The sequence below is a fragment of the Moorena sp. SIO3B2 genome, from assembly GCF_010692525.1.
Classification (GTDB): domain Bacteria; phylum Cyanobacteriota; class Cyanobacteriia; order Cyanobacteriales; family Coleofasciculaceae; genus Moorena; species Moorena producens.
This window is the reverse complement of the sequence record NZ_JAAHHE010000040.1, coordinates 1-45,022: the sequence shown is the minus strand read 5'-3', so window position 1 is coordinate 45,022 and position 45,022 is coordinate 1. Positions and strand designations below refer to the sequence as shown.

Genomic DNA, 45,022 nt, shown 5'->3' with positions numbered 1-45,022 from the left:
GCTGTCATGGATAGCATGACAAAATATTTGAATGCAGCAGCAATTCCTTTCACATTTAAAGTTCTATACAATCCATCGGAATACAAACGCCATGACTGCGGAGTACTCTACTTTGAGCGCTGTGATTCTGAAGTTGTCTTTGGGGTGATGCAAACCATATATCTAGCAAACCGCTGCCATTTTCGCCCAGAAGTACCTTTATTCACCAAGTTTTTGGCACCGGGACTGAGTTTTGCCGAAGAACCAACCCAAAAATTTACCTCTCAAGAAAGTTTTGGCATGAACCGCTGCCAAATTGTAGCCAATGGTTTAATGCAGGCTTGGCAAAACGGTAATAACACTCCAGAGGAGCGCCTCAACGCTATCCGCCAACAATTTTCTCAGTTAGGAATTGAATGGGAACGTCCTTACCTCAATGGTGAGTGACATCTTCCGCACCCCCGCCCGACAATTCCCACACTCCCCGTTTGACCATGATGTCAAAAACCTACCCTTGTGAGCTCCCCATCTGCCGATATCCCCATCTCCCCAAAGCGCGCCTCTTCACAATTTCAATACAATTTCAATGTGTGACAGCTTAGTAGGATCCGGAGGGAGACCTTACAGGTATAGTCCCTGGGTAAGTCATAAAAAACTATAGCGCTACACCAACCAAGTCCACCTAGATGGACTTGGTTGGTGTAGCCGAAAGCTTTAGCCTTAGGCCATTAGACTGAGTGATCCTCGCTGCCACCATCCAAGTCATCAGTCTCAAGACGGAAGTGGCAATTGACCTCAGGTATATTTAGCGTCTTTAAGAAAAATTCATCAAAAATTTTTAGCTCTGTCAGGATTTTATGAAAAACTCATGAAAGTTATATTAGTCATTCATCCGGGATTATACAGAACACTTATTGACCAACGTCACTGCTGACAAATGAGTAATGCTAAATGCTTACTTATATGGTAACGATAGAAAATAAAAAATGGGGAATTTGTATCCATTTTTTATTTTTACCACCGGTTAATTTACCCGATGAATTATACCTATTAATCAGTCGAAAAATAAGTGAGAGGTAAACTAGGATTTTCCCTACTAGGTAAGGTAACAAAAGGCATTAGGTATCAATAATTAAAACCATTAACCATTAACCATTAACCTTGCTCTAACCCTCAACCCGAAATTGAAAGAGTAATATAAATTCTACCATTGCCTGAATCAAGGGCGGAGGAGCCGTAGGTATATGTACGGTTAAAACCTAGGGTGTTAATAGGATTGCTAAACTTTCTACACAATTCCTACATAGTTTAAATCTACTCTCTAAAAAGTCACGATTTAATCGACATTATAATTTATATTTCATCATGATGCAGTCAACGTTAAAGACTTCTGGCCAGGCAGGCTTCATAAATGAAGCTGCTGTAGTGCAGTTACCGATCCGCTTGAGCAGACTCGAAGCAATAGAATTTAAAGAAACTTGTGATCAGCTTCTCCAAAAACCTTATTGTCCTAAGCTGATTATTGCAGACTTAAGTCAGACAGAGTTTATCGATAGTAGCGGCATTGGTGCCTTAGTAAGGAATCACAAAATCACTCAGGAAAACGGGGGATCACTAATACTAAGGGGTATAACTTCTCCAGTTATGGCTGTCTTAGTCATGACTGGGCTAGACAAAAAATTAATTCTAGACGCTTCATATAACCTGACAACAATAGCTGTCAATTGGTCAAAGGCTCAGTTACCAACAACTCACCCATCTACACGCTCTTGGGCTAAGCGATGCTTAGACATAGTGGGGGGAATAGTAGGTTTAGGAATTACGGCCATATTATTTATTCCCATTGCGATCGCGATTAAACTCGACAGTCCTGGCCCCATCTTGTTTAGTCAAATTCGCTGTGGTTGGATGGGTAAGGAATTTCGGATCTGGAAATTCCGCTCAATGTATACTGATGCGGAAACCCAGAAAGATAGCGTTCAAAATCAAGCTAAGGATGGCAAGATATTCAAAAACGAAAATGACCCTAGAATCACCAGGGTCGGTCGGTTTTTGCGGAAAACTAGTTTGGATGAACTACCTCAGTTCTGGAATGTCATTAAAGGTGAAATGAGTTTGGTAGGTACTAGACCACCGGTACCTAAGGAAGTGGAAATCTATGAGGTTCCAGAGTGGCAACGGTTGAATGTTAAACCGGGAATGACTGGAGAGTGGCAGGTGCATGGGCGATCGCAAGTTCGGGATTTTGCAGATATAATTAAACTGGATTTACGCTACCAACGAAACTGGAGCTTAATGTATGACCTTAAGCTCATTATAAAAACAATTTTTATCTTGTTGTCGAAAAATAATGGAGCCGTTTAGGCTCAAAAATATCTCGGCAAAATTCCGGATACAAATTAAATCTAATGGTAAATAGATTAGAGTATTCTCTAGGAATAGGTTTTCCAATAAACAAGCATGAAAGTTGCCCTAGTTCATGATTATCTAACGCAAAAAGGTGGAGCAGAACGGGTATTTGAACTGCTTTGTAAGCGCTTCCCTAGTGCTGATGTGTTCACATCCTTGTATGATTCCCAGAACACCATTGACCTAGGTGAGCGCCTAGTGCATACCACCGGACTTCAGAACATTCCAGGGTCAACGAAATACTTCAGACTCTTGGCTCCGTTTTACTATCCAGCTTTTCGAGCCTTGGATTTAGAAAATTACGATTTGATTATCAGTAGTTGTTCAAGCTTCGCAAAGGCGGTCAAGAAAAAATTAGGAGCCAAGCATGTTTGCTTTTGCCACAATGTCACCCGTTTTTTGTGGGATACGCAAACTTACCTCAAGGAGTATGGAGAATATAGAGCGTTTTCTCCTGTCATTGATAAAGTCTTCCAGTTGATCAGAAAAGTAGACCTGGACTATGCCCAGGAGCCGGACATTTACATTGCTAACTCGACCACTGTCGCTCGGCGTATCCAGAATATCTATGGTAAGCCAGCCATGACGGTCAACTATCCAATTAATAGCCATAAATTTGTGTTTTCCGACCAAAAGGAAGACTTTTACCTAGTATCATCTCGTTTACTGGGTTACAAGCGTATCGATCTGATTATCGAGGCGTTTAATTGGCTAGGCTGGCCCTTATTAATATCTGGTGATGGTCCAGAGCGAGAGCGTCTAGAATCTAAAGCTTTGGACAATATTCGATTCTTGGGATACGTCAGCGATAAACAGCGTTGTCATTTGATGGCAAAAGCTCGTGGGGTGATCGTGGCGGCTTTAGAAGATTACGGTTTAGTGCCAATCGAAGCCAACGCCAGTGGGACTCCAGTAATTGCCTACGGTGCAGGTGGTGTTTTGGATACTCAGATACCAGGGACGACAGGGGTGTTTTTTAAACGGCAAACACCGGAAGCACTCCAAGCTGCACTACTTGAGGCTAGGGAAATTCCCTGGAATTATGCCAAAATCCGAGACCATGCCCTGAGTCATTTCACTGAAGACGTTTTCTTTAATACAGTTGGGCAAATTATTGATAAAACGGTCAGGGGACAGCCTGTTAATTTCAGCCATTCGTTACGCCATTCAACCAAGGTTCCCACTTTAGCTAGGTGACAGGATAGTGGCTGGGCTGATTTTAGATTTTAGATTTTGGATTTTGGATTTTTTCGTTGATTTCTTGGGATTTATACGGGTCTATACTCCAAAATCATCAGATCCAATCTGGTGGACTAATCAATATAGTCCTGCTCGGGTGACTGGTGATGGGTAATAGATAATATCAGGTCCGGTTGACTACTTCTTCTTATACCCTTTCTCTAAAAGGGATGCAACCTATGATTGTCGGTTCATTGGTAATGGGTAATGGGTAATGGGTAATCATACTCCAATTCCTAATTCCCTATTCCCAAAAGGTAGGGAAAATTTGTTGCAGGTATCCATGATAATTTTGCTTACCAGAGATTGAACATATTTCAAGGGCAAATTTTCAATGGTTAATGGTTAATTTAAAATTAACTTTCCAAAAAAAATCAAAAATCCTATCGAATATGAACAAAGTGATTAACCGGATTTTATCTAAACCAATTACTAATCATCCCGGGAATATTTTAGACTTGATTCACTGGAATTGATGTCAATTTAAAATCCAATCCAAACTTGTCAATCATTAATCTAAAATCCCATGAAGGAACTTGATTTAAACGCAGCAGGTGAAACAGATGCAGGGTATGGCCAACTGTTGGCAGTTTTGTGGCGCAGACGCTTGTGGATTATAAGTGTACTGTTGACAAGCTTGCCGATTGCCTTCTATATCACTCTCAAGAAAGAGCCGAATTATATCAGCTCTCTACAGCTGTTGGTGGAGCCTAATTATATAGATAAAACACGAGGAATAGAGAGTCAGTTTACTGAGTCCACTGTTGATATCGACTATGCTACTCAGTTACAGCTGATGCGTAGTTCTGAATTGATTCAACGAGCAGTGGATTTGCTTCGTGATGACTACCCAGATATCACAGTCGGTGATATTAGAGGCTCCTTAAGATTAGCTCAAGTACTGCAGGGTAAAACCGAAACTAAGGTATTTCAAGCGGTCTACACCAGCAATGACCGGATTAAAACTCAAAAAGTACTGCAAGCTATTCAAAAGGTTTATCAAGATTACAACCTAGAGCAGCAGGAAATGCGGTTGAATAAAGGTCTTGCTTTTATCAATCAGCAGTTGCCAACAGCTCGTAATAATCTTGAGCAAGCTGAGCAACGGCTAGAGCAGTTTCGCAAGAGCAAAAACCTGATTGATCCCTCACAACAAGCTCTAGCTGTCAGTCAAACTCTGAATGGGATTGAACAGGAGCGCCGAGCCATCCGCGCTCAGTACATGGAAACTCAAACTCGCTACCAGGCTGTTCAGCAAAAACTGGCTCGTTCACCGCAAAATGCCTTGACCTCGTCCCGCTTGAGTCAATCTGGGCGCTATCAAAATTTGCTCAATGAAATCCAAAGAATAGAACTGGCTTTGGTGGAGCAAAGTCGGATTTATACTGAAGCTCATCCTAGAATTCAAAAATTAATTGAACAGCGTCAGAGTGTGTTTGCGCTCTTGCAGGAAGAGACTAGACGGGTTTTAGGGCAAGTTCCGACTAAACTGGTTACCACTGGCAATAACCTCCTGACAGAAGGACAGCTCGGTGGTGTGGATCTCAATCTGGTCAACGAACTAATCACCTCGCAAATTAATCTAGTCAGTCTACAGACTCGTGATCAAGCCCTGGCCAAAACAGAGCAGGAAATCCGTATCCAACTCAGGGAATTCCCAGCCCTGATTGCTCAGTACAATCGTCTACAACCCCAAGTAGCAATTCAACAAAATACTCTGCAGCAGCTACTACAAGCACGGCAGGAGTTAAGCATCGAATTGGCTCGGGGGGGATTTAACTGGCAAGTTGTAGAAGCACCTTTACCGGGCTCGAAGACCGGTCCTAATATGACCCAAGACCTATTATTGGGTGCAGTGGTTGGGTTATTTCTCGGTGGTGTGGCTGCCTTTGTGCGGGAAGCCATGGATGATGGAATTCATACCTCTGATGATTTGAAAAATCAAGTGGCTCTACCCTTGCTAGGTATGATTCCACAGTTGCCGGAAGGTAAAATCAGTAAACCTGTTCTGAATCTAGGTTTGAGCCAGTCCGAGAGAACACTTCCGATGATGGAACTGTTGGGATGGCGACCATTTCAGGAAGCACTGGACATGATTTATGTGAATATCCAGTTGCTCAATTCTGGTTCTGAGCTGAAATCCCTGATGGTTACGTCAGCGCTGTCTGGTGAGGGGAAGTCAACTCTGGCGTTGGGTTTAGCCTTGAGTGCTGCTCGTTTACATCGACGAGTACTGCTAATTGATGTAGATATGCGCCGTCCGAGGTTGCACCAACAACTTGGCCTCTCCCATCAGGAAGGACTTTCTACTTTATTGGAAGATGATACTGCTACACCCAGCCCAGTTAGTATCTCACCTTTGGGGTCAACCATTGATGTTTTGACTGCTGGACCAACCCCAATTGACCCAGTTAAGCTGCTGGGTTCTAAACGGATGAAGAACTTAATGGCAGAGTTTCAGCAGACCTATGATCTGGTGTTGCTGGATACTCCCCCAGTGTTAGGTATGGTGGATGCACTCCAAGCAGCATCTTTGTGCCAAGGTGTGGTGATGGTGGGACGCCTAGAGCGAGTTACTCAATCTCAACTCAGCCAGGCTACTGCTATACTCAGGAATTTAAACCTGATGGGAATCATTGCTAACGGGGTGAAGAGTTCTAATCAGAACTACGCTTACTATGGTTCGCGAAACAACCATGCTGCTATTGAACCACAGCAGCCTGTATCTGATCTTCAAGAGTCTCCACAACTAGAGCGTCAGTTCAGCAATCATGTCAAGTCTCGTTGATTTTTTTGTTAATTGAAAATTGAAACTTGTTAATTGTTAAGTAAGCATTCAGCCATCAGCCGTCAGCCGTCAGCCGTCAGCCGTCAGCCGTGAGCTAAAAGCTCACGCTACGCGAACAGCTGACGTAACTCAGCATTATTCCAATGCTTACCTGTTTGATTCAAAAGCACCTCAAGTAGCACCATCTGTAGCGCATTAGCTGATACGCGACACGCTTATAGCACCATCTGTAGCGCATAAACTGATAGCTAATAGCTGATAGCTGATCGCTTACGTTTAAAGTTTCAATTAACGAAAACCTGAGAATGATACGTATTAAACCTGACAGGATCTAAAGTTTAAGTTTTGATTTTCGTGAAATGGAGTAACTATTTATGACGACTTCCAGAATCATACTAACAACCTCCAAAATCTCAATCCTAGATATCGATGATGAGGCAGAGTCAGCAGTTAGTTCTTTGCCTCCCTGCAAGCTCAAGTGGCGACAGAAACAGTTGTGGGTACTCCCTCTCCAAAAAAATGAACAGCATTATCTACCTCCGTTGCAAAGTCAGTCTTGGTTAAGTAATTGCTTGCAACGCTCGTCGGTAGGGCTGGTTTGTATCGACCCCAATGTGGGTGAAACAGGGTTAAGAGTTTGGACCAATGCCTGTGAGCAAGCGAAGAAGAAAGCTGTTCTAAGAGTACCGTTCAACTCAGAATTGTCTAGTAGGGAAAAACTATTCCGATCTCGACTGAGGCGGGTGATGGATTCGAGTTTAGCTGCTCTATTGCTACTGATTCTGAGTCCAGTGCTCCTGGGATTGATGTTGCTGATAGCGATTGTTTCACCAGGACCAGTCTTTTCTCGGCAATTGCGGGCTGGAGAAAGGGGTAAGTTGTTCCAAGTGATTAAATTTCGCACTGAAGCTATACACAAAGGCCAAGTCACGTCTAAGATGACACATTTTGGAAAGTGGCTGCGTCAATATTGTCTGGATGGACTACCGCAGTTAGTGAATGTACTAAGGGGTGAGATGAGTTTAGTCGGACCACGTCCTTGGAAACTGGATGAGGTGATTCGGATGACCCAGGAGGAGCGGCGACAGCTGAGGTTGTTGCCAGGAATGATCAAGCTTCACCAGGAAGATATGCGATCGCATGTGTTCGGTTCTCAAAGTACTCCAGTGCTGTAATAGCAATCCCTGTAGGAATTGTGAGAATTTTTGATGCCATATTCCCTACTCCCTACTCCCTACTCCCTACTCCCTACTCCCTACTCCCTACTCCCTTTGGTAAAGTTAATAACTTCCTAACTTCTGAAGTTATTAATTGCAATTTTCAATTTTCAATTTTGATTTGCCTTTGCCTTCATCCCGTACATTAGCAAACTAATTACTCTAATCAGAGTCGTGAGGAATCGTGACAGACATTAAACGAGCATTAATCACTGGCATTACCGGTCAAGATGGGTCTTATCTAGCAGAACTGCTGCTGGAAAAAGGGTACGAAGTCCATGGCATTATCCGACGCACGTCTACCTTCAACACAGATCGCATCGACCACATCTACCAAGACCCCCACAATCCACAGACACGGTTATTTCTCCATTACGGAGACCTGACTGATGGCTTGACACTACAACGCATTCTAGAAAACGTGCAGCCGATAGAGGTGTACAACCTCGGAGCTCAGTCCCATGTGCGGGTCAGCTTTGATTCACCAGAATACACAGTGGATGCCACAGGTATGGGAACCTTACGTTTGTTGGAAGCGGTACGGCACTATCAACAGCGGATTGGCTCTGAGGTACGCTTTTACCAGGCTGGCTCTTCTGAAATGTTTGGGCTAGTGCAGGCTGTTCCTCAGTCTGAAACTACACCGTTTTATCCCCGTAGTCCTTATGCCTGTGCAAAAGTCTACGCCCACTGGCAAACTATCAACTATCGCGAATCCTATGGGCTATTCGCCTGTAATGGTATTTTGTTTAACCACGAAAGTCCCCGGCGCGGCGAAACCTTTGTCACTCGCAAAATTACCCGTGCTTTGGCGCGCATTGTAGCTGGTCAGCAGAAGAAGCTTTACCTGGGCAATCTCGATGCCAGACGGGACTGGGGTTATGCCAAAGATTATGTCCGCGCTATGTGGCTAATGCTACAACAAGACGAGCCCGATGACTATGTTGTTGCTACCGGTCAAACTCACTCAATTCGGGAGTTTCTCGATATTGCCTTTGGCTTAGTGAATTTGGATTGGGAGCAGTACGTTGAAATCGATCCACGCTACTTTCGACCTGCTGAAGTAGACCTGTTGTTGGGTGATGGGACCAAGGCTAATACCATACTAGGTTGGCAACCTTCAGTGAGCTTTAAACAACTGGTTGAAATCATGGTTAATGCTGACCTTCAGGCACTAGGTATGATGCCTGTAACCTCTTGTAGTCAATCCGCTGATACTGCCTTTATTCGTCAGGTTGTTACCGCTGGTAATCCCTAGTAATGATATGCTCTAATCCCGTTTTTAGTAATGGATGAGAGAGATAGATAGTCGCGCTTTGGGTAATGGGTAATGGGTAACGGGTAATTGGGAATTGGGAATTGAGGAAAAGACTATTGCTGCTGTGAAACACCACGAGGAGAGCGCAATTACCCATTATCTATTACCTATTAACAGACTCATAAGCATTTAGCTATCAGCTATCAGCTATCAGCTATCAGCTATCAGCTATCAGCTATCAGCTATCAGCTATCAGCTATTAGCTTTGAGCCTGTGGCCAGCCTACTGTTCGCGCAGCACCTCAAGTAGCGCAATCGGTTCTTTTGAATAAAATAAACTGACCACTGACCGCTGACCGCTGAATGCTTACACAGACTCGTATAAGACGTTGTTGATGGATTAGCGTTGAATAAAATAAGCGATTATCCTACGGATACGCTACGCGAACGCACTGTCTTAGAACCAGGACTTACGCACCAAGACCCTTAAAACCTGGTTTCTCGCTATAAATCAAAGCTCCAGAGAATTATGTGATTGCTTCCGGAGTGAATCACTCCGTTCGTGAATTAGTAGATTGTGCGTTTAGTCACGTCGGTCTTGATTATCAAGATTTTGTGGAAGTTGATCAGAGGTTTTATCGTCCGACAGAAGCAGTGCCCCTTTGTGGGGATAGCTGGAAAATTCGGGATGAGCTGAATTGGAAGAGTAAAAAAAAATTTCCTGATATTGTCGCGGAAATGGTGGAGAGTGATCTTAGTTTTTTTAGCTAAATATTGTTTAAAATCAGCATTAAATAACAATCATAATAGGTCTAAATAAAGCCAGTGAGTATTCTATATAAGATTGCTGAATTCAAGCTTATTGATTCTGTCATTAGGTTTACTAAATCCACGAAATTGTGGCAAGACAAACACTTCATATTAAGAGAGTTTAAATACCTCAAACAAGCTGCTTTTTTTGCTATTGCTTTAACGATAATTGCCTCACTATTTGAAGGGTTTGGATTAGGGTTTATCCTCAACTTTTTACAAAATATAACCGACCCTAATGCTACCCCAATCCAGACAGGTATTAACTGGTTCGATATCTGGTTTCTTGGAGTAAATAGACCGGTTAATGAGAGAATTTACCGGATATCTGCTATAATTATGCTCACAACCTGGTTGCGTTCAGCCTTTATGTTTGGTGGGCGCAGGTACAGCAAAATTACTCAGATGAATTTGTTAGATAGGCTGCGCAAGAAGCTATTTGAACAACTTCAACGGCTGAGTTTAAGTTACTTTTCTCATAGCCGTTCTGGAGAGCTAGTTTACAGTCTAACTACCGAATTAGAAAAAATTAATCAAGCTTTTGATGTGACAGCTTTTCTGTTTACTAGAGTTTCTCTTTTAGTTGTATATGTGACATCAATGTTCTTGCTTTCTTGGCAACTTTCCATTGCATCATTAATGCTCTTTAGCCTGATGAGTGTTGGTCTTTCTAACTTGGTTAAAAGGGTGCGAGAGACAAGTTTTGATGTTTCAAAGGCAGGCAGTAACTTTACCTCAGTTGCTGTAGAGTTTATCAATGGCATTCGCACAGTTAAGGCATTTGCTAGTCAGGACTTTGAGCGTAGACGATTCTATAACGCTAGCGAAAACGTTGCAAACATCACTATCAAATCTGCCTCATTTGCGTATGCCATAGAACCGATTGGGGAAAGCGTAGCCACCACAATTCTGATCGGCATGATTATTGTAGCATTTACCATCTTCGTTCCTAATGGACAGATGCAGGCAGCTTCATTATTGACCTTCTTGTTTGTTTTGTTTCGTCTGATCCCGATTATACGTCTGATTAATAATGCCAGAGGGCGTCTTGGGGAATTCACCGGACCAATGAATAACATTAAAGAGCTGCTGAGAACGGACAACAAACCATACTTGCAGAATGGTAACGTGCAATTTTCAGGATTGCAGCGAGCCATTGAGTTTGCTTCGGTGGATTTTGGTTACGATCCCTCTAACCTAGTGCTGCACGATATTACCTTAACTATCAACAAGGGAGAAACAACAGCCCTGGTCGGTGCTTCTGGTTCAGGTAAAACAACCCTTGCTGACTTAATTCCCCGATTTTATGACCCAACCGCAGGTAAAATTATCATTGATGGCATTGACATACAAGAGTTTGAAATCAACTCTGTGCGTCGTAAACTAGCTATTGTTAGTCAGGATACATTTATTTTCAACACCTCTGTTCGCAATAACATTGCTTATGGTTCAGAACAGGCAGATGAGCTGGCAATTCGAGAAGCTGCAAAACTTGCCAATGCATTAGACTTCATCCTAGATTTGCCTGACGGTTTTGACACGCAACTGGGTGATCGCGGAGTTCGATTATCTGGAGGTCAACGTCAACGGCTGGCAATTGCTCGTGCTTTACTGCGAGCACCAGAGATTCTGATCTTAGATGAGGCAACTAGTGCCTTAGATTCTGTGTCTGAGCGCCTGATTCAAGAATCCTTAGAAAAACTTGCTGTAGGACGGACAGTAATTACCATTGCCCATCGCTTATCGACCATTTCCAAAGCTGATAAGGTAGTCGTACTTGAACAGGGGCGAATTGTGGAGCAAGGAAAGTATCAAGAGTTACTCGAAAAGCGCGGTAAACTTTGGAAATATCACAAGATGCAGCATGAAGTTGGTCAAACAAATTAAGACTATAGCATTTCCAAATAGATCATGAAACCAAATGTTGATTTATTATAACACCAAAAAATATTCGCATCCTCTTGATGCAGTCCCTCATGGACGAGACCACCAAGACCGCGCTGCATCGTTCTTTCCTACTGTTCCCTGTTCCCTGTTCCCTGTTCCCTTTTTCTATCAATCATAGGTTTACATCTCAAATCAAAATACTATAGTTGATTGCTTGTCAATATTCTCGGAGGATTAACATGTTCATAATTGTTAGAAAAACAGGTCAATTAGGCAATAGAATGATGCTATTTGCCAACTTTATGGCTTTTGCAATGGAATACAACCTCAAAGTCATAAATCCTGCCTTTGATGAATATGCAGTTTTTTTTGAGGGAACCCATAACGATTTTTTTTGTCGATACCCTGCCCAACAATCAGTTCTTAAAGGCAATAGTCTTAAACTGAAAAGAAATTTTCATAGAGTTGTTTACCATTCAACCCGATTATTGGTTAAAGATTATACAGATTTTAAGTTATCCAATATCAAGATATTAAGAGATGCTGGAGTACACAGGGGAATTATTTTTGATGACAACTTTGCTAAGTTTTTCAAGAAAAATGAATTGGCATTTATTCATGGTTTTTGGTTTAGAAATCCTGTTTTATTTTTGAAGTATGCAGAAACAATAAGGAAGTTTTTTACGCCAATAAAGCAACACAATGAAAGTATCAATAAACTCGTAACTAACCTAAAAAAAACCTGTGATATTCTGGTTGGGGTTCACATTAGGCAGGGAGATTATAAAAAATTGCTAGGAGCAAAATATCTCTACAGCACTGATGATTATGTGAACTTAATGAAAAAAACAGAACGTCTTTTTCCAGGAAAAAAAGTCAAATTTTTACTATGTTCAAATGTGCCCCAGGACAGAGATAAATTCTCAAAATTAGATTTCGCTTTTGCCAACAACCACATTGTAGAAGATATGTACTCACTTGCTCAGTGTGACTATATCATAGGTCCCCCAAGTAGCTATAACATGTGGGCTGGTTTTTATGGACGGGTACCTTTGTACTGGATTGAAGATCCCAATGCTGACATATCCTTAGACAGTTTTCAAATTTATGATGTGCCACTAGATGTCGCTCCTCCAGTTTCATTTGCACAGTAATTAATTCCTTATTACAACCAGAGGCAAGATAACAAGGATATGTCAAACCATCAAGAAGCGCAAGAGCCGCTAGTCAGTGTTATCATCCCAACCTATAACCGCTTGATATACCTCAAGCAAGCAGTTGAAAGCGTACTCCAGCAGACCTACAAAAATCTTGAAATTATTGTTTCTGACGATTGTAGCCCTGAGAATCCGCAAGCTATGATTGAGTCCTTTCAAGATGCTCGGATCAGATTCCGTCGGAACTCAAAGAATCTAGGAAATGGTCCCAATGTTGCTGGCGCATTTAAACAAGCTCAGGGAAAATATGTAGCGAGTCTAAATGATGATGACCTGTGGAATCCAGACTTTTTAGAAAAGCTAGTTCCTCCCCTAGAAGCGAATCCAGATGTAGTTGTGGCTTTTTGTGACCACTATATTATAGACGCAGATGGTGTAATTAATTATGCAACTACTGAAGAACATACCCGGCTTTGGAAGCGTGACCAACTTAAAGCAGAGGTATACCAGCCTTTCTGTACTATCGGACTAGTAGACCAAGCAGTGTCTCCTGCATCCTCTGCTGTGATTCGTAGGGACAAGGTTAATTGGGATGAACTATTGTCAGTGGGGGTCTATTGGGATTACTACTTAACCTATCTAGCTTGCCGCAGTGGTGATGGCGCGTACTACTATCCAGAAAGACTGACTCGATACCGCGTCCATGAGTTATCTGAAACCCATATTAGTGGGAGTGGAAACGCCAAGGCTCAGATCCGCAAAGGCAAATCCGGTATTTTTTGCTACGAACACTTTTTAGCAGATCCTCAATTACAAAAGCATCGGAGTTATTTTACCCAGAAATTAGCACAAGCGAACACAACTCTGGGTATTGGGCTGATACGGGATGGACGAGTAGCAGAAGCACGCCCCTATCTTTTTCGTGCCTTGAGTCAAAATTTCAGTCTGCGAACTGTAGCAGCTCTCATGCTCACCGTTATACCTCAACAATTAGCAAATCCTTTCGAGATATCTCCCAGACGGGAAATTATCCAACAGACAAAAGTACATTCAAAATTACATTAATAATTTCAGTAATTACGATGAATATTTCAACACCAAAAAACGTAAAAGAAGTTCTTCATAACTCCCTAGGACAGTTAGACAAATTTGAAGAATGTATACTGCTAGACAATCCTGATCATTACAATATTGGTGACCACCTGATTTGGTTAGGCTCTGTACTATTTTTGACAGATACCTTAAAAACGAAAATCAAGTATGCCACTGGTATTAACGGTTTCTCTCATGCCAGCCTAAAAAAAATGGATAAATGCCCCATAATCTTTAATGGAGGAGGCGCATTAGGTGATCTATATGAAGGTTTTCAAAATTTTAGAGAATCGATTATAGAAAACTATCGAGATAGACCAATTATTATTTTTCCTCAGACTATTTATTTTAGGAATCCCGAAAACCTCAAAAAAGCGGCAAAAGTTTTCAACTCCCATCCTAACCTAACCCTATTTACCCGAGATCAAGTCAGCTATGAAATTGCTCTTCAAAATTTCTGGAATTGTCGGGTGATTAAAGCCCCTGATATGGCATTTCAAATGGCTGGTCTATCTACTGACTCCATCCAGCCTGCTCAAGAGGATTCTAGTCTTTATCTTTGCCGAAAGGATCAAGAACTTAAGACTACTAGTAACCTGATTCTTTCTTCTCAGATAAAAAATCTCGTCTTAGAAGACTGGGTTTCAGATAGATGGACCCTAAGAACTACTAAGCAACTCTCTAAAGGTTGGTATTGGCGTATTCCAGGATTGGTCAGAATAATTCGGGAAGTTTATGAGCGAGGATTAGCAACTCCTAAAGAATGGTTATCCCGACAAAACTGGAAGTATTTTCATACTAATACTGCGAAATTTAAAACAACCCATAACTCCCAAATTAATCTAGCATCTTGGGGCCTGATGCACAGCGGCATCTATCAATTCAAAAGGCATCGTTTAATTATAACTAATCGTTTGCATGGTCATATCCTTAGTACTCTTTTAGAGATTCCTCATATCTTTCTTCCTAACTCTTATTACAAGAATGAAGCATTTTACGAAGCATGGACGTCACAAATTCCATTCTGCCGGTTTATAAAAGACCCCTCAGAACTTGAATTTGCTGTAGAAGAAATGTTAGAGTCCTATCCTTTATCAATAGGACTGCAGTAATAGATAGGACTTAAGTAGTAGGGGGCGTTAATAACACGTAAGCATTAAGCTATCAGCTATCAGCTATCAGCTATCAGCTAATGCGCTAGGCGCACGCTACTTGATCTGCTTATGGGCTATTAGGAAGCTACACCGAACAGCTTTAGAATAAAACAAGTAAGCATTCGTTTAATCTGAGTTATGGAAAGCTGACGGCTGACCGCTGGCGGCTGAATGCTTACAATAACACACCCCACAGGTAGAGTTACTGCGTAAGTCCTGATAGAGAAAACGGGAATAGAATGCGCTAATGTTTAAACCTAAGAGTCAATCATGACTAAAATCCTTTACCTAATTGCTTCTCATAGCAATCCAGACCAAGTTGTCAGACTAGTCAATAAAATTAAGACTGGTAACCCTGAGTCCCAGGTCTTAATTCACCATGATCAATCTAAGTCGAGCCTTAGCCCAACGTCTTTTGAGCAGATCAACAATGTTCACATCCTGGAAGACTATGTTCCAGTTGAGTGGGCAGATTTTTCTATGGTGGAAATGGAACTTCGCTGCATCAACTGGTTAATAGATAATTCTGTGACATTTGACTGGTTGATATTCCTCTCTGGTCAAGACTATCCCATTCAGCCAATCAGCCAAATCGAGCAGTTCTTGCAGAACACCGAATATGACGGATTTATGGAATATTTTCCGGTACAAGAACCACCAGAAACAGCTTGGCAGTGGGGCAAAGATTTGGGCATAGAGCGCTATTTTTTTCGCTACTATAAGCTGCCAGCTAGTCTAAAGGCTATAGTGTATAAACTATATCGTGTTGTCAATTGGCAGCCCCTAGTCCGGATCAGGGCTGGTAAGTTTGGTGCCAGAATAGCAATCCGTTGCGTTTCAACACCTTTCACCCCAGAGTTTCAGTGCTACGCGGGTTCTCAGTGGCACACACTTTCCTACCGCTGTATTCAATATATCCATCAATTTGTTCAGCGTAACCCAGCATTTGTAGAACACTATCGAAACACACTCGTACCAGATGAGTCTTTCATCCAGAGCATCCTGCTCAACCAGTCGATGCTAAAACTATTCAATGATAACAAACGTTATATCTCTTGGACTCCTCCCTATCCAGCTATCATGGGTGTCCAAGATTTTGAGTCAATGATTACTTCTGGTAAGCACTTTGCCCGCAAATTCGATGATAAAGTAGATGCCAAAGTTATCGATATGCTGGACAAACATCTTGGGTAAGATGGGGATAATAGGGAATAATATACCTATAGTCCTTCTGATGTCTTTAAGGTTTAAATTAGGATTGCTAGATCAGGTAGTTAAAGACTTCTGCGAAGGATGCACTAGTCAGAGTTTTCGATAATTTTAACAGGATAGCTACTCATGAAACTCTGTATCGTTACCCACAAAGTCATGAAAAATGATGGCCAAGGTCGAGTCAACTATGAAGTCGCCAAAGAAGCCATTCGTCGCGGTCATCACGTCACTTTATTAGCCAGTAATGTCGCCCCAGAACTCCAGCAGAGCAATCAGGTAAACTGGATTTTCATTCCAGTTAAAAGGTGGCCAACAGCACTAATTCGTCATCTAGTTTTTTCCTGGCGGAGTGGCAATTGGTTAAATCAACACCGTAGTGAGCTGGACTTAGTAAAGGTTAACGGCTCCATTACCAGAGCTGGCTCAGATGTGAATGCTGTACATTTTGTCCACAGTTCTTGGTTGCGATCGCCTGCCCATACTTCTCGGCTACGTCGGGATTTGTATGGTCTTTACCAGTGGCTAGTTACAATCTTGAATGCCCATTGGGAAAAAAAATCCTTCCGTCAGGCAAAAGTAGTAGTCGCAGTTTCCGGAAAGGTCAAGAAAGAATTAGTAGACATTGGTGTACCCCCTGAATCCATTCGGGTAATTGTCAATGGTGTTGACTTACAGGAATTTTATCCCGGTGTGGCTGACCGCAAACAATTGGGTCTTCCTGAGGGAGTGCCTTTAGCATTTTTTGCTGGAGACATCCGAACACCTCGGAAGAACTTGGATACAATTCTGCACGCCTTAGTCCAAGTGCCTGAATTACACCTGGCTGTTGCTGGCATCACAGAAGGTAGTCCCTATCCTCAGCTAGCCGCAACCCTAAATGTCAGCGAACGGGTACATTTTCTGGGGTACCGACGTGACCTCCCACAGATCATGCGAGCCGTAGATTTATTTGTCTTTCCATCCCGCTATGAAGCCTGCACACTAGTGCTCCTAGAAGCAATGGCTTCCGGCTTGCCAGTGATTACCGCAAGCACAGCCGGGGGGGCTGAATTGGTTACCCCAGCCTGCGGAGTGGTCTTGTCTGACCCCAACGATACCCAGGCTTTGGCAAAGGAGTTAAGCTTTTTGGTTAGTAATCCTGAAAAAAGGAAACAGATGAGCCAAGCTGCACCAATGATAGCCGCCCAATACAGTTGGGAAAAGATGGCACAAAGCTATGTGGATTTATTTGAAGAACTGATCAGGTAGTCTAAATTTAATGTTGCAGGTTGCAGGTTGCAGGTTGAAGGTTGCAGGTTGCAGGTTGCAGGTTGAAGGTTGCAGGTTGCAGGTTGCAGGTTGAAGGTTGAAGGTTGCAGGTTGCAGGTTGAAGGTTGCAGGTTGCAGGTTGCAGGTCAACAGATAACGATACTCCCGAGGATTTTTAAGGTAGAAAATTCTCAATTCTCAATTCTCAATTCTCAATTCTCAATTCTCAATTCTCAATAGTTATGTCTAACCTACTAATTAAACTTCCCACTGAGCTCGAACCTATTGTTGATGAAATTAGTAACTTTACCGAACTGCCCAGAGACGAGGTAAACCATCGAGTCTGGCAGGAAGCGCTGCAACTAGGCTGGAATGTTTGTCAAGATGCCCAAAACTTTGGAGTTACCCCTCACCAGTATGATGCCAATATGGAGGCTCTTTATAAAAATGGGTATGGCTTCATATTTGAAACAATGGTTTTTTGGGCTAGACCTGGACGAAAGCAATTGATAGAAATAACCCTAGAAAGGATTCAGAAGTATGCCTCACAGAAAGGGAAGACAACTGGTGATTTAAAAATTTTGTTACTGGGTGATGGTACAGGCAATGACTCTCTGTACTTAGGGATGAATGGTTGTCAAGTTGATTACTGCGATTTTCCAGGCAGTAAAATCTATGATTTTGTCACCAAGCGATTTAAACATTATGGCTTGTTAGACATATGGTATCAACTTGATTCCTACCTATGAAGCCTGTTTGGATAATCAGTACGATGTTGTAATTTCTTTCGATGTTCTCGAACACCTTACTGAGCCATGGATCGCCATTGCTAATATACGCTCCATGTTAAAAACAGAAGGCATTGCACTGATCACCGATGCTTATGGTGATGTTACAGGTAGACACCCAACTCATTTAGAGTCAAATCGAAAATTTAAAGGTCAAAGTCCCTTCATGTTTTTGAAAAAGGGCATGGTGCTTACTTGGTATAGTTCAGTCTTTAAACCTATGGAATTTACCAAGGTCGATAAGTGGTCTTTAAGGGATTATTTTATTCTCTGGCAAGATAAAAAGGTGATAGTAGAGTATTTGTCTGGTAAATCAGGACTATTGAAACAATTTGTTAAGAATTTTTTGGTCAAAAAATAACCCTATAGAGCATTTTTGCGAAACTAACCGGATCGCTATTTGTTGCTGTTGAATCAAAAAATAGCACTCTTGACGAAGGAAAATTCAACAGTTCTTACGGTTATTTGATTTTAACATAACTTTCGTATAAAGGAACTACTCCTGATGCAGGATATGAAACCAGTTGCTATTTGCATTCCTACCTATAATCAATCCCAGTACTTATGGGAGTCAGTGGGCAGCGCCTGCCGTCAAACCTATCCCAATGTGGAAGTTTGGGTGTCAGACGACGCTAGCACTGATGAAACCCCTGAGGTTATGGCACAACTATGCCAGCAGTTTCCTCAAGTACGGTACTATCGGCACCCTAAAAACCTAGGTATGGCCGCTAACAACAATTGGGTTTTGAAACAGCCAAACACTGAATTTATTGTTCGTTTGGATTCAGATGATGCCCTGTTACCCAACTATGTAGAAACGTTACTACCCCTGCTAGAGAAGCATCCAGAGGCGGGTTATGCCCATAGTGCTGTGCAGGAAATTGATGAACGCAGTAACAATCGAGATGTGCGACGTATTGCAAGACAGCACGAGTTTCAGAGCGCAGACGACTCACTACGAGCCGCAGTTTTTGGCGTAAAAGTAGCTGCAAATATCGCTATGTTTCGGGCTGAAGCGTTGCCAGCAGTTAGGTTTTATGAAGATAGTCCCGATTTTGTACAGGACTATAACATGTGGGTCAGAATGGCAGATGCGGGTTATGGCAACGTTTATGCCAATGAGATATTAGCGCGTTATCGCGTTTGGACTGATGCTAAAAATCTACGTCCTAAGCGTAAAAATATTGAATTACAAGGATGTATTCGGGTTTTTGAAGACAGTATCTTGCCTGGTTTTAAGCGACGGGGTTGGGATACAAAGGTGATTGAGGAGCAGCGTCGTAAACTGGCCTTAAGACACACAGCATACTGTTATCGTCCACTGTTCAATGAGGTAGAACGCACGGAGCTGATTGCTCTATTGAAAGAGTTAGGAGATTCACCAGCTTTGCGATTTCGCATGTTCTTATCGAGATGGGGCTTTCGTCCTGTCTTTGAATGGACAATTTCTATGGAATTACGGTTGAAAGGTATGGTGAAAGGTTGGTTAAGTACTCTACAGAGTTATTTACGGTCTCAAACAGCAGGATAGTAATCTGTTTAGAATTTAGAATGTAGAATTTAGAATTTAGAATGCCCGAATTCTACATTCTGCATTCTGCATTCTGCATTCTACATTCTGCATTCTACATTCTGCATTCTGACAAACAACCTTCAACCTCCAACCTTCAACCTAACTCAACCGTAGAAGAAATGAGAATAACTGTTATAGTCCCCACCTATCGCCGTCCAAAAGACCTAGAACGGTGTTTAGAGGCCCTGGAGAAGCAAACTCGACCAGTGGATGAGGTCTTGGTGATTGTACGGGATACTGATCCTGAAACTTGGGGGTTTCTTGAAGCATTCAACCCTGAGGTTTTACCCATGCGTCCTGTGAAATTAAGTATTCCCGGGCAAGTGGCCGCTCTCAACGCAGGTCTTGATGCAGCACAGGGAGATATTATTGCCATTACCGATGATGATGCTGCTCCCCGTGGCAATTGGTTAGCTTATATTGAAACTCACTTCCTGTCCGATCACCGGATCGGGGGTGTCGGTGGACGGGATTGGGTACATCTGGGTAACTACCTGGAAAATGGTGCTAGAGAACGAGTGGGTCGAGTGCAATGGTATGGACGGGTGATTGGTAATCATCACCTGGGGGTAGGTTTACCTCGGGAGGTGGATGTCCTTAAGGGCGCTAACATGAGCTATCGACGAACTGCTATATCGGGCTTGCGCTTTGATCAGCGTCTGCGAGGGACGGGAGCTCAAGTCCATAATGATCTGGGGTTTAGTCTAGCCCTAAGAAAAGCCGGTTGGAAGCTGATTTATGACCCAGGGGTAGCAGTAGACCACTATCCAGCACAGCGTTTTGATGAGGATCAGCGAGGCATAGTTTTTAGCGATACTGCCCTAATTAATGCGGCACATAATGAAACTATAGTTTTGTTAGATTACTTCCCTGTTCTACAACGGATTATATTTATAGTTTGGTCAACATTGGTGGGAACGCAAATTAAACCCGGTTTCCTGCAATGTTTGCGGTCTTTCCCCAAGGAAGGACTTTTAGCAGGACAAAAGTGGCTTGCTTCTTTGCGTGGACGTTGGCAGGGTTGGTTGAGCTGGAAAAAGTGCTTAGGCTAGCAAAAGAGACTGTTGAAGGTTGAATAAGGTTGAAGGTTGAATAAGGTTGAAGGTTGTTCGCGTAGCGTGGCCAAAGGCCAAGGTTGAAGGTTGTTCGCGTAGCGTGGCCAAAGGCCAAGATTGAAGGTTGAAGGTTGTTCGCGTAGCGTGGCCAAAGGCCAAGGTTGAAGGTTGTTCGCGTAGCGTGGCCAAAGGCCAAGGTTGAAGGTTGTTCGCGTAGCGTGGCCAAAGGCCAAGATTGAAGGTTGACTGTTGACTAAATGTGGAAAGGGAACAGGAAATAGGGAATAAGAAATAGGGAACATGAAATAGGGAACAGGCAGTCGAAAAATGACTACTAACTAATCTCTAATCAATACTAACTAATCTCTAATCAATACTAACTAATCTCTAATCTATCAGATCTAGCGTTTCTAATAGTTATTAAGTACATTTAATTTTATTACCCCTACTCCCTACTCCCTACTCCCTACTCCCTAAAACCTAGGACTTTTTCCCTCAGCCAATTGAGAACTACTGTGTATCTAATCCCTAACACCTAATGACAAAAGGAATTCCTATCAAACTAGAACCAGCCCCTGCTTGGACAGCTATCCTGTTATTTGTTGTGATTACAATACTGGGGATTATTGCTGGTGCTGGCAGCATTCTGCGTATTCTGTTGCCTGTGGTAGGGTTTGCCGTGGGCCTTTTTCTCTATCGACGGTATCCTGTGCTCTACTTAGGTTTTATGTGGTGGCTATGGTTTCTGATGCCATTGGTTCGTCGTTTAATTGACTATCGCAGTAACTGGGTTAATCCGAGTCCAGTATTGCTAGTAGCGCCTGTGGTGACATGGATTACTGTGGATACCTTTTTAAAATACCTTCCTAGAGCCTATAAACAGGGGGGTTTGCCTTTTATTTTAGGATTCACCAGTATTTTGTATGGCTTTATAATTGGTCTGATTAAAAGCACTCCTATTTTCGCTATTCGAGGACTGATCGACTGGTTTACCCCAATTCTGTTAGGTTTCTACTTATTTATAAATTGGCGAGATTATCCTCGCTATCGCGAAAACATTCAGCGCACATTCCTCTGGGGTGTCTTGGTGATGGGAGTCTATGGCATAGTGCAATATGTGATTGCACCAGAGTGGGATCGATTTTGGCTGATTAACGCCAGAATGTTCTCGATGGGGAATCCCGAACCGTTTGGTATTCGTTTGTGGAGCACGATGAATTCCACTGGACCGTTTGCCGCAACCATGATGGTGGGTCTGCTGTTGTTATTTAATAATCAAAGTCCTTTACGTATTCCTGCTTCCATAGCTGGTTACTTGTCTTTTCTACTCACGTTGTCACGGACGATGTGGGCGAGCTGGTTCTTTGGACTAGCTTCCCTAACCAGTTCACTCAAACCCAAAATCCAGATGCGCATCATTATTTCTATCCTGGTCATGGCAATTTGTATCGTGCCGTTAACCACGATTGAGCCATTCTCGGAGGTAATTGGTAGTCGTTTGGCAACATTTTCTGACCTTGGAAATGATCACAGTGCGGAAGTTAGACAACAGATCTATGAAGAGAGTCTTGGCAAAGCTCTTTCTATGGCTTTAGGTAATGGGATTGGAAATACATTCACTATCGAACAAGGGGAAATCCGAAGCGTTGTGATTGACAGTGGCATTTTAGATATGTTTTTTACCCTAGGCTGGTTTGGAACTCTCCCGTATATGTCTGGATTGCTCCTGCTGGTATATAGTGTTTTCCAATATCCTGAGATTCGCCGTGATTCCTTCATGAGTGCTGCTCGTGCTATTGGTTTGAGTAATTTAATCGGGCTACCGATTGGTAGCGCTATGCTTGGTGTTGGGGGATGTTATATTTGGGGATTTTTGGGTCTAACTATGGCAGCACATAAGTATCACCAGCATCAAAATAAGCTTTCTTCTGAAATGGAAAGTATTGCTGAAGTGAAGACTGCTAAAGATAAGAATTATGAAAATTTTCTGATCAATAGCACTGACTGAAGAATAACAGAAGTAGGAGATGGAAAGGAACAGCCGGATGGTAAGTATTCAGCTATCAGCTATCAGCTATCAGCTATCAGCTATCAGCTATCAGCTATCAGCTATCAGCTATCAGCTATCAGCTATCAGTCAAAGGCCTTGGCCTATGGCCACCCTACGGGAATGGGCACGTTACTTGAGATGCTATCAGCTTTTGAATCAAACAGGTAAGCATTGGTTTAATAGTCACGAAAGTCAAATCCCTTGTGGCCTGTGCCACAAAGCACCTCAAGTAGCGTGAGCTTTTAGCTCACGGCTGACGGCTGACGGCTGACGGCTGACGGCTGAATGCTTACGCCGGATGTTTCAACTACCAATTCCTAACTAACTTATAAACTAACTCATAGGTCAAATATGGCGGTGCTTTGCTTTTTGGGAGAGGTTTGATGCGTATACTCCATATCTTAAACCATATTAAACAAACTGGTAATGGTATTGTCAATGTAGCGATTGACGTTGCCTGTGAGCAAGCCAAAGCGGGTCATGAGGTTGCTATTGCCTCTGCTGGCGGCGGATATGAAACATTGCTAAGCCGTTATGGCGTCACTCACTTTGAACTCGATCAGACCCGAAAACCGTTGCATCTGCTCAAGGCTGCTGGGCGTTATCGAGGGATAATCGCAGAATTTCAGCCAGATATTGTCCATGGACACATGATGACGGGAGTAGTCCTAGCTCGGTTCCTACGGGGTTCAGCAAAGTATAAGCTAGTATCCCATATTCACAATGTTCACCAACGTAGCTCAGTAGTGATGGGATTGGCTGAACGGGTGATTTCCGTGAGTGATGCAGTAGCAATCTCGATGTCTAAGCGGGGTATTCCCATGGGGAAAATGCCTGTGATCAAGAATTGCACTCTAGGCAGTCCCCGATTACCTGCTTTAGATACCTGCACTGCTAAAGCTTTGGAACATCCGGCTATTGTGACAGTAGCTGGCATGAACCGACGTAAAGGAATTACTGAGTTAATTAGCGCTTTTGAGCCGGTTGCTAAGAGTTCTCCTAAGGCACATTTGTATTTAGTCGGAGATGGTCCCGACCGTCAAATGTTTGAAACTCAAGCTGCGGCATCGTCAGTTGCTGATCGTATCCACTTCGAGGGTTTTCAAAAAAATCCTCAAGCTTACATGATGGCAGCGGATGTTTTTGTCCTGGCTTCACACCGTGAGTCTTTCGGTCTGGTTTTGATGGAAGCACGACAGGTGGGTTGCCCGATTGTTGCTACTAGGGTGGATGGTATTCCTGAAGTACTAGATTACGGAAAGGCAGGAGTGCTAGTTCCTCCTAAAAATGCGATCGCACTGGCAGATCAGATCGAGATGCTTCTGGCTAGTCCGTCTGAACAGGATAGATTAAGACGTGCAGCACAGCAAAACATTGAGGAACTAACCGTCACCACTATGGTGGAGAAGATTATTACTGTCTACCATCAGCTTCTAAAACGTTCCTAAGGAAGCTTGACGGCTAGCTACCCCAGGTTGCAGGCTCCAGTCTTTTAAATAGTTTCGAGTTCAGGGAAAAAACTATGTCAATACGTATCCCGGAATGGCAATATGCTGCGATTGTTCCTCTGATCGCTGTTTTGGTAATTATTGTCCATTCTGTGATTAGCAACAATGACACTATAACTGCTGAATCCAACCCAAGCCAACGCTTGACTTACACTACCTCTTGGATCGGTAATACCTATGGTCCCGGAGGTGATCTTCCGGGCAAGGATAAACATGTCCAGCTATCGATGTTAGCGATGGCTGTAAGTCCCGATGGTACGGTTTATGGTAATGCTCCCTGGGATGAAGCTGGTAGAGAAGGGGGGGTTTATAAAAATGGTGATGTTCTTGGTCAACTGGATGCTACCCATGGTTGGGGACGATCCGGGGGAACTGCGATCGCAGTTAATGATAACTATATTTACATGGCGATGACACAAAAGGGTCGCTATGGGGTAGGGTATCCTAATTCTGATGATAAATGGTATTGTGTTCGTCGCTATAACAGAAGTAATTATAAAGGAGCAAAGTTTAAGGGGGGTAATGGCTATGATAAGAGTATGTTGATTATCAATACCAATCAAGGTTTGATTCGGGGAATCGCAGCAGATAATAGTCGCTTATATGTTAGTGATACGCCTAACAATAAAATCAAAGTTTATGATGCCCAGACCATGAAACCGGTTAAAGAATGGTCAGTAAATCAACCGGGTAAGTTAGCCTTAGATAAAACTGGATCCTTGTGGGTTATTCAGAACAAGACCAATAAGATCCTTAAGTTAAATACAGAAACGGGCAAAGTTCAAGGCAAACTTGATTCGGTTAGCATCCCTACAGCTATTGTTGTGGATAATCAAAATCGCCTCTTAGTAGGAGATGGTGGACCTGATAATCAGATTAAAATATTTAAAAATCTAGACAGCAGTGGCAATCCAACTCCTGATGGAACCTTTGGTGTTAAAGGGGGAATTTATGCCGGAAGTCCTCGGGAAATTGGAAAAATCAGACCCTTACATTTTAATTCCATTACCGGGATTGGAGTCGATCAGGATAATAATATTTATGTCGCCAGTGATCCCAGTCGGATTTACGCTTGGCAAGCAGGTGGATTAACCGTGGATAGCTACAAACTGGATGGGACTCTCAATTGGAAATTGCAAGGTCTCTTATTTATTGACATTCCTGATATTGATCCAGCGGCTGAAACTGTTGTTCATACGAAAAATCAACAGTTTAAACTAGATTACAGTAAATCATCAGGTCAAGAATGGACTCATGTCGCCCATACCGTTAATCCCTTTAAGTATCCTAATGATAATCGAATTAAGAAGACTATCAAGCATAATGCTGGTGCGATGATTCGCCGGGTTAAGGGTCGGAAGCTGATGTTTACCAATAGTATGTATACCGAGTCAGCTGGTATCCATGTTTATCGGTTTAATCCGGCAACTGATGGGGAAGTCGCTATTCCCACTGCCTCATTTTGGGGAAGTCAATTGGATTATCGCTATTGGCAAGATAAAAACGGTAATGGACAAGAGGAACAGGCTGAACAAGGTCAATATAATCAAGGACAAAATTATCGGGGTTGGGCATTTTGGCCTGATGATGACGGTAATATCTGGATAGGTACATCAAGAAACGGGATTAAAAAACTATCCCTTAAACGGTTTGATTCTTACGGCAGCCCGATTTACGATATTAACCACCAAAAATCCTTTGAAATGCCAAAGGAATTTAAAATTATTCAACGACTTGAGTATCATCCAAAAACCGATACCATGTATATTGCTGGATATTCTCCGACGTTTAATACCAGGGGTGATTGGGGATTGATTGGTAACAGAGCTGTCAAATATATCAATTGGAGTAAAGCGCCACAAAAAGCCGGTGAAATAGTCATTGCTTACAATCAAAACTCCAAAGGAGTCAGACCAGATTTACCGAAAAGTATGGCTGTTTATGGAGACTATTTATTTGTCGGCTATGTCGATAATAGTTTTGAAAAAGATCCGAATCGATACCCTAAAGTGCGAGTTTATGATTTTCGCACAGGTCAAGAGATTGGCAAAATAAATCCCGGCCCAGAAGTAAAATCAACCACAGGTTGGCTGGATGTCCCGATGGCCTTAAGAGTAGTGCGAATAAAAAATGGAGAATACTTGCTATTTGCCGAAGAGGATTTTTACGCTAAAGCTTTAATGTACCGCATAAAGATAGACCCCTAATATCAAGTCTGCTCGAAAACTACTTCTTCCCTCCCCCCTCTCCCCACACTCTACTCCCTACTCCCTACTCCCTACTCCCTACTCCCTACTCCCTTTGCTTTAACAAACACTATCGAGGCTCTAGTACTGTGAAAACACTTCAAATCGGTATGGGTTGGTTCCCTGAACAAGCAGGAGGACTCAACCGGGTTTATTACGATTGCACTCGTTACTTACCCCAAGCTGGTGTGGAGATGCATGGCTTAGTGGCAGGCTCAACCGCTGTATCTGAAAACTCCGGTGGTCAAGTCCAAGCCTTTGCTAGCCATCAATCTCCTCTCTGGCAACGCTGGAGCAGTATCCGACAGGCAATGCATCGAGTGCTGAAGGAGGAAGACTACCCCCTAGTAGTGTCCCACTTCGCTTTATATACCTTTCCAATCCTCGATCAATTAGACAGTCGCCCAATGGTGATGCACTTCCAAGGGCCTTGGGCCTTAGAAGGGCATGTAGAAGGCAGCAATACCGTTGCGACTCGGTTAAAATGGATGCTAGAGCGGGTGACGTACAAACGGATAGCCCAGTTTATCGTACTTTCTGAGGCTTTCCGCAACACCTTGCACCAAGAGTATCATATCCCACTAGAGCGCATTCACATCATTCCTCCGGGGGTTGATACCGAGCGTTTCGACACCACCATTACACCCCAGGAAGCACGGTCAAAACTAGGCTGGCCTCAAGATCGACCAATTATCTTAGCTGTGCGACGGTTAGCTAAACGCATGGGCTTAGAAAATTTAATTGCAGCAGTGGATCAGGTGCGTAAGCGCTATCCAGACGTGCTGTTACTGATAGCGGGTAAAGGCACACTGATGCCAACCTTGCAAGCACAGATTGAAGCATTAGGACTCACTGAGCATGTCCGCTTGTTAGGTTTTGTGTCGGACCAAGATTTAGCCCTAGCTTACCGTGCTGCAACTTTCTCAGTTGTGCCAACCGTGGCATGGGAAGGCTTTGGTCTGATTGTTATTGAGTCATTGGTGAATGGAACGCCAGTTCTTGGAACACCTGTAGATAGTATTCCAGAGATTTTACAGCCTTTTTCGGAAGACTTATTGTTTGAAGGGACTTCTGTTGATCAACTTGCTCAGGGCATGATCGAGGTATTTTCTGGTCAGCGTCAACTACCTAGCTCTGAGGCTTGTGAAGCTTATGTTCATGAGCACTATACTTGGCCGGTGATTGCTCAACGAATTAAATCTGTTTATCAAGCTGCCATGGATTAATATAGCAATTTTTAATCAGGTGAGGTACTTTCATTATTGGTTTTAGGGAGCAGGGAGCTGCGATAAGCAAGCAAGTAAAAAAAAGGGAATGTACCTCATTAAATTAGAAAACGCTATAGCTGAGATCAGTTATGAGATTAGCTTGTCAGCTTTTGCACGTTTGAAACACTCTTTTTTGGACTACCCACTTTTATGAAGCGCCGTCGAGTCCTTTTTGTCGATCATGCCGCCGTTTTGGGCGGAGCTGAGTTGAGCCTGCTGGATCTGGCCACTGCCTACCGGGACACCAGCGAAGTACTACTGTTTGCCGATGGCCCGTTCCGGGAACGGCTCGAAGCTGCACAGGTGAAGGTCAAGGTCATACCTGCACCCCAAGCCATCTTATCCGTAAGGAGTTCAGGGGGACTCAGCGCCGCTCTCAAGGCATTACCTCCCCTGTGGTGGATGGCTTGTCGAATAGCAGCAGTTGGACGTGAGTTTGAGCTAGTACACGCCAACTCCCAAAAAGCTTTCATTGCTGCTGCGATCGCAACATTGATGGGCGGTCCTCCCGTGGTTTGGCACCTGCGAGATATTGTGACCGCACCACACTTTAGCTCCCTCAATCGTGCCATAGCCGTTTTCCTAGCTAATCGTCTAGCATCTCAAGTATTGGTCAATTCTCGTGCTACTGGTCAAGCCTTTATCGCTGCTGGGGGACGTAAAGACCTAGTAACACTGGTTTACGGCGGTATTGGTTCAGACCCCTTCGATAATCTGGCATCGGATCAATCAGCTCAAATCCGTGACCAGCTCGGCATTGGTGATGCTCCACTTGTTGGTGTATTCAGTCGGCTATCTTACTGGAAAGGTCAGCATATTTTACTAGAAGCCTTACAGGAACTCCCCAATGTACACGCCCTGTTGGTTGGTGAAGCCCTATTTGGTGAAGCAGAATACGCCTCACGGCTCGAAGCCATGGCTGCGGCACCAGAATTTGCTGGTCGTGTTCACATGCTGGGATTTCGCAATGATGTGCCAGCATTGATGTCTGCTTGTAATATTGTAGTCCATACCTCTACTGAACCGGAACCCTTTGGTCGGGTGATTGTGGAGGGTCAGTTGGCAAAACGACCCGTAGTTGCTGCTGCGGCTGGTGGTGCAGTGGAATTGATTCAGGATGGCGAGACTGGTCACTTGGTATCGCCAGGAGATTCAGTAGCACTGGCGAAGGTGATTGGTGAATTGCTCAGTGATCCAAGGGCTGCAGATAGGCTAGCCAAAGATGGTTATATCCATGCTAAGTCTACTTTTTCCCTGGAATCCCTGTTGATGACCTTTGACCAAGCTCTGAACAAGGTATAGCGCTGTGTGTGGGGCCCGGGCGCGGGGAGTGTGGGGAGTGTGGGACCCGGGCGCGGGGAGTGTGGGGCCCGGGCGCGGGGAGATGGGAAAGATTGTTATAGCGTTCCTGATACTGATGAGGTACATTCAATACCCAATTGAAAACGCTATAAGCGCTAGAAATAAGAAGCAAACTTGGCAAAAAAAGCTGGTATTTCGTTCTTTTTTTGGGGAAGACTCAGATCAGAGCAATCCTGATCACGATCTCATCGTCAACAGCCGATTGCTACCAATACCATGATTTCAGCCAAACTGAAATCTAGCTCAAGGTTGAAGAGCAATTGTTTTTTTCAAAGTCATGACGATGACCATCAAACCCCTCAACCGTTTGGTTTCCAAGGTTTCCTTAGGAACTGTCCTGATTGTTCCTTTTGTATTGCAGATCTTCACAGCGGTTGGATTAGTAGGATATCTCTCCTTTAGAAATGGCGAGAAAGCGGTTAATAAACTTGCACTCCAGTTACAGAGCGAAATCACTAACCGCGTCCAAGAGCATCTGAATAATTACTTAGAGTACCCTTATATTATTGTTCAAAGTAATATCAATGCTTGGCAGCTCCAACAATTAAGTTTTAACAATCTTGCTGTCTTGGAACGTCACCTCTGGAAACAAGTCAAACTATTTGAGTCTGTTCGTTCCATTTATATTGCAGGCAATCCGGAAAAGCTAGAATATGCCTTTGCCAGACGGGAACCAGATGGAACCTTCGTTGTTAGGGACTTCGTAGATTTCCCAATTCGCAATACCTATGCTGTAGACGACCAAGGTCAGCGGACTGAGTTGTTGGTCTCAAAAGCCTTCTATCCGCGCCAAAGACCCTGGTATATCAGTGCGGTAGAGGCAGCTAAACCCACATGGGGCGAAATTTACAACTTTTCCGATGGCAAACTCGGAATCAGTTTCTCTGCCCCTGTTCAAGACCAGGCAGGAAATTTTCATGGTGTTATAACTGTTGATCTGATTCTGAGCCTGATTAGTGATTTCCTGCGCGGACTCACCATCAGTCCTTCTGGTCAAGTTTTTCTTTTAGAACCGTCAGGAGAGTTAATTGCTAGTTCAACATCTGAACAACCATTTGTGCTCAGCCATCAAGACAATCAAGCTCAACGACTCAAGGCCACAGACAGTCAAAACCCATTAACCCAAATTACAGCACAGTATTTGCTTGAAAACCTTGGCAATCTTTCCAAAATTGAAGCAGCACAGCAGTTTAACGTTAAGCTTGATGGAGAACGTCAATTTGTCCAAGTTACTCCTCTGAATAACCAGCGCGGTTTGGATTGGCTAGTGGTAGTGGTCATACCAGAATCGGATTTTATGGCGGAAATTAACGCCAATACCAGGCTCTCGATACTGCTGTGTATTTACGCTTTAATTGTAGCAACAATCATCGGCATTTTTACGGCACGGTGGGTAATAAAACCGATTTTACATCTCAATAGGGCTGCTAAAGACATTGCTAAAGGTAAATGGCATAAAACTGTAACTATTAAACGCTCTGATGAAGTGGGGGAATTGAGTGAATCCTTTAACCAAATGGCAGTGCAACTGAAAGAATCCTTTGAAACGTTAGAGCAACGGGTCGAAGCACGCACAGCGGAACTAGCAGAGGCGAAAGACAAAGCAGAAGTTGCTAACCAGGCTAAAAGCGAATTTCTCTCGAATATGAGTCATGAATTGCGCACCCCCCTCAATGGCATTCTTGGCTATGCTCAAATTCTTAAGCGAGAACATAATCTCAGTTCCCGCCAAACCGATGGTTTAGAAATTATCCACCAAAGCGGGATTCATTTGTTGACCCTAATCAACGACATCTTAGACCTATCCAAAATCGAAGCCCGTAAAATGGAACTCTACCCCGATGATATCCATTTTGCTAACTTCCTCGACAGTGTTGTGGGAGTGATAAAAATGCGGGCGTTGGAGAAAGATATTTTGTTCAAATACCAAACTGAATCTAACTTACCTATTGGAATTATAGCTGATGAAAAACGACTTCGACAAGTATTACTAAACTTGTTAGGAAACGCCATTAAATTTACCGAGCAAGGTCAAGTAACCTTGGGGGTGAGGGTTAAGGAGTATCAAGTTAATACTTCTACTATTTGTTTTGATATTATTGACACTGGGGTAGGTATGAATCCCCAGCAGTTACATAAAATATTCCTACCTTTTGAACAAGTGGGTGATACTCAACGCCGCTCTGAGGGCACAGGTTTAGGATTAGCTATCACTAAACAATTAGTAGAATTGATGGGTGGTGAACTCAAGGTCACCAGTGAATTGGGTAAAGGGTCAAAATTCTGGTTTGAAGTTAGTTTTAATCTGGCAGCGATCAGTGGGGAAACTAAAGCTGAAATACCAGATAAAATTATAGGATATCGAGGTAAAAAACGTAGGCTATTGGTGGTAGATGACAAACTCGAAAACCGCTTAGTTCTTGAGAATATGCTTGCACCCTTGGGATTTGAGGTGGTCACTGGTGAAGATGGTGAGCAGGAAGTTGACTTGGCTCAACAAATCCAACCGGATCTGATTTTGAGCGATTTAGTTATGCCGGTTAAAAGTGGGTTTGAAGCCATTAAGGAAATTCGCCAAATCCCAGAGATTAGGGAAGTGCCAATTATTGCTATCTCTGCTAGTGTACTGGATATGGATCAGAAAAAGAGTCAAATTGCTGGTTGTGATGCCTTTTTGTCCAAACCCGTAGATGAACCAAAGTTATTGAGCTTGTTAGGAAAGTATTTACATCTGGAGTGGGTTTACGAACAGAATGATCAGGTTTCAAAGATAAACCCTGAAAACGGTTCAGTGGAGCCAACTGAACTAGTGATTCCGCCACTAGAAGAGATGGAAGTGCTGTATGAGTTGGCGATGTTGGGCAGTATGAAAAAAATTCGGGAGCGAGCTATCTACCTGGAAGAACTGGATCACAAATATATGGCTTTTGCTAACAACCTCAAAGAGTTAGCCCAAGGGTTTCAAGAAGATAAGATTCTTGCCTTAGTGGAACAATATTTGTAATATCTAGCAGGGAACAGGGAAAGAGAACGAGGTGTTGTAAGTGTTTCAAGTGTGTTAAGTGTGTTAAGTGTTGTAAGTTTTTTAAGTGTGGGGAGATGGGGAGTCAGATCAGCAACTGTTGTGCTTGCCACTGGGCTTTGAAGGTGCGGACATAAGCCTGAGCACACAGCTTCTCCAACGGAAATTCCCCTTAAATAGGTACTAACTAGCTTGTCAGTACCTATTTAATAGGTACAGTACCTATTTCTTCCGCCAACGGGCATCTGGCCCTCGCCCAAGGCATTCGAGCCGCCCAGCTTTCCTTTCCTGGCGCAAGATACGACGAATCAGATCAATTCCTACAGTAGGACATTGATCCTGTAAATGCTTGATCGAAAAATCTCCAACTATATTGTTAATGGCATCTAGCACCATCGCTGTTTTAGCGCCTTTGGTTGAGGTTACTAACCCAACCCGTTGCTCAAAATCCCGGTACGCTGATAGCACCAACACTCCCAGAAAATACTCCCACCAAGGTAACAAACTATGCTGTCCCTGATGCCAGCTTTGGGAGGACTGTTGACACTCCCCGTCGAACGAAGAACGGGGATTCTTGGATCTACGACTCGTCTTGCTATCCCTTGCCGGAACCAGGAAAAGTAGAGGACAAATCTCCCCGAGCGTTTAGATCATGGATCCAGGTTTCGGTGTGCCCCACCGTACCTTTTTATATGGATAGACAGATACTTTTTCTTATCTAATTTTTCATAGACGTTATAGTCGTTAGACCAAATTACGCAATACGTATCTAATACATATTTTTTACGTTGTCTACTTATGATTAGATCATACCTATCTAAAGAAAAGTTTATTAATTATACTCTTATTATAGCACACAAAAGGAAAAGCAGTCCTAGAAGGATGGGGCGCGATTACCCAAAGTTTTTGGTAAAGTGTATCGTAGTAGCTTTCCTTTGTCCGTTCTACAATGCGTTCCAAACTAATAAACCGCCCCACCTCGTAACCAGCTTTGTATAGTAACAGTAGTGTCAGCAGCCGAGCCATCCGTCCATTGCCATCACTAAAAGGGTGGATGCACAGAAAATCTAAGACGTAGGTGGGGATGAGCAGTAAGGGTTCGATTTGCTCAGACTGCCAGAGGCGATTGAATTGTTCATGCAAGCGTTCCATCGCGGATGGTGTAGCATAAGCCGCAAGTGGTTGAAACCTCACAACCTTTGTACCATCTGGGTAAGTTTGGCTGATTTGATTATCTACCGACTTCCAGCGCCCACCCTCACCAACAGAAAACTGATAAAGGTCACGATGCAGCTGTAACACCACCCCTGGAGTGAAAGGGATGTTAGCATAGCTGCTGTGGATGGTACTAAGTACATCTCGATAGCCAGCAATTTCTTGTTCGGAGCGATCGCTTTTAGCGGAAGCGAAGCTTCATCGCGGGGCGTAGTTTTTTCCGCTACCAGTTCCTTGATGCGTTCCAGGGGCACTGTAATGCCTTCTATGCGGTTGGAGGACTCCGTACTCTGAATAATCGCCGCCTGACGTAGTGTTTGCAAAACTTGGGGTGACTGTTCTTTGAACAGTTCTTGCTTGCCTTTGTACTCACCAATCAGCCGGATAGTACGCAGTAGATTTTGAGTAATCAGCTGGCGCTCAATAAAACCTGGTTCAAACGACTGCATGGGTAATTCCTATCAACCCAACCTCAGTATACTAGACTTGGCGGCAGTTGTAGGGAACAGGGAACTTCGGAGCAGCGGATCACCTGAACAAGAATTGAGACAAACACTATCAGAACAATACTTTTGTAAGAGGTCTACTATAATTGTTGCGTTAGTGGAAAACTATCTGTAATATCAACTTCGATTAATGTCTTCCCAAATAGTCCCTGGATTTTTGGTAATAGGTAATGGCTAATGGCTAATGGTCGTAAGATTACTGATTACTGATTACTGATTCCCGAGTCCCAATTACTGATTCCCGAGTCCCGATTCCCGGAAAATCCTAGGTTACATCCCTTTTATGGAAAGGAGATCAGTACTCTTGATTTATGTAATTTCCCGGTTAAACTCTCCAGGCGATAAGCACTATACTTGCCTTTAAGTGAAGGTTCGTAAAAAGAGAAACGAAGGAAAAAGTGAGACTGGTAATGGGGAGATGGGGAGTTTTCCTACTCTCCCCTTATTTGATTTTCCTTGTCCCAAAACACTTATCAGGCTAACACTATGCTGGCTAGGGTTTGGAGTGGTTCAATTATCGGCATTGATGCTGTAAAAGTAGGGGTTGAAGTAGATGTGTCTGGTGGCTTACCGGGAATTGTAGTCGTTGGTTTACCGGATACCGCTGTCCAAGAGTCTAGAGAACGGGTGAAAGCAGCACTGAAAAATGCTGGTTTTGCCTTTCCGATACGCAAGATTGTGATTAACCTGACCCCGGCTGACTTACGGAAAGAAGGTCCTAGTTTTGATTTACCAATCAGTGTCGGGATTTTAGCGGCATCGGAACAGTTAAATCCTCAGTTATTGGGAGACCACCTATTTCTCGGAGAAGTGTCTCTTGATGGCAGTTTGCGACCTGTGGCTGGTGTACTTCCAATTGCTGCGGCAGCAAAGCAAATGGGAATTAGTGGCTTAGTGGTTCCTGCTGACAATGCTACAGAAGCTGCAGTGGTGAATGGCATCACTGTGTATGGATTTGAGCACCTATCCGATGTTGCTGATTTCCTTGACCAGCCAAACCGCTATTCACCGGTAGAGATTGATAGCGTGGGGGAGTTGCAAGTAACCCAGTCTACTGCACCGGATTTAAAGGATGTTAAAGGTCAGGCTCATGGGCGTCGAGCTTTAGAAATTGCTGCGGCTGGGGGACATAATTTAATCTTTGTCGGTCCTCCTGGCAGTGGTAAAACCATGTTGGCGCGACGATTACCGGGAATTTTGCCACCGTTGAGTTTTGCTGAAGCTTTGGAGGTCACTCAAATTTATTCTGTTGCTGGCTTATTGAAAAATCGCGGCAAACTGATCTGCGATCGCCCTTTTCGCAGTCCCCATCATTCCGCCTCTGGTCCGTCTCTTGTCGGTGGTGGTAGTTTTCCGAAACCGGGGGAAATTTCCTTAGCCCACCGGGGAGTTCTATTTTTAGACGAGTTGACAGAATTCAAGCGCAATGTGTTAGAGTTCTTACGCCAACCTTTGGAAGACGGACAAGTCACTATTTCCCGCACCCGCCAATCGGTACAGTTTCCTGCTCAGTTTACCTTAGTGGCTAGTACCAATCCCTGTCCCTGTGGATACTTTGGTGACCCAATTCAACCCTGCAGCTGTTCCCCTCGCCAACGGGAACAATATTGGTCGAAGCTATCAGGACCATTAATGGATCGCATTGATTTACAAGTAGCTGTCAATCGGCTTAAACCTGAAGAAATCACTAGACAGTCTACAGGAGAAGAATCAGCACCGGTGCGAGAACGAGTCCAAGTCGCACGCGATCGCACTCGTGACCGCTTCCAAACTGAACCGACTCTTCATTGCAATGCTCAGATGCAAAGCCATCATCTACGTCGATTCTGTAAATTAGATGATACTTCCCGTAATGTATTAGAAAGCGCTATTCGCAAACTTGGTCTTTCTGCTAGAGGCACCGACCGTATTCTCAAAGTTGCCCGTACCATTGCCGACCTGAGTGGTAATGATGACCTTAAAACTGAACATGTTGCTGAAGCCATTCAATATCGTACTATTGATCGCATGCAATAAGATGCAATTAGGGGCAATTAATGGGTTAATCGATCTAACAGATGGGAATATAGCTGGTAGGGTGGGCAAAAATAGTTTGGTTATGCGTGACTATTCTAGATAATATTACTTTGCCCACCCTACTTTAATTGGTATTTTTTTTACACGCTATTGATCCCATGCAATAGGATGCAATCAGGGGCAATTGATGGGTTAACGGATCGGTTAACAGATGGGAATATAGCTTGTAGGGTGGGCAAAAACAGTTTGGTTCAAATGAGTATTCTAGATAATATTACTTTGCCCACCCTACTTTAATTGGTATTTTTTTTACACTCACGGATGGGAATATGGGGAGTAGTAGCCAAGACGAGTTGAAGGCATGAAGCAAGTCAAAGCAGTTTTATGTGGATATTACGGCAAGGGCAACGGTGGCGATGAAGCATTGTTAGCGTCACTGCTGCAAATGCTACCAAAGTCAGTGAAGCCGATAGTCCTTTCCGGTAACCCTAGTCAAACTCGTCAGCGCTATGGAGTGGAAAGTTGCGATCGCATGTCTACCCTACCAGTGCTCAAAGCTATGCGCCTTTCCGAACTATTCATCTGGGGGGGTGGTAGTTTAATCCAAGATGTGACTAGTGCCGCTAGCCCTCTCTACTACTGTGGTTTAATGGGATTAGCCCAAAGGATGGGTCTGAAAACCATTGCTTGGGCCCAGGGGGTTGGTCCAATTAAGCGTCGGCTGATTGGTTGGCTAGCCCAGCGGTCCTTCACCGGATGTACAGCAGTCAGTGTCAGGGATTATGGCTCAGCGACACTCCTAGCAGATTGGGAAATTCCCTTTATTATGGCTCCGGATCCAGTTTGGGCATTAGACTCCAAACCTGTACCAGGATTGTGGGATTTACCAGCACCAAGAGTAGCAGTTACTTTGCGATCGCATTCTACCCTAACTCCCAAACGCCTGAATAATCTGACCCATGCCTTAGTGGATTTTCAGAAAGCCACACAAACCTGTATTTTATTAGTCCCTTTCCAAGCTTCCCGAGATTTGGCCATTGCCCAATCTATTGCGTCTCAGTTAACGGGTCCCCATCAGATCTTTTCTATAGAAGACCCTAGAGAATTGAAAGGATTATTTCGGGGGGTGGAAATGGCGATTGGGATGCGCTACCACAGTTTGATTATGGCAGCAGCGGAAGAATGTCGATGTTTTGCCCTCAGTTATGACCCCAAAGTTAACTACTTGATGGAGCAACTGGATTTACCTGGATGGGATGTTGCTAGTTTACCAGATGACCCCAATGTGATTAGTAAAACCTGGCTAGAACACTATGCTAATGGTGAAGCATTGACTAAAGATCAAATTCAGTCATTGGTAGACCGGGCAAGGATGCATCAGGATGTGCTGATGGAAGTTTGTTAATTGTTAATTTTTACTTTAGCAAAGGGAACAGGGAGTAGGGAGTAGGGAGTAGGGAATATGGCATCAAAAATTATCACATTTGATTTAGGAGCCCTATTGTTAATTGTTAATTTTGACTTTTTACTTTTGTAAGCATTCAGCAGTCAGCTCTCAGCGGTCATCTGACTGCTGAATGCTTACTTTTAAGTTAGGATTAACCGCTATAGCAATACCATTAATGGCGACGGGGATTGCTCTGATACTAAAGCCATTTTGTCTGGCCTGGTAACTTTCTTTATCTGTGATGTACCGAGAGGATTGAGCAAAATATAACTGCCCGTTTAATAACATTTTTATTCCAGTAACAGAGCCTGGTAGTTCAGTTTCATTTTCCTCGTATTTCAATTTTAATTTTGGCTGCATCCTTTGAATCGGTTGGTCTACCTCTTTGCGCTTACCCTGACTCAAGCCAGCTAATTGGCGTCTGCTGATCACAGCTACTGTGACCACTAAAGATGAAAATCTGGTAGCCTGGTTCTTGCCAAAGTGCTTCCGATAGTTCTTCTTTGGTAGGCTGAAGTAATAACTTAACCTCTGCTCCTTTTTTTTCTAAATTTTTAACTATCTTGATATCGTTTTCGGTTTGGATGTCGTCACTCCTTCCCACAACCAGCAAAATTCGGACTTTCCAATATTTTTGAATGGTAATAATTGTCTGAGCTTGCTTACCATAAAGCCTTAAAGCTATTTCAGAGTCTGAGTAGTAGTTTTTCAACAAATCCCACTCTTGCCAAGGGATACGACCTAATTGAATAAACTTCTCCTCGGGAAAATCAAGGATGATGTACATTTCTTCTTTTTTAGCACCCTGCCATCGGCTTCCTACTTCGATTAATTTATCCCGGATCGGCTGCCATTGGCTACTGCCAAAGTTGAGCCATTCATTTACCCAGGCTATCACTTCCCTAGCCTGGCTCTGAACATCGGAAGAAACAATCACATTTTTGAGTTCGAGGCGTACACCCTCTAAACTACGATAGCCGGACAGCCATTGATTGAATGATGATTGCAAATCTGGTGGTTGGGGCGGTAAAAAACCTCTCAGGTCTTCTGGTTGATTAGATATGATCAATGTGATATCGAATTCCTGGTCATGACTTTTCGATAGTCTGATTTTTATTTTTGTCATTTTTGTCTCTTGACAACTCTACTACCTTACCTCTAGGTAGGTGGATATGATTTCTAAAAACCTATCCTTATGAACCCGTGACCATAATACTTTTAATTAATAGTTTAAGTATTGTGAAATCAATCATGTGGCCAATATGACTTGTTTGGTTTATATATAGAGTGGAAATAGCGAAACTTTAACCAGGAGTCATCTATATATAAACGCTTACTTTTGCATACTTTTGTAATCCGAAAAATCGGCGTGCGATCGCATAAGACAAAATTGACTGAATTTAGTCAATAAGCGCCAAATTGGCTTAATCGATTTGGCACTCTTAAGTCTTAAAAGTAAATAAGATTAATCAATACTTAAGCATTCAGCAGTCAGCCGTCAGCAGTCAGCTTATTTTATTCAAAAGCACCTCAAGTAGCACCATCTGTAGCGCATAAACACCTCAAGTAGCGTCGCCTACGGCCAATGGCTGATAGCTGATACGCGACACGCTGATAGCTAATAGCTGATAGCTAATAGCTGACATCAATACTAGCCTCAGGAACGCTACCTAGAGTTATTTGGTAATGGGCTAGGGTTTATAAACGAGTTGTGAACATCCAGAAACCCAAAATAATAGTTATTGTTGGCATCCTGCCTCCGTGATAGTTCACAACCTATTTATAATAGCTATAGGTAATGGGTAATAACCTATGAACTGAGGGATAGCATAAAAACGGTAATTATAACATAAATTATAGGGATTAGACTAATGGTATTAGGTCTTAGGTATAAGCAAAGCAGTTGACAGCCTCCGTGTTTGAGCCGGGGCTAGCAAACGATAGTCTTAATCCTATTGCCTAAAACCTAGAGGCTATAACCTAAATTAGAATAACCATGGCAGACAACCCGATTATCTCCACAGCCAAACAGAGCCAAGGCTTTTCCCTAACTATCTATAATCAAAACTTCGCCGTAGTCCGGGAGCAGCGCCAGCTTTCTCTGAAGCAGGGTACAAACTTAGTACGCTACGAGGATGTGGCAGCACAAATCGACCCGACTTCAATTAGTTTCAAATCCGTGACTGCACCTAATAGTGTGATGGTGCGTGAACAAAACTACCAGTATGATTTACTTAATCCAATAACCATCTTGAATAAATCAGTTGGCAAGACTATCCGCTTCAGACGAGTCAACCCAGATGGACAGATAGAGATACTCGAAGGTAAGCTGCTGAATCCTCCTGAAGTGACGGTGGCTAGCCAAAATTCCTATCGAGGTAGCAATCAGTCACAGAAACTAGCTATTCGTTTGCCTAATGGGAACGTTGTGCTTAATCCCTCTGGTGAAATGGAGCTGAATGAAATGCCAGAGGGATTAGTCTCTCGTCCTTCTCTGGTCTGGAAACTTGAGGTAAGTGAAGCAGGAGACCATGCTACGGAAGTTTCCTATATTGCTAATGCCATTACCTGGAAAGCTGATTATGTAGCAGTTGTTAGTGACGATGAGAGCAAGGTAGATATCACCGGCTGGGTAACGTTGGACAATCGCAGCGGTGCTACCTATGAAAACAGTCAGTTGCAGTTAATCGCTGGGGATGTTCGTCGGGTGGAAGAATATGAACAAGCACAAGTGATGATGTTAAAATCTGTCAAGGCACGATCTGCCCAGCCTCAGTTTGAAGAAGAAACGTTTTTTGAGTATCATCTCTACACCTTGGATGGCACAACTACTGTACAAAATAATGAAACCAAACAGATGACATTACTTTCTGCAGCAGAGGTACAGGTAAACCGTAAACTGATATTTGATAGTAGCAAACAGTGGTATTATAGTCGTATAAATCCTCCAGGGCAAGGAGAGGACAGCCACCAGGATAAAGTTAATGTTATCCTAGAGTTGGCTAATACTAAAACTAATAATATGGGGATGCCTTTGCCTAAGGGAAAGGTAAGAGTTTATAAAGCTGATCGGCGCGGTAACTTACAGTTTTTAGGTGAAGACTTAATTGATCATACACCAAGGGATGAGGTGGTCGGTTTATATATTGGTGACTCCTTTGATGTAGTAGGCGATCGCAAACGCACGGCTCACAAACAAATCTCTAACAGGGTGACAGAAGACAGCGTTGAGATTTCCATCCGCAATCGCAAAGAAGACCAAGCACAAGTATGGGTTGTGGAACGATTTAGTGGTGACTGGAAAATTTTAAAAACCAGCCATAGTTACAATCAACTAGATGCAAAAACAGTAGAGTTTCCGATTAGTATCAACCCCGGTGAAGAAGTTAAAATAACCTATAGCGTGATGATCAAATACTAGTGCCCCTCGCACTATATTATTTCAAAGGTTGGTGGGCATTGCTCAGGTGAATTCGGGCAGGGTTGGGAGTTGGTTTCAAGCAATGCCCACCCTACCAAATGCGATCTGCGCTTGGTGGGCATTGCTTATGTGAATTCGGGCAGGTAGGGGAGATGGGAAACAGGCAATGCCCACCCTACCAAATGCTGCTAATGTATGTCATTGAAGGATTGGAAGTTTGAAATAACCAATGCCCACCCTACTAAATGCTTCTATAACTATAGCAATAAAAAAAATCGGTCAAGCTCTGGTTAACTCCAATGCTTGACCGAATTCTATGGTATAAGCTTCCAATACAGCTGAGCTGCACTCAAATCTAGATAACTCTTGATCAATTAGTAGATTCTGATCGAGTTAGCTATCAGCTATCAGCTATCAGCTATCAGTTATCAGTTATCAGCCAAAGGCTTGTGGCCAAGGCTGACCGCTGACCGCTGACCGCTGACCGCACCTCAAGTAGCGTGCGCGTAGCGCATATGCTGACCACAAAACAACTTTCACTATTCATTGTCGCCAGGGCGTAAAACCCTGGCAAATTCCTATCCTAGTCTACGTAGAAATATCGAATCAAAAAGGTCATAACCTCTCCAGGCTTTCCGGTAGGCTCCGGATTGCTCCACTCGTCGGGATAGGCGTATTTAAGGGAATAAATGGCATAAATTGTCTTCTTAACCTCCTCAGGAGAACCGATCAATATGTGCTTGACTTTCTTAGATTTGCGACTTGGGTTTTCAGAGTTCGGATTAATGTTTTTGCTCATTGGAAACTATACCTTGAAACTGGGTATATTATTAATATATTAACAAATTAATTACTTGTCAAGGGGTTTAGGAATTTTTTTTATTACGAAATATGGAGAAAATTTGGTAAGAGTTAGCAGTGTGGTAGAAGGGATAATAAGGAAGATAAAATATATTTTATTTGTCTACATTTTTGATATAATTAATCATAATTAATCATAATTAATCATAATTAATCATAATTAATCATAATTAATCGTAGGGTGGGCAGTGCCTATGAAAAATTGTCAACCTTTAGAGAGATTGACTAGGCACTGCCCACCGACAGGTAATCATAATTAATCGTAGGGCTGGCAATGCCCACCCGACAAAATGCTTACGCACTACCAAATGCGATCGCACTATCTTCTATCTGTGGTTGGTGGGCATTGCTTTGGTGAATTCGGGCAGGTAGGGGAGTGGGAAACAGGCAATGCCCACCCGACAAAATGCGATCGCACTATCTTCTATCTGTGGTTGGTGGGCATTGCTTTGGTTAATTCGGGCAGGTAGCGGAGTGGGAAACAGGCAATGGCCACCCGACAAAATGCGATCGCACTATCTTCTATCTGTGGTTGGTGGGCATTGCTTTGGTTAATTCGGGCAGGTAGCGGAGTGGGAAACAGGCAATGCCCACCCGACAAAATGCGATCGCACTATCTTCTATCTGTGGTTGGTGGGCATTGCTTTGGTTAATTCGGGCAGGTAGCGGAGTGGGAAACAGGCAATGCCCACCCTACAAAATGTGTACGCACTGCTTCCAACCCAGTTTGGAGTGGCGACAAGACAACTTAAAAGCACCAGGAATACTTATTAATGCTGATGTAGAAGATCGATGGAAGATGTTACTGAGGAAAACTTTGGTTTTCGAGCTACTTTAGTTGTTGGTTTTCGGATTAATCCCAATCAAGATTATGAAGGGGGCTTGCGTACTCTGATCCGAGCAACCATAACTTTGCTACAGCAGACTGTCGGAGAAGCTGTTTTGCTATTTAATTATGAAACGGTTGTATTGCAGCGCTTGGGAGATAAATTAATCTTAAATCAAGAGATGCTGGAGCCTAGTATTATTTCTGAAATAGACCAGTTTAAATTAACCTATGAGTTGCAGGTGTTCCCTTGTTCTGCCTGATTTATAGCAATTCTCAGAGTCATGAGGACAAAACTTATCCTTTTAAGGCAGAAGGCAGAAGGCAGAAGGCAGAAGTAAGAAGGTCTTAAGGTAATAAGCGCCCATGAATACTGTACCTCATAGGTATGAGAAACGCTATAGATTAACTGTGGGTAGCTTGACTTTTTGGTGGGCATTGCTTTGGTGAATTCGGGCAGGTAGGGGAGTGGGAAACTGGCAATGCCCACCCTACAAAATGCGATCGCACTTAAGCATTTCCTACCTCAAACCGTTCCCAGCCACTGCCTTGATAACCAAAGGTGAACAGGTCTGGATGCAAAATTTCCGCTATCATTTCTACTGAATCTACTAGTCTTGGTCCTGGACGATTGAAATACGCATTACCATCAGTAACAAAAACCTTACGCTGGCGTACCGCTTGCAAACTTGACCACTGCGAATGTTGAGCCATCTGTTGGGTTTCTTGTGTTGTGCGTTCCAAATCAAAGCCGCAAGGCATTACAATAATTACGTCTGGATCAGCTTTTACTAGAGCATCCCATTCCAGATAAGGGGAATGTTTACCTAAAGCTCCAAACACAGGATTACCACCTGCAATTGTTACTAATTCAGGAATCCAGTTACCAGCAGCCATGAGAGGATCAGTCCACTCTATGCAAGCAACAGTAGGGCGGTGATTTTCCGAGATTTCCTGTGTCTTTTGCCTACAGGTTTCGACGCGAGACTGTAATTGCTTCAGTAAAGATTGTGACTCTACTCCCAAGATGGTAGCAACTCGCTCAAGATCTGCCCAAACTTCAGCTAGCAAGTTTGGCTGCAAGGAAATTATCTGAGGCTGGCTATTAGTAAGGTTAGCAACTGCTTTCTCGACCACATCGAAGTTGACAGCACAGACATCACATTGATCTTGAGTAACAATGTGGGTTGGTTGCAATTGTTCTAAAACATCAGTTTTTACTTGGTAAATACTCAAGGCACGTTTTACCAGATTGTTTATATCATCATCAATCTCGGCACTAGGTTTGTCGCTATTGATTTGAGCCTCGGTGCAGACAGGTCGATTTTTGATGGTTGCGGGATAGTCGCATTCGTGGGATCGCCCCACAATGGCATCAGTTAATCCTAAAGCTGCCACAATTTCCGTGGCACTGGGGAGCAGAGTAACAATTCTCAGGTTTTGTGAAAGCATAGTTTAGACCTTGATAAATTCAGTGCGATCGCATCTCTTGTAGGGTGCGTTAATGAAATGTAACGCACCATCTATAGCATGAAATGTAACAAACCATCTATTTGCATTGTTCAAAACAAACGATTTAATAGTACAATTAATTGCCAAAAAAAACAAGTCCTTACGCCGATCTTGTAGATTGGCTTGAGGGAATAAAATCCAACCAACTAATTCCGAATTCTGTTATATTGAATTATAACAATGTCAATTGATTTACTGATTAACGAAAAACTCAAATGACAATCAACACTTCTCGCTTAGGAAAGGCTAACAGCCATAGAGGATGCGATCGCGGAGTTACAGAAGCAAGTTTCGACCCCCCAACCGATGAATTGGCTACAACAAATTACAGGATCTTTTAAAGATGAACCGGCATTTGAGGAGGTGCTGGCTTATGGACGAGCCATTCGTCAAGGGGATGAATCTATCCTCGAAGCGCAAGACGAGCCCACCCTACCATGCTGGTGGGCAAAGGTCGATGATTCCTAATTAAATTGCCAAACTATCATCATTTGCCCACCCTACCATACTTACAAAGTATCCAACACCATAGTCCGTATATTGCCGAAATTCTGGTGCTTGAAACCCCAGCACAATATCGTCCTTCGCTACCCCTCGATCCACAAGTTCTTGGCCTATTCTCATTTCCGTCATATTTTGCTCAATCCAAATCTTTCCCTTCTTAATATCTAAATGTAAAACACAACCATAGACCCGCCGATAGCCATCCCATCCCACAGTCATTACCATGTAGTGGTCTTGTTTCGTATCAAAAACCGTGTAGCAATCAATCACTCCATTGGCGATGGGAATGGCAGCATAATCCGTCAACAACGACTGAATTATCTGGCGATAAAACTCTAGGTTATACATTGTAAAATCACCTCTTTAATGGCGTCATAAATAAGTAAGCATATG

Annotated in this window: 44 protein-coding genes; 32 read left to right on the top strand and 12 right to left on the bottom strand. The window is 43.2% G+C overall.

What is annotated here, in order from left to right; translation table 11 throughout:
* The 7 genes from F6K38_RS12565 to gmd all read left to right on the top strand — a co-directional run.
* Positions 1 to 426, top strand: a 426-nt coding sequence (locus F6K38_RS12565) for a T3SS effector HopA1 family protein (protein WP_287356676.1), incomplete at its 5' end; no start/stop codon positions are given.
* A gap of 918 nt (positions 427 to 1,344) precedes the next feature.
* The gene (locus F6K38_RS12560) at positions 1,345 to 2,343 is read left to right on the top strand and encodes a sugar transferase (protein ID WP_044492547.1); all 999 of its coding nucleotides are present in this window, start codon (positions 1,345 to 1,347) and stop codon (positions 2,341 to 2,343) included.
* Positions 2,344 to 2,439: 96 nt separating this feature from the next.
* On the top strand, positions 2,440 to 3,585 hold the full coding sequence (locus tag F6K38_RS12555; RefSeq protein ID WP_008181838.1) for a glycosyltransferase: 1,146 nt from the start codon (positions 2,440 to 2,442) through the stop codon (positions 3,583 to 3,585).
* A 568-nt stretch (positions 3,586 to 4,153) separates the two neighbouring features.
* On the top strand, positions 4,154 to 6,415 hold the full coding sequence (locus F6K38_RS12550; RefSeq protein WP_008181835.1) for a GumC family protein: 2,262 nt from the start codon (positions 4,154 to 4,156) through the stop codon (positions 6,413 to 6,415).
* 374 nt (positions 6,416 to 6,789) lie between these two features.
* Positions 6,790 to 7,590 (top strand): heterocyst development glycosyltransferase HepC, encoded by an 801-nt coding sequence (gene hepC / locus F6K38_RS12545; RefSeq protein WP_008181834.1) that lies wholly within the window; start codon positions 6,790 to 6,792, stop codon positions 7,588 to 7,590.
* Positions 7,591 to 7,610: 20 nt separating this feature from the next.
* Entirely contained in the window at positions 7,611 to 7,781 is a 171-nt protein-coding gene (locus F6K38_RS12540) for a hypothetical protein (RefSeq protein ID WP_154659730.1), read from the top strand.
* A gap of 35 nt (positions 7,782 to 7,816) precedes the next feature.
* Positions 7,817 to 8,890 carry a GDP-mannose 4,6-dehydratase gene (gene gmd, locus F6K38_RS12535; RefSeq protein ID WP_287265893.1) on the top strand — a complete coding sequence of 358 codons (1,074 nt, stop codon included), beginning with the start codon at positions 7,817 to 7,819 and terminating at the stop codon, positions 8,888 to 8,890.
* On the opposite strand, the gene F6K38_RS12530 is transcribed toward gmd, so the two are convergent.
* A complete protein-coding gene (locus tag F6K38_RS12530) occupies positions 8,871 to 9,047 on the bottom strand; it encodes a hypothetical protein (RefSeq protein WP_154659729.1) in 177 nt (58 codons plus the stop codon). The genes gmd and F6K38_RS12530 overlap by 20 nt on opposite strands.
* A gap of 373 nt (positions 9,048 to 9,420) precedes the next feature.
* Between F6K38_RS12530 and F6K38_RS12525 the strand changes: the two genes are divergently transcribed.
* From F6K38_RS12525 to F6K38_RS12495, 7 genes are all read left to right on the top strand, one after another.
* Entirely contained in the window at positions 9,421 to 9,660 is a 240-nt protein-coding gene (locus tag F6K38_RS12525; RefSeq protein WP_071105823.1) for a GDP-mannose 4,6-dehydratase, read from the top strand.
* A gap of 54 nt (positions 9,661 to 9,714) precedes the next feature.
* Positions 9,715 to 11,586, top strand: a complete 1,872-nt coding sequence (hepA, locus tag F6K38_RS12520; RefSeq protein WP_287265892.1) for a heterocyst formation ABC transporter subunit HepA — start codon at positions 9,715 to 9,717, stop codon at positions 11,584 to 11,586.
* A gap of 239 nt (positions 11,587 to 11,825) precedes the next feature.
* Positions 11,826 to 12,740 (top strand): alpha-1,2-fucosyltransferase, encoded by a 915-nt coding sequence (locus F6K38_RS12515; RefSeq protein ID WP_287356674.1) that lies wholly within the window; start codon positions 11,826 to 11,828, stop codon positions 12,738 to 12,740.
* 39 nt (positions 12,741 to 12,779) lie between these two features.
* A complete protein-coding gene (locus tag F6K38_RS12510; protein WP_008181822.1) occupies positions 12,780 to 13,808 on the top strand; it encodes a glycosyltransferase family 2 protein in 1,029 nt (342 codons plus the stop codon).
* A 17-nt stretch (positions 13,809 to 13,825) separates the two neighbouring features.
* Positions 13,826 to 14,947 carry a polysaccharide pyruvyl transferase family protein gene (locus tag F6K38_RS12505; RefSeq protein ID WP_008181820.1) on the top strand — a complete coding sequence of 374 codons (1,122 nt, stop codon included), beginning with the start codon at positions 13,826 to 13,828 and terminating at the stop codon, positions 14,945 to 14,947.
* 312 nt (positions 14,948 to 15,259) lie between these two features.
* Positions 15,260 to 16,183 carry a beta-1,6-N-acetylglucosaminyltransferase gene (locus F6K38_RS12500; RefSeq protein ID WP_008181817.1) on the top strand — a complete coding sequence of 308 codons (924 nt, stop codon included), beginning with the start codon at positions 15,260 to 15,262 and terminating at the stop codon, positions 16,181 to 16,183.
* Between the two features lie 144 nt (positions 16,184 to 16,327).
* Positions 16,328 to 17,449, top strand: coding sequence for a glycosyltransferase family 4 protein (locus F6K38_RS12495; protein WP_044492545.1), 1,122 nt, complete (start codon positions 16,328 to 16,330; stop codon positions 17,447 to 17,449).
* On the opposite strand, the gene F6K38_RS12490 is transcribed toward F6K38_RS12495, so the two are convergent.
* Positions 17,426 to 17,644: a hypothetical protein gene (locus F6K38_RS12490; protein WP_008181813.1), complete on the bottom strand. Its 219-nt coding sequence runs from the start codon at positions 17,642 to 17,644 to the stop codon at positions 17,426 to 17,428. The two genes, F6K38_RS12495 and F6K38_RS12490, sit on opposite strands and share 24 nt — an antisense overlap.
* Positions 17,645 to 17,691: 47 nt before the next feature.
* Between F6K38_RS12490 and F6K38_RS12485 the strand changes: the two genes are divergently transcribed.
* The 4 genes from F6K38_RS12485 to F6K38_RS12470 all read left to right on the top strand — a co-directional run bounded on the left by F6K38_RS12485 (position 17,692) and on the right by F6K38_RS12470 (position 20,862).
* Positions 17,692 to 18,198: a hypothetical protein gene (locus F6K38_RS12485; RefSeq protein ID WP_008181811.1), complete on the top strand. Its 507-nt coding sequence runs from the start codon at positions 17,692 to 17,694 to the stop codon at positions 18,196 to 18,198.
* A complete protein-coding gene (locus F6K38_RS12480; protein ID WP_008181810.1) occupies positions 18,182 to 18,598 on the top strand; it encodes a class I SAM-dependent methyltransferase in 417 nt (138 codons plus the stop codon). The genes F6K38_RS12485 and F6K38_RS12480 overlap by 17 nt, the downstream gene beginning before the upstream one ends.
* A 144-nt stretch (positions 18,599 to 18,742) precedes the next feature.
* Positions 18,743 to 19,768 (top strand): glycosyltransferase family 2 protein, encoded by a 1,026-nt coding sequence (locus F6K38_RS12475; RefSeq protein ID WP_008181809.1) that lies wholly within the window; start codon positions 18,743 to 18,745, stop codon positions 19,766 to 19,768.
* 161 nt (positions 19,769 to 19,929) lie between these two features.
* Complete coding sequence (locus F6K38_RS12470) at positions 19,930 to 20,862, top strand: glycosyltransferase family 2 protein (protein ID WP_044492556.1); 933 nt, start codon at positions 19,930 to 19,932, stop codon at positions 20,860 to 20,862.
* On the opposite strand, the gene F6K38_RS12465 is transcribed toward F6K38_RS12470, so the two are convergent.
* On the bottom strand, positions 20,859 to 21,167 hold the full coding sequence (locus tag F6K38_RS12465) for a hypothetical protein (protein ID WP_008181807.1): 309 nt from the start codon (positions 21,165 to 21,167) through the stop codon (positions 20,859 to 20,861). The two genes, F6K38_RS12470 and F6K38_RS12465, sit on opposite strands and share 4 nt — an antisense overlap.
* 236 nt (positions 21,168 to 21,403) lie before the next feature.
* Between F6K38_RS12465 and F6K38_RS12460 the strand changes: the two genes are divergently transcribed.
* From F6K38_RS12460 to F6K38_RS12430, 7 genes are all read left to right on the top strand, one after another.
* A complete protein-coding gene (locus F6K38_RS12460; protein WP_008181806.1) occupies positions 21,404 to 22,873 on the top strand; it encodes an O-antigen ligase family protein in 1,470 nt (489 codons plus the stop codon).
* A 19-nt stretch (positions 22,874 to 22,892) separates the two neighbouring features.
* On the top strand, positions 22,893 to 23,153 hold the full coding sequence (locus F6K38_RS12455) for a hypothetical protein (RefSeq protein WP_287263554.1): 261 nt from the start codon (positions 22,893 to 22,895) through the stop codon (positions 23,151 to 23,153).
* A 145-nt stretch (positions 23,154 to 23,298) separates the two neighbouring features.
* The gene (locus tag F6K38_RS12450) at positions 23,299 to 24,363 is read left to right on the top strand and encodes a glycosyltransferase (protein WP_008181793.1); all 1,065 of its coding nucleotides are present in this window, start codon (positions 23,299 to 23,301) and stop codon (positions 24,361 to 24,363) included.
* Between the two features lie 74 nt (positions 24,364 to 24,437).
* Positions 24,438 to 26,630, top strand: coding sequence for an NHL repeat-containing protein (locus F6K38_RS12445; protein ID WP_008181792.1), 2,193 nt, complete (start codon positions 24,438 to 24,440; stop codon positions 26,628 to 26,630).
* A 149-nt stretch (positions 26,631 to 26,779) separates the two neighbouring features.
* Positions 26,780 to 27,895 carry a glycosyltransferase family 4 protein gene (locus tag F6K38_RS12440; protein ID WP_008181791.1) on the top strand — a complete coding sequence of 372 codons (1,116 nt, stop codon included), beginning with the start codon at positions 26,780 to 26,782 and terminating at the stop codon, positions 27,893 to 27,895.
* A 192-nt stretch (positions 27,896 to 28,087) separates the two neighbouring features.
* Entirely contained in the window at positions 28,088 to 29,239 is a 1,152-nt protein-coding gene (locus tag F6K38_RS12435) for a glycosyltransferase (protein ID WP_287356672.1), read from the top strand.
* 337 nt (positions 29,240 to 29,576) lie between these two features.
* On the top strand, positions 29,577 to 32,303 hold the full coding sequence (locus F6K38_RS12430; RefSeq protein WP_287356670.1) for a hybrid sensor histidine kinase/response regulator: 2,727 nt from the start codon (positions 29,577 to 29,579) through the stop codon (positions 32,301 to 32,303).
* A 240-nt stretch (positions 32,304 to 32,543) separates the two neighbouring features.
* Here the strand turns inward: F6K38_RS12430 and F6K38_RS12425 are convergent, their stop codons facing one another.
* From F6K38_RS12425 to F6K38_RS12415, 3 genes are all read right to left on the bottom strand, one after another.
* A complete protein-coding gene (locus F6K38_RS12425) occupies positions 32,544 to 32,825 on the bottom strand; it encodes a hypothetical protein (protein WP_008181786.1) in 282 nt (93 codons plus the stop codon).
* 309 nt (positions 32,826 to 33,134) lie between these two features.
* Positions 33,135 to 33,623: a Fic family protein gene (locus F6K38_RS12420; RefSeq protein ID WP_202799176.1), complete on the bottom strand. Its 489-nt coding sequence runs from the start codon at positions 33,621 to 33,623 to the stop codon at positions 33,135 to 33,137.
* A complete protein-coding gene (locus F6K38_RS12415; protein ID WP_008181783.1) occupies positions 33,557 to 33,985 on the bottom strand; it encodes a hypothetical protein in 429 nt (142 codons plus the stop codon). The genes F6K38_RS12420 and F6K38_RS12415 overlap by 67 nt, the downstream gene beginning before the upstream one ends.
* Before the next feature lie 543 nt (positions 33,986 to 34,528).
* On the opposite strand from F6K38_RS12415, the gene F6K38_RS12410 reads away from it, so the two are divergent.
* Positions 34,529 to 36,058 carry a YifB family Mg chelatase-like AAA ATPase gene (locus F6K38_RS12410; RefSeq protein ID WP_008181781.1) on the top strand — a complete coding sequence of 510 codons (1,530 nt, stop codon included), beginning with the start codon at positions 34,529 to 34,531 and terminating at the stop codon, positions 36,056 to 36,058.
* A 361-nt stretch (positions 36,059 to 36,419) separates the two neighbouring features.
* Positions 36,420 to 37,463 (top strand): polysaccharide pyruvyl transferase CsaB, encoded by a 1,044-nt coding sequence (gene csaB / locus F6K38_RS12405; protein WP_008181779.1) that lies wholly within the window; start codon positions 36,420 to 36,422, stop codon positions 37,461 to 37,463.
* Positions 37,464 to 37,613: 150 nt separating this feature from the next.
* Here the strand turns inward: csaB and F6K38_RS12400 are convergent, their stop codons facing one another.
* Positions 37,614 to 37,937 (bottom strand): substrate-binding domain-containing protein, encoded by a 324-nt coding sequence (locus F6K38_RS12400; protein ID WP_207554315.1) that lies wholly within the window; start codon positions 37,935 to 37,937, stop codon positions 37,614 to 37,616.
* The gene (locus F6K38_RS12395) at positions 37,897 to 38,631 is read right to left on the bottom strand and encodes a hypothetical protein (protein WP_008181775.1); all 735 of its coding nucleotides are present in this window, start codon (positions 38,629 to 38,631) and stop codon (positions 37,897 to 37,899) included. Before F6K38_RS12395 ends, F6K38_RS12400 begins: the two co-directional genes overlap by 41 nt.
* Before the next feature lie 870 nt (positions 38,632 to 39,501).
* On the opposite strand from F6K38_RS12395, the gene F6K38_RS12390 reads away from it, so the two are divergent.
* Positions 39,502 to 40,926, top strand: coding sequence for a DUF4139 domain-containing protein (locus F6K38_RS12390; RefSeq protein WP_008181773.1), 1,425 nt, complete (start codon positions 39,502 to 39,504; stop codon positions 40,924 to 40,926).
* Positions 40,927 to 41,347: 421 nt separating this feature from the next.
* Here F6K38_RS12390 and F6K38_RS12385 read toward each other — a convergent pair whose 3' ends face one another.
* A complete protein-coding gene (locus F6K38_RS12385) occupies positions 41,348 to 41,473 on the bottom strand; it encodes a hypothetical protein (RefSeq protein ID WP_267872005.1) in 126 nt (41 codons plus the stop codon).
* Between the two features lie 36 nt (positions 41,474 to 41,509).
* Entirely contained in the window at positions 41,510 to 41,725 is a 216-nt protein-coding gene (locus F6K38_RS12380; protein WP_008181771.1) for a hypothetical protein, read from the bottom strand.
* 352 nt (positions 41,726 to 42,077) lie between these two features.
* Here F6K38_RS12380 and F6K38_RS12375 point away from each other — a divergent pair, with 352 nt between their 5' ends.
* The 3 genes from F6K38_RS12375 to F6K38_RS12365 all read left to right on the top strand — a co-directional run bounded on the left by F6K38_RS12375 (position 42,078) and on the right by F6K38_RS12365 (position 42,876).
* A complete protein-coding gene (locus F6K38_RS12375; protein ID WP_131827158.1) occupies positions 42,078 to 42,257 on the top strand; it encodes a hypothetical protein in 180 nt (59 codons plus the stop codon).
* 18 nt (positions 42,258 to 42,275) lie between these two features.
* Positions 42,276 to 42,440 (top strand): hypothetical protein, encoded by a 165-nt coding sequence (locus F6K38_RS12370; protein WP_154659727.1) that lies wholly within the window; start codon positions 42,276 to 42,278, stop codon positions 42,438 to 42,440.
* A gap of 139 nt (positions 42,441 to 42,579) precedes the next feature.
* Positions 42,580 to 42,876: a SitI3 family protein gene (locus F6K38_RS12365; RefSeq protein WP_008181769.1), complete on the top strand. Its 297-nt coding sequence runs from the start codon at positions 42,580 to 42,582 to the stop codon at positions 42,874 to 42,876.
* Positions 42,877 to 43,123: 247 nt separating this feature from the next.
* Here the strand turns inward: F6K38_RS12365 and F6K38_RS12360 are convergent, their stop codons facing one another.
* Complete coding sequence (locus F6K38_RS12360) at positions 43,124 to 44,065, bottom strand: cobalamin-binding protein (protein ID WP_008181767.1); 942 nt, start codon at positions 44,063 to 44,065, stop codon at positions 43,124 to 43,126.
* Between the two features lie 315 nt (positions 44,066 to 44,380).
* On the opposite strand from F6K38_RS12360, the gene F6K38_RS12355 reads away from it, so the two are divergent.
* On the top strand, positions 44,381 to 44,593 hold the full coding sequence (locus tag F6K38_RS12355) for a hypothetical protein (protein ID WP_071986840.1): 213 nt from the start codon (positions 44,381 to 44,383) through the stop codon (positions 44,591 to 44,593).
* Here F6K38_RS12355 and F6K38_RS12350 read toward each other — a convergent pair whose 3' ends face one another.
* On the bottom strand, positions 44,594 to 44,977 hold the full coding sequence (locus tag F6K38_RS12350) for a XisI protein (protein WP_008181765.1): 384 nt from the start codon (positions 44,975 to 44,977) through the stop codon (positions 44,594 to 44,596).
* Positions 44,978 to 45,022: the final 45 nt, after the last annotated feature.

Excerpts from the sequence above, each read along its gene's own strand:
- F6K38_RS12560 (WP_044492547.1), top strand. The coding sequence starts at position 1,345 with ATGATGCAGTCAACGTTAAAGACTTCTGGCCAGGCAGGCTTCATAAAT.
- F6K38_RS12555 (WP_008181838.1), top strand. The coding sequence starts at position 2,440 with ATGAAAGTTGCCCTAGTTCATGATTATCTAACGCAAAAAGGTGGAGCA.
- F6K38_RS12550 (WP_008181835.1), top strand. The coding sequence starts at position 4,154 with ATGAAGGAACTTGATTTAAACGCAGCAGGTGAAACAGATGCAGGGTAT.
- hepC (WP_008181834.1), top strand. The coding sequence starts at position 6,790 with ATGACGACTTCCAGAATCATACTAACAACCTCCAAAATCTCAATCCTA.
- F6K38_RS12530 (WP_154659729.1), bottom strand. The coding sequence starts at position 9,047 with ATGGGTAATTGCGCTCTCCTCGTGGTGTTTCACAGCAGCAATAGTCTT.
- F6K38_RS12515 (WP_287356674.1), top strand. The coding sequence starts at position 11,826 with ATGTTCATAATTGTTAGAAAAACAGGTCAATTAGGCAATAGAATGATG.
- F6K38_RS12510 (WP_008181822.1), top strand. The coding sequence starts at position 12,780 with ATGTCAAACCATCAAGAAGCGCAAGAGCCGCTAGTCAGTGTTATCATC.
- F6K38_RS12505 (WP_008181820.1), top strand. The coding sequence starts at position 13,826 with ATGAATATTTCAACACCAAAAAACGTAAAAGAAGTTCTTCATAACTCC.
- F6K38_RS12500 (WP_008181817.1), top strand. The coding sequence starts at position 15,260 with ATGACTAAAATCCTTTACCTAATTGCTTCTCATAGCAATCCAGACCAA.
- F6K38_RS12495 (WP_044492545.1), top strand. The coding sequence starts at position 16,328 with ATGAAACTCTGTATCGTTACCCACAAAGTCATGAAAAATGATGGCCAA.
- F6K38_RS12485 (WP_008181811.1), top strand. The coding sequence starts at position 17,692 with ATGTCTAACCTACTAATTAAACTTCCCACTGAGCTCGAACCTATTGTT.
- F6K38_RS12475 (WP_008181809.1), top strand. The coding sequence starts at position 18,743 with ATGCAGGATATGAAACCAGTTGCTATTTGCATTCCTACCTATAATCAA.
- F6K38_RS12470 (WP_044492556.1), top strand. The coding sequence starts at position 19,930 with ATGAGAATAACTGTTATAGTCCCCACCTATCGCCGTCCAAAAGACCTA.
- F6K38_RS12465 (WP_008181807.1), bottom strand. The coding sequence starts at position 21,167 with ATGTTCCCTATTTCTTATTCCCTATTTCCTGTTCCCTTTCCACATTTA.
- F6K38_RS12460 (WP_008181806.1), top strand. The coding sequence starts at position 21,404 with ATGACAAAAGGAATTCCTATCAAACTAGAACCAGCCCCTGCTTGGACA.
- F6K38_RS12455 (WP_287263554.1), top strand. The coding sequence starts at position 22,893 with ATGGAAAGGAACAGCCGGATGGTAAGTATTCAGCTATCAGCTATCAGC.
- F6K38_RS12450 (WP_008181793.1), top strand. The coding sequence starts at position 23,299 with ATGCGTATACTCCATATCTTAAACCATATTAAACAAACTGGTAATGGT.
- F6K38_RS12445 (WP_008181792.1), top strand. The coding sequence starts at position 24,438 with ATGTCAATACGTATCCCGGAATGGCAATATGCTGCGATTGTTCCTCTG.
- F6K38_RS12440 (WP_008181791.1), top strand. The coding sequence starts at position 26,780 with ATGGGTTGGTTCCCTGAACAAGCAGGAGGACTCAACCGGGTTTATTAC.
- F6K38_RS12435 (WP_287356672.1), top strand. The coding sequence starts at position 28,088 with ATGAAGCGCCGTCGAGTCCTTTTTGTCGATCATGCCGCCGTTTTGGGC.
- F6K38_RS12430 (WP_287356670.1), top strand. The coding sequence starts at position 29,577 with ATGACGATGACCATCAAACCCCTCAACCGTTTGGTTTCCAAGGTTTCC.
- F6K38_RS12415 (WP_008181783.1), bottom strand. The coding sequence starts at position 33,985 with ATGCAGTCGTTTGAACCAGGTTTTATTGAGCGCCAGCTGATTACTCAA.
- F6K38_RS12410 (WP_008181781.1), top strand. The coding sequence starts at position 34,529 with ATGCTGGCTAGGGTTTGGAGTGGTTCAATTATCGGCATTGATGCTGTA.
- csaB (WP_008181779.1), top strand. The coding sequence starts at position 36,420 with ATGAAGCAAGTCAAAGCAGTTTTATGTGGATATTACGGCAAGGGCAAC.
- F6K38_RS12395 (WP_008181775.1), bottom strand. The coding sequence starts at position 38,631 with ATGACAAAAATAAAAATCAGACTATCGAAAAGTCATGACCAGGAATTC.
- F6K38_RS12390 (WP_008181773.1), top strand. The coding sequence starts at position 39,502 with ATGGCAGACAACCCGATTATCTCCACAGCCAAACAGAGCCAAGGCTTT.
- F6K38_RS12385 (WP_267872005.1), bottom strand. The coding sequence starts at position 41,473 with ATGAATAGTGAAAGTTGTTTTGTGGTCAGCATATGCGCTACGCGCACG.
- F6K38_RS12380 (WP_008181771.1), bottom strand. The coding sequence starts at position 41,725 with ATGAGCAAAAACATTAATCCGAACTCTGAAAACCCAAGTCGCAAATCT.
- F6K38_RS12375 (WP_131827158.1), top strand. The coding sequence starts at position 42,078 with ATGCTTACGCACTACCAAATGCGATCGCACTATCTTCTATCTGTGGTT.
- F6K38_RS12370 (WP_154659727.1), top strand. The coding sequence starts at position 42,276 with ATGGCCACCCGACAAAATGCGATCGCACTATCTTCTATCTGTGGTTGG.
- F6K38_RS12365 (WP_008181769.1), top strand. The coding sequence starts at position 42,580 with ATGGAAGATGTTACTGAGGAAAACTTTGGTTTTCGAGCTACTTTAGTT.
- F6K38_RS12360 (WP_008181767.1), bottom strand. The coding sequence starts at position 44,065 with ATGCTTTCACAAAACCTGAGAATTGTTACTCTGCTCCCCAGTGCCACG.
- F6K38_RS12350 (WP_008181765.1), bottom strand. The coding sequence starts at position 44,977 with ATGTATAACCTAGAGTTTTATCGCCAGATAATTCAGTCGTTGTTGACG.